Source organism: Fodinibius sediminis, assembly GCF_900182555.1.
In the GTDB taxonomy this organism is placed as follows: Bacteria; Bacteroidota; Rhodothermia; order Balneolales; family Balneolaceae; genus Fodinibius; species Fodinibius sediminis.
The window spans coordinates 57,672-115,342 of the sequence record NZ_FXTH01000007.1; the positions used below are offsets into that span (position 1 = coordinate 57,672).

Sequence of the window (57,671 nt, forward strand, 5' to 3'; positions counted from 1 at the left end):
ATATAACCTCGGAAATGTCGAGCAGGCTATCTCCTATATCGAAGAATATGAGGTTCCAGAGGGTATCCTCGGCGTGGGCCCGATCTCGTTTCAGGCGGTACTGATGACGGATGCCGGCAATCATCAGAAAGCGGCTGAACTCTATGTTAAAGCTGCCGAATGGGATAAGAACGATTCCACCACCCCATACAATTACCTGGAGGCTGCCAATGCCTATTATGATGCAGGCAATAACGAAGAAGCCCGGAAATATGCACAGCTGGTAGTAGAACAGTACAGCAATAGTTCACAGGTTGCAGCGGCCCAGCGTCTGCTGGGGACACTTGCCGTAGCGGCTGAATAGTCAAACCAAGATAACCATATTCTTCTATTACAAAAAAAAAGGATCCATTCGCAAGAATGAATCCCTTTTTCTTTTCTTATTTGTCATCGAGGCAACAACATGCCCCGGGCCTCCGATGCTCAGTCACTGGCCGGCGGGTCATACTTCATATCCACCCATGTTTTCTTTTTACCACTCTCAACAGCCTTGTGAATAAAGTGAACACCCCGGGCGCCATCCTGAACAGTTGGAAAATCCAGTGATAATTCGTCCGGCTCCTCCCCCTTAAGGCGTGCTGCGAGCACATCCGCCACATTGGAATAGATATTCGCAAAGGCTTCAATGAATCCTTCGGGATGTCCCGGGGGGATGCGGTTCCCGGCTTCGGCTGCTTCCGACAGGTACGGGTTTCCACGCTTGTAGATTTCCTCGGGACCGTCTGAATATTTCACATGCAGGTAGTTTGGATTCTCCTGCGACCACTCGAGTGCGGCCTCATCGCCGTATAAACGGATATTCAAATCATTTTCATCGCCCACAGAGATTTGTGACACATAAAGGATACCACGCAGACCCTCTTCGTAGTGCACCAGCATATTGGCATCGTCTTCAAGCTCTCGTCCCTCTCCAAAACTGTGGATATCGGCATAAAGTTCTTTCATCTGCTGGCCGGTGATATATTCCACCAGGTTTTCCGCATGGGTTCCAATATCCCCAATCGCCGAGGAAATACCGGCTTTGTCAGGATCCAATCGCCAGATTTCATCATCATTGGTGTCTGAAAGCCAGCCCTGGGGATATTCCACAACCACCTTGCGCAGGTTTCCCAATTTGCCATCAGCTACCATCTTCCTGGCTTCCTTTACCATGGGATAGCCGGTATAATTATGCGTCAAGGCGAAAATGATGTCATGGTCGCTGACCAGGCGGCACAGCTCTTCAGCTTCCTCAATGGTATTCGTCATTGGCTTGTCGCAAACAATGTGAATGCCCGCTTCAATAAAGGCCTTGGCCACCGGAAAGTGCATGTGATTCGGGGTGGTAATGCTTACAAAATCGATACGCTCTGCAGCGGGGAGTTCGGATTCTTTTTCAGCCATTTCCTGGTAGGAATCATAAACCCGTTCCTCCGAGAGATGCAACTTCCTGCCCATTTTTCTAGATTTTTCAGGCTTGGATGAGAATGCCCCTGCAACCAGCTCGATCTTCCCGTCCAGAGCAGCTGCCATGCGGTGCACCTCACCAATAAATGCACCGGGACCGCCACCGACCATTCCGTAACGAATCTTTCGATCTAAATCCATAATTGAGTAAAATTTAGCTTCTTTAACATTATTTTATCTGTGTTTTAATAAGCACTTTTGGTCATTAAATTGCAAAAAAAATAGCAACCGCGAAAAATCCCATAAACTGATGCAAAATTCTTGCAAATATGCTTTCGCTCATCTATGTTAGCATAGCAAGATATTTAATTCAAAATAAGATCATGGAAAATAAGAACTATTACATTTCTAACCCCCCGGAGGAATACGATGCTATTGTTATAGGATCAGGTATTTCCGGCGGATGGGCCGCAAAAGAGCTGACAGAAAAGGGACTCAAAACCCTGGTCCTGGAACGGGGCCGCGATGTGAAGCATGGGGAGGATTATGACACAGAGCATATGCCGCCCTGGGAAGCTAAATTCCGGGGGCAGGGCGATCGTAAGCTTCTTGAAGAGGAATATCCCATGCAGCTTCGATCAAATGTAATAAATGAATATAATTATCACTTTTTCGTCAATGATAAAAAACATCCCTATCAGACGGATGATGAAAACCCGTTTTTATGGGTTCGCGGCTACCAGGTTGGAGGACGCTCTCTGACATGGGGCCGGCAGACCTACCGCTGGAGTGATCTCGATTTTGAAGCCAATCGCAGAGAAGGCATTGCGGTGGATTGGCCTATCCGCTATAAGGATATTGCTCCCTGGTATGATTATGTAGAAGAATTTATTGGTGTCAGTGGACAGGCCGAGGGCCTTGAGCATCTGCCCGACAGCAAATTTCTGCCCCCCATGGATCTCAATTGTGTTGAAAAGGATGTCAAGGAGAAAATTGAAAGCAATTTTGAGTATCGGCATATGACCATTGGCCGATGTGCGGTATTGACAGAACCTCACAAAGGCCGTGGCGCCTGTCACTACTGCGGACCCTGTTCAAGGGGTTGCAGCGTGGGCGCCTACTTTTCGAGCCAAAGCAGCACTCTCCCTGCCGCCCGTAAAACCGGTAACCTTACCCTGCGGCCGAACAGTATTGTACACAGCATCATTTATGATAAAGAAACAAACCGTGCCACCGGCGTGCGTGTCATCGATCGGCTGACCAAGGAATCCAGGGAATTTCATGCCAAGGTTGTCTTTTTGAATGCGTCTGCCCTGGGCAGCACCCAGATTATGCTCAATTCAACCTCGGATGCTTTTCCCAATGGCATCGCTAACTCCAGCGGGGTTCTGGGACATTACCTCATGGATCATCACTTTCGCGTAGGAGCTTCAGGTCTCTTTGAAGGCTATGAAGATAGCTACTACCATGGAAACCGCCCCAACGGTATCTACATCCCGCGGTTCCGTAACATCAACGAGCAGACCAAGCAGGATAACTTTGTACGGGGGTACGGCTTCCAGGGTGGTGCATCACGACCAAGCTGGGGACGGGGTACTTCCATGCAGGGCTTCGGAAAAGATTTTAAGAAAAAACTCAGGGATCCCGGACCCTGGCATTTCGGGATGACCGCCTTCGGTGAAATTCTTCCGTATGAAGACAACCACGTAAGGCTGAGCCCCGACAAGACCGATGACTGGGATATTCCCCAGCTTGAAATTCATGCCTCTATCAAGGAGAATGAAGAAAATATGCGCGAGGACATGGCGCAAACCGCCGTGGAAATGCTGGAGGCTGCAGGTGGTAAAGATGTCAGTCCCTACTTCGGCGAGTACCTGGTGGGCGAGGGAATCCATGAGATGGGAACCGCACGCATGGGACGGGATCCCGAAACATCCGTTCTCAATGCTCATAACCAGACGCATGACGTGCCAAACCTTTTTGTCACCGATGGGGCCTGCATGACGTCAGCAGCCTGCCAGAACCCATCACTGACGTATATGGCCTTGACCGCCCGGGCCGTTGATTTTGCCGTGAATGAAATGAATAAAGGAAATCTCTAACATAGTACATTTGAGTTTCTGGGGCCTGAATCTCCCGATGACTGCCTCAGTTGCCCGTTTACTATTTAAACCCAAGAACCAACTATGGACAGACGTGAAGCCATAAAACGACTTGCCTTTTTGAGCGGGGGAGCCCTCTCTCTTTCCACCGTCGCCGGTATCATGGGCGGTTGTACAAGTAAGAGCAACAGTAGCGGAAGTTTCTCCCCTCAAACATTGACCGATGCGCAAAATGATCTGGTTATCCAGTTGTCCGAGCGCATTATTCCTGCTACTGATACACCCGGTGCCCAGGCAGCCAGGGTCAATGAATACATCGACTTGATGCTTACAGAGTGGAATACCAAGGAAGAACGGGAACATTTTCTCGACGGACTTGATCGCGTCAATGAACTCAGCAACCAGCAGTACGACCATGATTTCATCGACCTTGAAGAAGCGGATCAGATTGCCCTGCTGGAAGAACTGGAACAACAGGCCCTTGATGAGCCGAATCCTGTGCCCGACTCCGATCTCAAGCCCTTCTTTGACATGATGAAGGAGTTCACCGTCGTCGGATATTATACTTCTGAGATCGGTGCTTCAGAAGAATTGAATTTAAACCTTATCCCGGGCTATTACGATGCCTGTCTCCCCTACTCCGAAGTGGGACGTGCATGGTCGTAACCCATAGGCCCCTCACCTTTTGAAGCCATCCTGCTGGTCATTGCTCACAAGTGGGGTGGCTTTACTGCATCCATGATGTGATAGTATCACCAGGATATGGAGGGGACAATGCTTATTTCCCTAATCAAATAGGGCTCACTCTCATTACCGAGTTCATCGACCAGCGAAACAGCTGCCCCGGTAAATGTCCCATGGCCATTGGTTTCCGGCAATCTGATATTTTGCTGTGATCCCGGGTAGATCGCTATTTCCCAGTGCGATCCGTATCGCTTCTTGACAACCCACAGCCAGGGCTCTTTCTCCCCGCGATCGTCCGGGTACGCACGTAGCAGAAATTGATCATCCATCTTCAGGGCCTGCACATTCGGACGTTTTGGCAGTGAGTCTGTCAGCCAGTGCGTAGCCGGTACCAGGGCTTCACCAGGATAAAGCCCGGCAAGCGGAGGATTGCTGTTTCCATCGGGCATCAGGGCCTTCATGCTAAAGTGAATACTTCCGCTTGCTCCGGGGTGACTGCGGGCAATCTGCACCTGTTGTTCAATTTCCCGCTCGGGCCATGCATTGGATTTGGATTGAAGGCGGCTCGTATAGATACCCGGCCACAAGTGCCGTTCTTTGTTATTTTGCTGATGCCACCATTCCAGCAGAACGGGAAAACTCTGGGCTTCCTGGGCTACAGGCCAATATAACTGGGGGGCCAGGTAATCGACCCATCCCTCCTGCAGCCATTTCCGGGCATCGGCGTAAATTCTGTTGAAGGCATCCAGCCCCTTGATTTGTTTGGGATGACCCGGCCGCCAGATGCCGAACGGCGATATTCCAAAGCGGATGTGGGGATCAATAAGCTTAATCTCACTGTTCAAACGTTTAATAAAATCATTGACATTCTCTCTCCGCCAGTCATCCCGCTGCCGGCCTCTGTTTCTTTTCCTGTGCCGACCAAAAGAATGTCCGTCGGGGAAAGGAAGAAATTTTCCATTTTCCATGCGCTTTGGATAGGGATAGAAATAATCGTCCAGGTGAACCCCGTCAATGTCATAGCGCCGGACAACATCAGTGATAATATTGATGGAATACTGTTGAACCTTTTCTTGTCCCGGATCCAGCCACAAATAATCACCATACTGTACCACCATCTCTGGATGGAGATTTTTGATATGATCAGGAGCCAGTCCGCTATCCGCAGACGGATGGTAGGCACGGAAAGGATTAAACCAGGCATGCAGTTCCAAGCCCCGCTGGTGAGCTTCCTTTACTGCAAACTTCAGCGGGTCATAGAAAGGTTCCGGAGCCTTGCCCTGGCGACCGGTCAGGTATTCAGACCAGGGCTCAAAAGGCGAATGATAAAAGGCGTCTGCAGCAGGTCGTACCTGCAGGATTATGGCGTTCATATTCATTCCCACAGCGCGATCCATCATCGTTTTGAGCTCCTCTTTCTGATGGTCCACGGAGAGTCCCGGCTCTGAGGGCCAGTCAATATTATCCACCGTAGCGATCCAGACCCCTCGGAATTCACGAGGGGTTTCAGGAAGGTTGTTATAAGGAGCCCGAAGTGTGTAAGTGGCATAAGGAGCCGCAGGCTCCTCCGGCAACTGCTCCCCCGGGGGTTCCTCATCAGCTGAATCATCCTCCGACGGTGTCTCAGGCTCAACCTGTTCAGGCTCTTTTTGAGAACCTTCTGTTATAACAGCTCTGGGAGACGAACACCCCAGGAAAAGAACCATAAGCATGGCTAACAGGATCCATCCCGATACCTGCGCCTTTCTATTGGATATATTCTGGCCAGAACCCTGATTACTCATGAATAATTATAATACTAATGATTTTTAGCCATCTTTCCTGGTCTGTCTTCATCTTGGGTATCCGTACCACCCAAGTGCCCCAGCTCGCCAAAGTGATCCAGAATGCTTTAACAAGCAGAAAATGTCTCGGTATACCCTCAAGGCCGTTCAAAATATCATAAATTTCTCCCTATTTTAATAGCGAAATGTGTAAGCCCTCCCCTCTTCAGACAGTTCTCTGATTTCTGTGGTACCGTCAAACCAGCGTATTTCCAATGAAGACGCCTTTTCCTCTGTTCCCAAAACCTGAGCAGCACTGTGCTGCGAGCGATATCCTGAGCCCGCCTGTATTTCCCTGGCGGGTCCTTTGCTCCCATCTTCGTAAACCAGGCGCATGGAAGAGCCTATGGCATTCCTGTTTCCTGCAGGACCTATCAGCCGAACATACAATCCCTGTCTTTGGGCCTGGTTGATATAGAGGACAGCAGGTCCCCCGTTTTGGGATACCGCTAAGTCAGCTCGTCCGTCTTTGTTGAAATCACTTACGGCAGCACCCCGCTGTTCCCCGTAAATCTCTATACCGCTCTGGTGGCCCGGAACCGCTCGGAAATGCCCATGGCCATCCCCCAGCAACAAAAGTCCCCGTCCGGCATCCAGCCGAAAAATACCAGATGGAAACGAAAAGTCGTTCTGACTCAAAAAAAGATCCTCTTTTCCATCATTATTAAAATCGGCAGTGCCTGCATGAAACGCAGCTGAAAACTGAGCCTTCCGGGGCAAAGGATAAGCAGAAAACCCACTTTCCGAACTCAAAAATATCATGTGCTGTACCGTATTGATTTCCCTTGAGGGAATAGTGCCCGGATCCTGCCCGACGATATCCCCCACCGATGACCGGGCATACTGTTTATGCGAGGTAATACGTCCCAGTAACGAGGGCATGGAATCCATTTCATATAATTTGCGGCGGGGTACATAGGCCTGCAGATCAGACTCGTAATAGCTGTCAATAATATCCAGTGTCCCATTTACGTCAAAATCACCGTAGAATAATTTGAGCGGATGTCCCCCGGTCGGCTTATAAATGCTGTTACTCCCGATGTTTGTAGCAACAATATCAGGGCATCCATCCCCATTAAAATCACCGGTAGCAACGCCGTGCCACCATCCCTTGTAGTTATTAAACCCGTAATCAGTACTTACGTCAATAAAATTGCCGTCCCGATTTTCCAACAGTGCAATGGAATCCCACGAACGGCTCAGCACAAGATCCGGATCACCATCCCGGTCATAATCGGTAAACACGGCTCCCGACACCAGGCCAATTTCGTTAAACCTTCTCGAATTCACTGGATCCCTCACAAAATGCCCATTCTCATTCCTGAAAAGCCGTGAAGAGGCATTGCGTGGGTATTCGCCCGGCATAAATGCTCCCCCGATGAAAAGGTCAAGATCACCATCGCCGTCATAATCCGAGGCGGCTACTGGTCCCGTCGTAGAAAGAACCCCCGGCAGTTCCTGTACATCTGCGGATGTGTTATCAATATTATACATAAAGCCGGAAGGCACCTGCGGACTGCCCTGTTCAAAATTTGCACTACCCAGTACCAGCTTCAGTCTTTTTTCCGTCTGCCACCCGGCCAGCCCCGTTTGATCTCCCCCTGCTGAACGGCTGAGTTCTTCTATTTCAGTTCTTTCCAGCTCACTGTTTCCATTATTTCTAAATATACCAATCTGACCTCCTTTCCCGGACGTAATAAACAGATCATCATATCCATCCCGATCATAATCCATCCATCCCACCCCGGGACCCTGCCGACTCAGCAGCGCAGGCAGCAAAGGTTGCACATTAAAATCCGTATATCTGTCTTCATGATGGACATATGCAATCTGATCGGAGGCGTCCCTGAATAAAGGCGGCTCGCCTTCCGATGATGAATCCCTCCTACTTTTCATCACAGCTGATGATTGATCTACAACATACACCCGATTGGATTGCACGCCATCGATCGTGCTTACCGATTCATCCGGCCAGGTGACGGTTAACTGGTGATTAATATTTTCAGGATCGGCCGCAAAAAAGGCCATGGGTTGAGATCCTGATACATAGGAGCCGCCGGCACTAATCTGCTTCTGCTGAACCACTTTTGCCCCCTCCAACCGTATTTTTGCTCCAATTCCTGCAGTATTGGGAGGTTTGCCCTTCAACGTAACCGCAATACGTGGGGCACTGGTCTGGTTCTGATAAACCACGGCTTCTGTATTAAACCTGTTGATGACAAAGTCTGCATCCCCGTCGTTGTCCAGATCAGCAATAGCCATTCCCAGAGAGATATCATCCTCGGTGAAACCCCATGACTCACTCTTATCGGTGAAGGTTAAATCCTGATTATTACGGAGCATTCTATTGGGCAGGTCCAGCCGTGGATAGCGTAAGATATCGCCCGTGCTTTGCATAGTCCGGGATGTCTGTCGATTCAGTTCAATTTGGGTATCCAGGTCCTGGTAATCAAAGGCGTATCCGGTCGTCAGAATCAAATCTTCATAACCGTCCAGATCAATATCAAGAAAATTCGTTGCCCATGACCATTCGGTGGCCGTTACATTGGCATAGCTGGAAATTTCCGCAAAGGTGTGATCTCCACGATTTAGGTAAAGAGAATTACGATTATACTGGGGACGTCCATCAATGGGATCTAGATGCTCGGAAAGCTGGCGCAGCCTGCGCTGATGCCTGCTGCTCAGCATCTCAGAAACAAAAAAATCGGTAAATCCATCCCGGTTGATATCTGAAAAGTCCACTCCCATGGAAGAAAAACTCATACTTCGAATCGCATGCTTGTCAGCACTTCTGAATGTTCCATCCCCCTGGTTCATCCACAGCCGATCCGGCGTCCAAAAATCGTTGGCGACAAAAAGGTCGGGATGGCCATCGCTGTTGATATCCTGAAACTTTGCGGTCAGTCCCCAGTCCCGGAAGAGGCCGACCGGTCTCCCTTCGGCATTTAAAAAGTGTTTTTTTTCATCCGTCACTTTCTCGAAGGTGCCGTCACCCCGGTTAATATACAGATGGTCTTTGGCCCCGTATTCATTACGATAAGAACGGCCGTCCGTTTTGATAATGCCGTAATATTGATCAAAGGGAGGAACCACCACCAGCGAGTCTCCCTGTTTGCGAACCGTATTTTCGGTAGATAATTCATCTGCTGAATAAAGGTCCCGCACGGTCTTCAACTTATAGTTTGATATGTACAGGTCCAGATCACCATCCGCATCAATATCGGCGAGTGCCATCGTATTGCTGCCCCGGGAGTCCTGAAGCCCGCTGTTTTCTTTCAGGGTAAACCGTCCCTTCCCATCATTGATGTAAAGCACATTTTCTTTCGTCAGGGAGGTGATTAGAAGATCGGGATGGGAGTCACCATTCACATCCGCAAAGATTACCCCCGTGGAGTTGTAGCCCTTATGTGCCAAATTGGCTTCTTCAGTAATATCAACAAATTGAAGCCCGCCTATATTTCTATAGAGTTTGTTGGGACCTTCAAGGCTGGCCAGATAGATGTCAACCCATCCATCTCCATCCACATCCGCTGTTGTCACGCCCGAACCGTTTAGAAAATTACGATTTTCTTCAATACTCGCCCGACTGACGGAATTGATAAAATCGATATTACTGTCAGAAGCATCTACTTTTTTGAAACCGGTGCTCCCAAAAAAACCCGGAGAAAGCTCGGCCCACTGGTAGCCCTCCTCCTGGTGCCACTGCAAGTCATCCGAGGAACTGCAGCTTCCCATTAGAACCATCAACAGAAAAAATCCAGTAATTTTTTTAAAGTGCCCGAATAAGCTCATTCATTTAAAACTAAGAAAATACGATTATCAGCGGTTTGTCATCCAGCAGCAGGCAGAAGTCAACAAACTGCTTATCTTGATAAACTGACCCTTGTTGATATAAAAAAAGGCAACATCCCCGGGAGAGGATATTGCCTTTTGAGATTGATCTGCGATTTACAGCACCTCTGTTTGTCCCGGTACCGGTACAGGATATTTCCCGTCTTCGTTGGGTACCACTGGAGGCGTTGCTTCCCATCCATACTCTTCTGGCATGACACTTTTCTGGGAGTTTAGCGCCTCTTCCCAGTTGATCACTTTGCCGGAATAGGTGGCCATTCGCCCCATGAGAGCCGTCATGGTACTTTTAGCTCCATATTCGGTGTTGTTAATATGATCACCATTGCGGATGGCCGCAAAAAGTTCATCATGTTCCTGCTGATAGGGGTTGGGATCTCCCTCCCCGTCATGATCGTAAAGGGTTTCGCCGTCCCAGCTCTTCAGCACAGCTGTATCTCCGCTTGTATGAATCGAACCCCGGGTTGTCTGGAATGACTCCGCCACGCGGTTCATCGTATCGGGCTGGTGTCGGCACTGGCTGGCAATGACCGCCCCGCTGGGATAGGTGAATTCCACAAAGTGATGATCAAAGATCTGGCCGTGATCACGGCCGGTCCGGACTTCTCGTCCACCCATGCCCTGAGCAGATATGGGGTATTCACCGATAAGCCAGTTCGCCACATCAATATTATGAATATGCTGTTCCATAATATGATCTCCGCAAAGCCATACAAAGTAGTACCAGTTGCGCATCTGGTATTCCATTTCATTTTGATGAGGCTTGCGTGGACGCACCCATACGCCGGCACTGTTCCAGTATACCTGTCCGGATACGATATTCCCCACGGCGCCGTCATCTATGCGCTTTACGGCTTCACGGTAGCTGTTCTGATAATGGCGTTGCAGCCCAACTACCACGTTGAGGCCTTTCTCATCAGCTTTTTTCCCGACTTCAAGCACCTTGCGTACGCCCGGTGCATCGGTGGCCAGCGGCTTTTCCATAAATACGTGCTTGCCGGCATCAATAGCCTCTTCGAAATGATAGGGCCGGAAGCCGGGAGGCGTTGCCAGGATGACCACATCCGCCAGTGAAATGGCGTCCTTGTAGCCTTCGAAACCGGTAAACTTATGCTCTTCCGGTACATTGAGCTTCTCTTTTTCGTCGGCAAAGACCTTGGTCAGTGTTTCATAGCTGTCATCCAGCCGGTCGCGGAAAGCATCAGCCATAGCCACCAGCTGTACCCCATCGCCCGTGCTAAGGGCCTGTCGTGCGGCTCCCGTTCCACGGCCGCCACACCCTACCAGTGCAATTTTGAGGGTTGCCGCTCCAGCGGATTTTGCACGTGCACTGAATGGAAGGGAACCAAGCATAAGTCCCCCTGCCGCCAGCGATGACGCCTTGACAAAATCCTTGCGCGAAATATTCTTGTTATCTACATGATTGTCATTGTTTGAACTCATAATTCTTACTCTGTTGTTAAGGTTAATTTCTGTGTTTCATCCGTTATGAAGATCTTCATCAAAGAAAATTGTCGGCTTCCTTGTACGCATCAATGACAGCCTGCTCTCCTTCCCTGCCGTCCATTGAATTTCCGTGCTCCATACCGGCAATGCCATCAAACCCTTTCTCATAAATATATTTGAAGACATTTTTAAAGTTAATTTCCCCGGTCCCCGGCTCGTTGCGGCCCGGAACATCGCCCTGTTGGAAATAGGCAATTTCATCCCAGCACAGATCAATGTTTCTAATCAGGTTACCCTCATTTTTCTGCATATGATAAATATCATACAGAATTTTGCATGAGGGACTGTTAACAGCCTTGCAGATCATATGCGTTTGGGTAGAAGTACGCAGAAAAAGGTCCGGCGTGTCACTCAGCGGCTCCAGTACCATTACCAGGTCGTGCGGTTCCAGCACTTCAGCTCCTCGCCGCAGGGTTTCAATGACATTGCTTGTCTGGATCCCGATCGGCAGGTCGCGCGTAAAATTACCCGGGACCACCGTCATCCATTTGGCGTTAACCCGTTTCGCTACTTCTACGGCTTCCTTACAGGCTTTCACAAAAATATCGGTGTATTCCTGTTTGCCGGCCGTAAATGAGTTGGCCGAGTTACCACCCTTGTCTATTACAAAGACCCCCATCTGCATATCCTGGCGGTCCAGTTCTTTCCCGATTTGCTCCTGCATGGCCGGCGAGCGGCCCATGAGTCCATTATCCTCGAGGGCGGTAAAACCTGCATCCGCCATAAATTTTATCTGGTCGATGAGGTCATCACCGGCATGGTGACGGAACATCCCGAAATGGGGTGCATAATTTAAATTAAAAGTATCCTTTTGTTTTGTTTTCTCCCGGTGACGGGTGTTGCCAAGCGCAGCCGGGCTTGCCGCCATAACCGAAGCCCCTGCCAGCATACCGCTACGTAAAAAATTCTTCCTGTCCATGTTGATTATTTTATTACTAATCTTGCAAATTATTTATCAGTACCAGCCTATTAAAATACCAAATGCTTGTGGTCCCGGTAATGAATAAAGTCATTTATTGTCTCTTTATCCACTACCGGACGTCACAAGCAGGAGGCATAATTGTTATTATGTAATTAAACTACCTTCAGAGGAATATTAATAGTTTGGATTTTGAATCAGGTTATCGTTCCTGTTCATCTCCTCGAACGGTATGGGCTGGAAGTACATCTTGTCATCCCAGGTTCGGTTGCCCGGTACCTGAGAGCGGACCTGGTAGTTGTAGTTTGAATAGGTACTGCGGTCAGCCTGGTTCTCCCCATCAACCGTAATATGAATGTTTTGCGCCTGTTCATTCATCACTTCAGGGGCTATCATCCAGCGCCGGACGTCAAAATAGCGCTGCTCTTCAAACGCCATCTCAATACGGCGCTCGTTGCGATAGGCTTCCATCAGCTCTTCACCGCTTACCGTGGCATCATAGGTTGGCATGCCGGCACGTGTCCGTATCTTGTTCAGCTCACGGCGGGCATCGGCATATTCACCCAGCTCAATGGATGCTTCCACATAGTTCAGCAGAATTTCCGTATAGCGGAAGAAGATCCAGGATCCCTCCTGCTTATTGCTGGAGCCGTGCTGTATGTCATTGCGAATAAACTTTTTCAAGTAATAGCCGGTATAGCTCCCGTTCCAGTCTTCAATAGGACCGTCGCGCGTATCCACTCCCGGTACCACGGACCCGTCGGGAAGCGTAAGCTCGGCAAAGGTCTGTATAACGTTGTCACCGTCATACTGTACGGCATCAGACGGCCGCTCTACCCAGTCGGAGCCGTCGTGCAGGATTGAAGCTTCCAGCCGGGGATCCCGATCTTCGTAGGGATTGGCCGCGTGCTCGGGGTTATTCCAGTCAAACTCCGAACCATCTTCCATTTCGTAGTCGTCTACCAGGTTCTGAAGCGGGGTGTTCCCGGCCCAGTTGTGATAACCGTTCGGACCATTATCCAAACCGGGATTGTGGCCGTCATCACGGGTCTCCAGGAAATAGCGCTCCATAATGGTTTCGGGATTTGCGGGTTTTTCAGTAAGAAAGAGCTCATAGTAATTCTGGCTCGCCTCTTCATCGCTTGATGGATTGGGACGAAATAGTTCATAAGCCCCAAGGTCCATAACATCCTGGGCGGCCTGTTTAGCAGCTCGCCACATTTCCTCCTGGCTTTTGCCTCCGGTATAACCGGTAACATCCATTCCGCTGGGATTCTGATGGTACAGATCACTGGCCGCAAAAAGCAGTATGCGGGATTTGAGGGCCATCGCCGCACCGGCACTTGCACGTCCCAGGTCATCGCCACTCTGTTCCACAGGAAGCAGGGCGGCAGCCGAATCCGCTTCTGCCACGATGAAGTCCACCGTCTCCGCAAACGTATTTCGTGCAGGGGTCAGGTCTTCATCGTTCAATGAAGCAGGAGACGTCAGGATGGGAACCCCGCCATAGATACGCAGCAGATTATGGTAAAAGTACGCACGCAGGAAGTGAGCCTGCCCTACATAAGAATCGATCACGGTCTGGTCTTCAATGGCTGAATCCCTGATCTCGGACAGCAGGGTGTTTACCTGCTGTATCCGGAAATAAAGGTCCGCCCAGTCCCAATGGTTAAAATCACCGCGACTTTCAAAACTTCCCCGGTTACTGGGAGAAACGGTGGATTCCACGATATCAGGAATACCGTAGCCGTGGGTAAAATGGGTTTCGTCAGCTGCCGATGACAGCATGACTTCATACAGTCCATGCCCCATACCCAGATATATGTCGTTGAGATAAGCCTCGATAAGGGCCGGATCATCCCAGACCGCCTCCTCAGAGATCTGGTCCAGCGGCTCCTGTTCTATCGCTTCCTGAATGTCGCAGGACGCCATAGCCAGCAGCATCACGCAAAATAAGGTTAATTTATAAGTTATGTTCTTCATAGTGATCTAATATTTAGTACTTAAAATGTTAAGGAAATGCCAGCATTAAATACTCTTTTCTGCGGATAATAGGAACCTGCGCCATTTTGGGTCTCCGGGTCCATGAGACCAAAAGAGTCCCAGGTAAGCAGGTTAAATCCGTTGAGATATACGCGCATGTTTTTCATACCTATTTTGCTGGTCAGGTCTGACGGCATGTTATAGCCAATTTCCAACGTTTTAAGCCGTACATAATCAGTGTTTCTAAAGAAGTAGGTATTTTGATTTGCTATCCAGTACTCCTCTGTACGCTGGAACGCCCGCGGTCCTTCTGCATGAGACTGGTCAGGGTGCTGGAGCATCGGGTTATCCGGATCGGGTCTCCATCGCTTCTCGGCAAATTGGGCAAAGTAGTTTCCGAAATCGCCAGACTCGGTCTGAATATACTGCGAAGCGCCTGCAGCCCCCTGGAAGAAGGCCGTAAAGTCAAACTGCTTGTAACTGGCCGAGAAGGTGATCCCTCCTGTCCACTCAGGAATGTTGTTTCGGTCGGAGCGAACGCGGTCATCAGCAGTGATTTCGCCGTCTCCATCGATATCTTTAAACTTGATATCTCCTGGTCGGACAGCATCTTTATTACCGCCCCAGTATGCCCCATATTGGTCAATATCTTCCTGATTCTGGAAGACGCCGTCTGCCACATAATACAGTTCAGTCTCCATCTTTGAACCGGTCGACTGCTGCCACTCAGGAGCGCCGGGAGCTTCATCCCAGTACTTGATCTCGTTGGTAGCCCAGCCGGCATTCAGCGAGATGTCATAAATGAAGTCTTCATTTACCTGGTCGCTCCAGTTAATGGAACCGTCAACCCCGTAGCTCGAAACTTCCCCGATATTTTCTTCCGGGAGCGTAAGTCCGGATGTTTGCGGTATCGAAGCGTTACGCTGGGTAAGAATATCCGTTCTCAGGTAATCGAAGTAGTCGACTTCAACCGAAAGGCGGTTGTCAAGCATAGAGGCCTCGATACCCACGTCAAACTGGTTGGCAACTTCCCAGGTAATATTGGGATTCGGTGTGCGTGTCTGATACAAGCTGGGAACTTCTACGCCACCACCAAAAATGTATCCGCCGCCAAAGCCATAGCTGGCCAGGTACTGGTACGGATCCACACGGTCGTTACCGGTTTGACCCCAGGAGGCACGCAGTTTAAAGTTGTCAAAGAATTCCACGTTGTTGGTAAAGAACTCTTCTTCCGTAAGTCTCCACCCAACAGATACCGCCGGGAAGAATCCATAACGGTCATTTTGGGGGAACTTGTACGAACCGTCATAGCGTGCCACCAGTTCAATCAGGTATTTGCTTTGGTAATCATAATTGATGCGGCTGAAGAAGCTCTGCCATTTTTCCTTATATCCGCTTCCGTCGTTGGAACGCTGAGCTTCACCGCCAGCAAAAAGCTGGTCAATAGCGGGGGATATATAGTTACGTCTGAAGGCCGTAAACCATGCATTCTTGCTTTCACGGCGCTCAATACCACCCAGCAGGCTGAGGTAGTGATCGTCAAAATCCCGCTGATACTGAACCACGGCGTTATACAGCAGGTCATAGTTATCATCACTCCACTGTGTCAGCTGGGGTTCCTGGCCGGACGGTCTTGAGGCCCCGGTTAAATACTGCTCGGGATCACCGCCATTGGCTCTGTAGCCGTCGGCGTCAAAGCCGTAGAGGGTCCATGGCGTCAGCCATTGCTTGCGTTCTCGCAGCTCTTTGTTATAGGAGAAGGTCCCGCGAACATTCAAGCCTTCAACTCCCGGAATTTCGATATCGGTCACCAGGTTGGTGGTTAAGTAATAGCGATCATCCTGGTCATAGCCGGTTGCATCCGTTCCGGTAACCACAGGATTTTGCCCGTTTTCAATATCAGGACCCGGCAGTCCGTTGGGCCAGTATGCAGGGAGCTGCGGCTTTCCGCGCATCAGCATGCGGAAGGTAGCGCCTGCAGGTTGAGTAGGGAAATTGCGATCTTCATATCGTCCGCTAACATCAAACTGGATGTTAATGTTTTCATTCACCTGTCCGTCAATATTACTCCTGAAATTATATTGATTAAAACCGGTCGCACTGTTTTCATAGTATCCATCTTCGGTCAGCGCACCCAGTGAAATACGATATTGCATGTTCTCACTTCCACCGGACATGGCAAGATCGGCCTGTGTCTGGAGAGAGATGGGCTTAAGCGCTTCAGCGAACCAATCCGTATCATGGTACAACCAGGGATCCTGCTGGTCGATATTCTCATGTTTCTGAATCTCCTCCTGAGAATACCGGGGGTCGTTGCCTCGATACATATCCACTTCGTTCAGCATCCGCAGATAGGTGGGGGCATCCGCCATATCCGGAATGCGCGTCGGCTGGTTAAAGCCCTGGTTGAAGTCGATCGTCAGCTCGGGTTCACCTGAAGCGCCCCGTTTGGTCGTTACCAGGATGACCCCGTTGGCAGCCTGTGAACCATAGATGGCAGCAGAAGCGTCCTTGAGCACCGTCATATCTTCAATATCCTGTGGATTCAGGCGATCAAGGGCATTGGCATCCGACGGAATCCCGTCAATTACAACGAGCGGGCTGTTATCCCCCAGCGTATGCTGACCACGAATACGAATGGTAGATCCATCATAGCCTGGCTCACCGCTGCTGGTCACAGAAACAACACCGGGCAATTTACCTCCAATGGAGTTTGACGTATTGGCCACCGGACTTTTTTGCAGTTCTTCTCCACCGACAGCGCTTACCGATCCTGTCAGCGTTTCCCTCTTCTGGGTTCCATAGCCAACTACCACGAGCTCTTCGCCTGCATAGGTCTGAGAAACCATTTGAATATTGATGGTCTCCCGTCCATCTATGGGGACTTCCTGTCGCTGAAAGCCAATAAACGAAAATACCAGTGTATCTTGAAGAGAAGGAACATTCAGCTGGAAGGCTCCATCACTTCCTGTGGTTGTCCCTGTTGTGGTTCCCTTTACAAGGATGTTGACCCCGGGTAACGATTCACCGGATCCGTCCACAACGGTTCCCGATACTTGCTGAGCCTGAGCCGAAGCCCCCAGCCCCAGCAGTAAAAATGCTATTACCAGCATACTGTTAAAAAACAGAAACCTGGACGTGGAATCCGGTCCTTTTCCAACAGTAGTGATATCCAGCAACGTGCCTAATTTTTGTATCACCTTAGTAGTCATATGAATTATTAATTGAAGTTAACGTTAACATAGCATTAGTTGGTTGTGCCATTTTCAGGTCAATGTGTGTCCATATTTCATAGTGCAACAGAAGGGATACCGTTTTGAGAAGAGAAAACCTCACCACCTATTTTATTCCCTGCTGCTATTATGCAACTATTTCCTATGTCCTTTGAACTTTTATATTCTTATTATCTGGTATTTGCTACACTTATTCAATTTAATTTTCTCACAATAAAAAACTTTCTCTTTCCTTCGCTGGCTTGACCTTCGGGTTTTTGTTTGCATACATCCTGAAATGAGCAATGTTTCTTTTATACCACCGCCCATTTAGAATATTTCCCGCTTACCGTTTCTTAATCACGCATTTTTTCTTGAAGAAAAGCAGCCATTATGAAAATTTTTTTCACATAAATGCAATAAAAAGAGCTACATAACACTACATCTTGCAATGAAACTTTATGCTTTTTTAATCGCACGTTGTGCGAGACCAAGAGGCAAAAATGGCCATTTTTTTGTGAAGGGAACAGCTGAAATAAATAAAAAAGGGGTTCACCAGAGGAGAGCAATAATATTAATGAAAATATGGTCAGTCTGAACAAAGATGATGAGAACAACGATTTATGGATCTAAATCTTAGCTGTGAGATGCAAAATAATCCCCTCTTGCAAAGGGATGGAATGCTGCCGAAGATCCTGTTGATCCAAAAATACGAAGGCCAGTATACAAAGAAGCTGAGTTCACCGTCTTTCGGCAACGGAACCCAGCTATCGGAATTATGAAATGCGTCAGTCGTTCAGGGCGTTAATCCAGTCCGCTATTCTAAGAGCCTCCTCCTCGGGTACAATGGTCATGGGAGGCATGGCTGTAGCATAGTCGGGCCAGTTAGAAAGGTCGGGATTATATATCAATTCAACCATTTCTTCATTGCTGTATCCCCGTTTGGCTATCTCGGCAAAAGGAGGTCCTACCATGCGTTTATTTTGCTGGTGGCAGGAGGTACAGGTATACTGTGAAAGCAGGGGCTTGATCTCCTCGTAGCTCGGGCTCTCCCCGCTCTGAAGCTGTTCATCTCCGCCCGCTTTCCCGGCTTCCACATCTTCCTTCTGAATGGAGTTCATAGTGCTTACCTCCTCCATGGAGAGCCGTTCGCCCTGGGGTATTTCCTTAAGTGTATAATAGGCGGAACTATGCAAAAGCGGATTTCCGTCTTTTTTGGATCGAATGCCATCCAATTCAATATGGTGTATATAATTTTTTCGCAGATTGTCCACGATAATACGAACACCCATACCGTCTTCAGTTACCTTTACCCCTCTGACTTCCCCCTGTCCGGGATCAATCATCGGACTTCCATATACAGGGTGATATTTGTATATAAAACTGGATACAGCATAGGAAGCCAGATCCTCAGCCGACGCCCGGTCAACCGGTTTTGTAAAACGGATCTCGAAGCCATCCGGTCTTACTCTGATTGTTTTCATCTCAAACGGCAGCTGTCGATTCCATACCAGTCGCTGAAGTCCTTCATCAGCAGTCCCGGCTGATCCCCAGCCCCGGTTTGTCTCGCCAATGAACAGCGAACCATCATCAGCCCAATCCATGCGAAGGACGCCCGACTGAAACCCACTGCGGAAGTCCAGAGCAGCCCCCTGGTAGGTTCCATTCACTTTTTCCAGGATAACCCGCATAATCTTGCTTTGTCCCTGGTCACCCACGAGGATCTGGCCTTCAAAAGGCCCAAAATGTCCTTCAGGAATCTGCTGAATATCAGAGTTGGAAATACCGAGTATTCCATGCGGCAACCACACAGCCGGCGTCTTCAAGGCAGGAAGTTCATCCTGCAGTTCAAACAATGTCCGGTATTCTTCTTCGTCCGGCTCGTTCTCGGGTTTGATATAGTTGCCGTCTTCATCTTTGTTAAATTCCGGGTCTACAAGCTCGTACAGTTCCTCCGCTGTCAAAGAGAGGGGAGCATTCTTTTTATCTGTCCACCGGAGTCCGGCCGGGTGGCCCATAAAATCTCCTTTCTCAACATGCCATATTCCGCCGGACCCTATCCAGTCTCCCTGATTTTCAGCATAAAACAGCTCGCCGTCCACCAGGCCAAGGCCGGCCGGCGATCGCATTCCGGTTGCCCAGGGCTGCATCTTTCCATCCGTAGTAATATTCATCATCCACCCTCTCCAAGGCACTCTGCTCTCGCCCCTCCACCACTGTTGGTCGCCAAATGCCACATTTCCCGAAACAAAAAACGATCCGTCGGGCGCAATAAGCGGTCCATAGCTGTATTCATGATAGTGTCCGGAGAGCGGCCAGGCATAAACCGTTTCAATGACATCCGCACGGCCATCCATATCGGAATCCTCCAGCCGTGTAAGTTCTCCACGCTGCACGCAGTAAAGCGCCCCATCCTTATAGGCCAGTCCCAGTACTTCATGGAGACCTGTGGCAAATTTTTTGAAATGAGGATCCCCGCTGGCTGGGTTTTCAACTATGATAATATCGCCTCTTCGGGTGGCAATACCCAGATCCCCGTCCGGCAAAACAGTAAGTCCACCCACTTCCAATAAATAACCTTCGGGGCTTGGAATATCCACAATCGGAAAATAGTCTGCTTCAGCAGGTGCATCCTGTCCAAAAGAAGGGCTGTTTACAGCCAGCAACATGATCAACACAACATAACAACGACGCAGGTAATACATATACATTTTCATCTGTTCAGGAAAGTTAAAAAAGAATGGTATAAGTTAGCTTAGGCCGAACCGGTACGAGAAGCTCTTCTTGCTCACCAACCGATCGTATAAAAGGCTGGGGGGATTCCTCACCTTCAATATCCAGGTAGTACGATTGATCATCTACCAGGTAGCGGTTCTCATTATCCTCCGCAATTGAACGACCGATAGCAAGACGGACATACAGATTGTCAGGACTATTTGAAAAAGTCAGGGTTCTTTGTATCCCCCGGCCTTCAGAAACCACGCGTATTTTATCTTGCACAGACGTACCATAAATTTCGTATCTGAAGGTTGGATTATCCTTGTCATCAAGCAGGTACCCCCGGGACTTAAAATCAACTCCTGACGTATCATTCTGCCATTTTGCCTGCCTGTCTTTTAGTTCATTGACCAGGAGTGCAGGATGCTCAACCAGATATTCCACCGAGCCATTGGGCCGTGACGTGCCGTTACCCCTGCTGTGCCACATCGGGGTGGCATCCAGAAATTCGCCCCGCCAGATCTGGACCATATTCCCGCGGTTCAGGTCGTAGGTATAATGTACGTTGTCCAGGCTGCTGACAGAGGCCGCATGTGTGATGCGATCACCTTTGGGCAAATCCATGAAGCTCCGCAATATCGGCTTCTCCCCCGCCTTCACATAAATGGGGTTTGGGCCGTTGGTTTCGCCCAGCAGGTCTTCACTCAGCACATGACGACGGAGGCCTTCACCAGAAACGGAAAGTACGAATCCCGGGCTGCCCCAGCTGGCTTGCCGGGCATACATCAGCTCAACTGCAGCGGCTCCTTTTGGAAGGGAGATGGTACCCTGATTGTTTTCAATGGATACGGTCGGCTGCCCGTTGATGCGCAGTACCCCTGCACCTCCAGAGGCATTAAGGGTAAAACGGTAGTCGCCCGCTTCTTTTATATCAAGCGTGCCGGCATAGTGAATCAAAAATTGATTCGGAAGTGTTCCTACATCGGTCGTCAACGACTCCGACGCCCCTGATTTTACTACTTTCAGCGTATCAAAATCGGGTACTTCGGTAAATAATCCTTCGAATACCTTATAGGACAAACCGTTGACAGACGGGGCCGGGCGATCGTATTGCCTGATGGAAATATTGCGAAAAGCTACTGCTCCATGGTCGCCCTGTAGCCGCAACGGCCCCCTGGAAACCTCGCCATCTCCCAACGCCCCGCGGGTAGGTCCCGATAGCTCAACATCCTCATGGATGGTTACCCCATTCAGGGTGGCCCGGATAATTTTTGCATTCGCTATTTTCCGACCCTGCGAATCAAACCGCGGAGCCCGAAATGAAATCTCTAGATGCTGCCACAACCCCGGGGCCCGGCTAGCATTCTGTCGGGGTGGATGCCCCTGGTATCCCCTCTCGCCTTCCGGTCTGTTCTCGTCCCATCGCTCGTAGATTCCTCCGTTGTCTCCGGCAGTGGGCTGCTTTACATTCCAGCTATCCAGCAGCTGCACCTCATACCGCCCCTGCAGATAGATACCAGAGTTGGACCCCCTGGCCATCATATAGTCAAGCTCAAGATCAATATCCCCGTGTTCGAAATTGGTTAGCAAATCCCTGCCCTGGTGACCTTGGGGAATATTGACCAGCACACCGGTACCCGGTGAAATATCAAGCTGGTTATCCGTTTCCAGGGATGCCGTTACGCCGCCTGAAATAGCCCAGCTTTCGCCCGGATTTTCAAATGCAGCTAAACCCTCCAGGGCCACCGGATGGGTATCCTGTGCCTGCAGCGGCAAAGCAAGAAACAGTGCCACAACTAAAAAATGGATTGGAATTCTTTCCATAACAGCATTGCTGAACCGGGATAGAATAGTTTCCTTTTGCCTGATAATCCTCTCATCGGCAGCTGACCTTGGGACCACTTGTATAGCCATTTAAATAAGGTGATAAATTTAGTATTAATTTGAATGATTCGTATCAGCGCATACCCTCCACAGCAACCCGCATTGCTCTTCATGATGCCAAGGTATAAAGAGCATCTATTGGAGAATTCATTGTCAGAAAGGGTACCAAAAAATCAACTCAATAAAAGAATGATTTTTATTGGAGGCAAATGATATTGGTCCCACAGATATCGCCTTCCAGGTATCCAAACGGGCCAAAGTCACCCCCTTAGCTGCTGAGCTATTGGGTCGGAATTCAAAAAGTTTTTAACAAAATCATCATCATTCAAATGAGGATAACTCTCATAAATCCGGTCTATTTCCTCTTCCTGGCCGGGAGAAAGCATTTCTTCCGGATTCAGGCACCAGCGTCCCTCCAAAAGCCCCTGCCTGCGAAGAATTTCGTGGATGCCTGGAATACAACCATGAAAATTGTTGGCGGCATCGAAAATGACGGAGTTGGTATCGGTAATCTCTATGCCCCTTGTCAACAGCTCTTCTATCCGGGCTGAATCACGCTCTTTGAGCTCTTTTATTTCTTTCAGTAAATCCACGGCCTTTCGGGTCCATACCGCCCAGTGTCCCAACAAACCACCAACAATGGATTTGCTGCGTTCTTCCCCATTGATGTTGAACCGATAAGTCGTTAATAAATCAGGAATAATGTTATCGTCATTGCCCGTATATAAAGCAATATCATCATGCCTTGAGGAATGACAGACAGCCCGTACAACATCCAGCGTCTGGTAGCGGTTAAAGGGAGCCATTTTAATGGCATGGACAGCGGGAATATCGGCGAAGTCGCGCCAGAAATCAAAGCTGAGCAGCTGGCCACCGACGGCGGGCTGAAGGTAAAAGCCGAACAGGGGTATTTTCTGCCCCACTTTCTCGGCCCGTTTGATCAGTTCCATTTCAGAATAGTCAGAAAGCCCGCCCATGCTCAGCAGTCCCAGGTCATAACCGAGTGATGCAGCCAGTTCCGCTTCTTCAATAGCCTGTTCTGTAGGGCCGACCAGCCCGGCAACCTTAATGAACGGTCGTTCCAAATCTGCCTGTTCCACTTCCTCGGCTGCTATCCTGAGCACGGGTTCCAACAGGTCAATGCCCTCGTCCCTGATTTCAAACTGTGTTGAATGGACTCCTACAGCTATTCCTCCGGCTCCACTGGCCATATAGTAACGACTGAGCAATCGCTGTCGTTGCTCATCCAAGTTTCGTTCGGCATCCAAAGCCAATGGGTGAGCGGGTATAACCGTTCCATTCTGCAATTGTTCTTTTACTTCTTTCTCGATCATCTGCCTGTTGTTGATTTAAAATTTACCTGAGCGCACCTGAAAATGAGTCGGTTTGTTGATCGTTTTCTTATCCCCCTCCACCCACTCGGCTGTCCATTCGATGAGCTGAAGCAGCGAAACGGATGGATACCCAAAAAGCTTATGAGACAGCGAAGCGTTGTTGAGCAGGGAGGTCGGTTGTTCTTCATTTTTGAATTTGGGCTTCTTATCGAATATTGTCCCGAATTTATGGGCAACCTCGCGGATGGAGATCGTCTCTGGCCCTGTAACGTTCAGGAGCTTCGGCGGACTTGTACAGTGCAGCAGGGATCGCAAGGCGATTTCATTGGCATCTCCCTGCCATATCACATTCATATGACCGTTTCTCAGGTCAATGGGATGCTCGTTGTAAACCAACTGGGCAATTTCCAGCAGATTCCCATAACGCATCTCAACGGCATAGTTCAGCCGGAAAAGAAGCATTGGTATATTGTACCAGTGAGAAAAATGTTCAAACACACGTTCCCTGCCGAGACAAGACTGGGCGTATTCCCCCACCGGTCCCGGTGCGGTCTCCTCTGTTGCACCCCCTGAACCAAAAGGCACAAATGGATAGATATTCCCGGAAGAAAAAGCCACGATCCGGCCATTCTTAAATTTTTCAGAAACCCGGCCGGGAAGATAGGAATTCATGGCCCAGGTAAGATGTTCATTGCCAGAAGTTCCAAACTTTTTTCCTACCAGATAAATGACATTCCGTGTTTCAGGAAGGGACTGAAGCTCTTTCTCCTTGAGTAAGTCTGCAGCAATTGTCTTGACTCCCGAGGCCTCCAGCTCCTCCCTCAGGCCCTCATCAGAAAACCGGGAAACCCCGATTACTTTTTGACTGCTTCCGCTTTTTTTGAAGGCTCGCACGGCCAGACGGGCCATGCTGGGTCCCATTTTCCCTCCCACTCCCAGTATCAAAATGTCTCCATCAATCTTTGGTATATCTTTAAGCAAGCGTTCTGAGGGCGACGAAAGTTGATCTTTTAATTCTTCAACAGATTTCATAAGAAGATATTTTTAAAGTTTCCTATTGCCAGTCCGAATAATACGATTAATCCAATGATACCCATAACGTTATCAATTTTTTTATTAACCAGTGTTCCCATTAGCGATTCATCATTAGCTAATACAAAAATACCCACGCCGATAAATGGAACAACAAAAATAGTAACCCCCTGGGCAAAAACAATGAGTTCGAGGGGTAGCTCTCCAAATATAATTGCTATTGTTGCTCCCGCTACCATAATTAATGAAATACAGATCCTCACCGGTTTGCTGCTCAAATCCCGTCCCATTGATAAAGCGTCTGCCAGTAACGTACCTCCGATGGTTGCATTACCGATAAGCGACGAAAAGGATGCCCCGAACAACCCTGCCATGAACAGAGCCGTCGCCCACTCTCCATACAGCGGGGTCAGGGCCAGGCCCATATCCGAGGCGGAAGCAACTTCGATACCCTGTGGAAACAAGATTGCCCCGCTGCTAACCAGAATCATGGCAGAAATACATCCCAGGATGAAAATACCTGAAAAACTCTCCTTGACCACCTTTTTTACCTCTCCTTTGCGCCATCCTTTTTCCTGAACCAGATATGACTGATAGAAAGCCCCAACAATGGAAAAACTAGACGCCACCAGTGCCACAACCAACAACAACGAACCAGCGGGGATAGAAGGTATGATTCCTGCCCCGACCTTCCCCAGGTCGGGCTGCGTTATAACCAGGGTCAGCAGGAACGAAATCAGCATAACCCCTACCATGGCAATCATCACTTTTTCCAGGATCTTATAAAAGGATTTAAAGAACAGCAGTATAATTCCGCATACCACCACAAATATAATCCAGGGAGAGGTGCTCGTATTCAGCATCTCCGCAAAAGCGACTCCTGCCGCAACAGAGTTCCCCGCCTGGAATGACACAGTCACCAAAAAAATACCAATCCCGGTGAACAGGGAGGCCCATTTCCCCCACCTGTTCTTAAACCCCTGCAGCATTGAACGGTCTGTAGCAATTCCAATCCGGGCTCCCATACTGGTAAAGGCCATCATCAAAATAGTAGAAATAACGATCACCCATAAAAGTTCAAACTCATAGATCGCCCCCAGTTTAGAGGTAATGGTTAAGCTGCCGGGTCCAAAAACCAAGGCGGCTGTAATAATGCCGGGCCCCAGGTAGGTCAACCACTTTTGAGTTACCGAATCCACCGTTTTGTCGTTGTCATTCATAATACCAGACTAACCTAAATGCTGCATTTCAGAGTCCCCGCCCCAACCGTTCCGGATCTTTTGCCATACAAACGGAGAAATTTAAATATAATGCCATCCCATCAAAATACCTGTTATGCATACAGAACAAGCGTTGCCCAATGCCTGCAGCTCTCCTGTTACTTAATACACATGAACCGTTCAAGAGTATTAGAAAAAAATTGTTCAATTGACAGTCTATTTCCGGGATTTCAATTTATTTACCGTATAACAAATCAGGCTGTTATCCAGCGTATCTCCTGTAACTGATATGAGATTTTCCAACCGTATCTGGTAGACACGCCCTTCCTGCATAGGCTGTATATCCAGGGATATCCTTTTGCTGTCTTCAGAACTTCTGACCTCGTTTATTTTTATGGGTTTGATATCCGTGCGATCTGAGCCATATTCCCGGTGGTACTTGTAAAAATAGCTTACCACTTCATAATTACTCTTTCTGAGTGCTGTACTATCCCTCACGGCCTTGGTAAAGGTTAAATCAAACCCCTTCGCTGTGAGATTGATGTCGTGCACATCCATGGGCTGTTTCCCGGTATAGACAATGCGCTGGATGCCCTGATCGCCGGCCCATCCGCTGGCATTTTGCCCTACCCAGAGGCTTCCGTCGGGGGCAAAAGCCATCCGGTTATTTCCCTTCCTTAACCCCTGCCCGTCCATGAAGGGAATGGCAGCGCCCTGAAGTACACCGCCAACTTCTTCCAGCATCACGCGAACAATGCGCTCCCGGTTCATTTCTCCCACAAGTACCTGCCCTGAAAACGGACCAAAAGTGCCATTTGTATCATCTACCAGGGGCTGCGTCGGTGAATTGGCCATAATATCATGGGGAAATAAAACGGCCGCCTCGGTCCGCATGGCGTCCAGCTCCTCAACCGGCAGCTCTGCGGGCTTTCCGCGGGCCCAGCCTTCACGCCAAACGAGACTTGCCGGGTGCCCGTAAAAATGATTCTTCCTGACGTTATACAAGGTGCTTGTGCCCACCCAGTCGCCCTGGTTGTCGGTAACGAGCAGTCGGTCTTGCTGATCAAATCCCAGTCCATTGGGCGAGCGGAACCCAGAGGCATAGGGACGGAGTTCCCCGCCCGGTCCCAGCTGCATAACCCAGCCCCGGTATGGAACGGCTGAGTACATCCCCTCGCTGCGGAACCCCAGCCCGTTAATTTCACCGCGAGCGACCTCTCTTCTCATACGCCCCCCGCTCGATGTCGCATTCAACGCTATGTAGAGGTTTCCCTCCTCGTCACGAACCGGTCCGTAGCTGAATTCGTGGTAATTGCCTGAAATTCCAAAATCATCCGCTACCTTCTTGTACTGTTCAGCGCGACCATCCCCGTCGGTATCGATAAGCCGTGTCAGCTCGGCATACTGCATTACCAACACTTCGGACTTGTTGACAGCCAGTATCCCCAGCGGTAGCTGGAGTCCGCTGGCAAAGAAAGTCCATTTTTTTGATTCGGGATGATACGTCATTACTTCCCCCCTTCGGAAGGCTGCAATGAGGCGGCCGTCGGGCATAAAATCAAGCGCCCCCACTTCACCGCTGAGTCCTTCCGGCAACGGGATATTCTCCACCCGGTATGAGACCTCCGGCTCTTGCGGCCATCCGGCTTTTGAGCAGCCGGTAAGGCCTGCAGAGATGAGGAAAAAGAAATAGAAAACCGCTCTTATTTTTGGGTTTTGCATCGTTATTCTTTTTCCTTCTTCATTATTATAGTGAAGGCGCCTGCCTCCTGCGGGTTCAATTCAAGCAGCGAACCATTCCAGGTCCCCTTGCTGGATTTGACAATGACATCCTCTTGCGGGGAATAGCTAAAATACACCTTCTGCCCGACCTCCGGGATCCTGAAGCTGCGTTGTATGCTTCTCCCGTTGCCTGCCGGTTCTATCCGTTCATACACAGCTTCTCCCTGCACCCTATAATGAAACTCCGGGTATCCTTTTTCAGTCACCTTAAACCCCAGGTATTCAACGTTTGGCTCTTGCTGAGGCGCTCCAACCCGCAACGGAAATTTTTTCTGCTCGCGATAGAATACCGTACCCATAAGCTGAGCAACAGCATCTCCCTTCGTTGACCATCGCACGGAATTGTCTACAAAACCGCCCGTCCACACATACTGAAGGCGGCAAACATCCGGATCCCAGCAATAGGACAGGTTCTCAGAAAGTCTGACGGCAATGGAAGCCGGTCCTGCACCGGGCATGGAGGTGCGATACCAAAAGGGCGGATTTTCTGTTTTGTAAGGTCGCAGTATGCTGTTTGAATCATCCTTGATCATTCTGCGTTCAGCTGGTATATGCAAATCTTCCGTCAATGGTGGCAGCTTGTTTTCTGATACATACATAGCGCCGTACATGATAATTCCGTGGCCCGGGAATGTACATACGTATGGATAAACACCCTGCTGCACCGGAGCTTTAAATGAAATCGTATACGAATCGCCAGGTGACAACATCGGAGTAGCCCAAAGTACTTTTTCTGTTTCCGGGATAAAATCCATTTCTTCTCCTTCCGTCCCAAGCTTCAGTGCTGCTTCAACAACGCTTTTCCGGGCGCCGGGTTCAGTAATCAAGAGGTTATGATCCAGGTCATCCGCATTTTCAAAAACAAGCTGTATCTCCTCTCCCGGATTCACCCGGAACCGGACCTTGTCATACTGCATTCCGGGGATGGCGCGAATGGTGACGACCTGCTCTTTATCCTGGGCCCTACTCTCCGGTATCCATATCAGCAAAAAGCATGCAAGGAAAATATTACGGAGAATAGTCATCAAAAAATCTATTACCAGTTTAAAATAACGCTTTATTTCCCTGTCGATCTGTTGTCCCTCAGGTTTTCCACTTCTTCCGGCCGGATCCCAGTGGCATTGTTCCCAAAATGGGAACGGATATAGGTTAGCAGTTCAGCGATCTCTTTGTTACTTAAAAAGCTAAAAGCCGGCATTGCTTCCCTATAGTCTCCTCCTTCACCACTGACTCCCTCCAGTACCATGCTGATCAGTGCTTTCTTATCGCCGGAGATGACGGGTGTTTCCTCAAGGGAAGGGAAAGTGCCCGAAAGCCCGCCTCCTCCCGGCATATGACAGGAAGCACAATACTTCTGATAGGCCAGGGCACCTTTCGACAGAGTTGCAGAGAAACTCTTCAGAGAATCTGATACCATCTCCCGGACTGAGACTACTCCGCTGAGTTCCTCCTCATTGGTTATTTTCGAAAGCCTCAGTATACGATCATCTTCAGGGACGGGGAAATTTTCCTGTGGTTTCCAGTCGTGATTACTCGTGGATACGTAGACATCGCCTGCGGGCGAAATGCATACATCCCGAAGACGGCCGAATATTTTCTCCATTAAGGTCCGCTCTCCGCGAATGGCCGTGCCTTTGTCGTTCAGCGAGAGCACATGCAGGGTGGCATTCTTCAAGGTGGCAAGAATCAGGGAATTCTCCCACTCGGGGATATGATCGGAACCATAATACGCCAACCCGGCCGGGGCAATGGTAGGCGTCCATGTTTTCAACGGCTCTGCAACTGAAGAATCAGCGCAGACTTCCCTTTCTTCCGGGCCATCACACTTTCCTTCCACATGCGGCCATCCATAATTTCTCCCCTTCTCAATCAAATTGATTTCATCATCCGTGGCTTGGCCATGCTCAGAGGTATAAAGACGGCTGTTATTACCAAAGGTCAGCCCCTGCTGGTTCCGATATCCCCACGACCATACCGGACTGCCGGGGAAAGGGTTATCTTCGGGAATACTCCCGTCAATGTTCAACCGCAGGATTTTTCCACCGAGTGAATGGATATCCTGGGCATTGGCTGCGTGGCCCGCTTCTCCGGTTGCAACGATTACTTTATCCTCCGGCGAAATGGCAAGCCGCGATCCGTTATGCCCCTTGCCCCCGGGAATCTCCAGCAACAAAGTTGGTTTTACCAGGCTGTCGCCGTCAACCGTGTAACGCACCAGATTCAATACTATCGCTTCATCCTCATCCATTGAGTTATACAAGAGAAAGACATACGGTGACGCCCCCTGGTTGGGATGGATATCCATGCCCAGCAAGCCGGGGGTCGTTCTCAAATAAACATCGTCCAGCTCAAGCATGGTAACCTTTTCACCCGTACGGGGATTCAGTCTTTTGACCACCCCCTTCTGTTCCGTTATCCATATCCAATCATCGGGTCCCCAGGTAATTTCCCAGGGTACATCAAGGCCGGCTGCAACGGTACTGATGCCCACCATGGTAGAATCCAGGGTGACATAGGTGTCAATAGAAGGATTTTGAGACGGGGCGTCCTGTTTGTTTTGACAACTATATAAACAGAGCATACCCAGTATGACAGTAAAATAATTTCTCATCAACAGCCGGTAGTATTAAGAACGGTTAGTTTCATCTGTATCCCTTCATTTTGTCAAATAATCATGCCATACAACTTTTGAATCTCCCTGTTTGCTCATTGCGCTGCAACCAGCATCCGTGCCTCTTTGCCCATTACAGCTCGCGAATGGTACCCAGTACCTCCAGATCGTAGTCCTCATAACTGGTATATCGCCCGTTGAGCCAAAGAACAGCTTCATAATTCGTATTGCTTACCACAATCGGACGAATATTATCCTGTTCCGAATCTTCCGTCAGAGCTTCCCAGTTCCAGGTCACTCCCTGATCGGCAGTGTGTCCCCTGAAAATTTCGTAATGTCCCGATGCCAGAGGCTCACCGGTACGGGGATGAACATCTGTTGAAATATATACCTCATTTGGATTGCGGGGATGCAGGGAAATGAGACCGGTATATTCGTTCTCTCCCGGGTAAAGGCGAGTGCCGGCATAAGCAATTTCATATTCCTGCCACTGCTCACCGTCCCACCGGGCATAGTGGTAACGATGATCAAAGCCCCCCTTCTCGGTATGATCAGTTTCTCCACGCCGAATCGGATCTTTGGTAACGGAAAATGCAACGTAGGGATAGCCATTGTCATCCAATTCAATATCACTGGTCCAGGCTACATCAGCCCGTGTCGTTGAGTCACCGTCAAAAACGGTGGTAAACTGCCGGGGTCCCAAAGAGGTGCTTTCATCCCTGCTCAGAGGACCTGCTTTGCTGCCATCAGAAAGGTAAACCGACTTCCCATCGGTATAGCCGTGATAAATGCTGTTATTTTTATGCCTCGGGTGTCCTTCGGTGGTAATAAAATGAATGCGATCTGTGTTGTTGCTGGCATACCGCAGGTAAGGGCGACCGTCAAAAGCCAGTAACTGCCCCCCATATTGCCATGATTCCCCATGGTCATCCGATACCATATAGTTTGGATTCCACCCCACCCCCCGATGGAAGTTATACACCTTTCCGCGCTCCGAGAGACGATATACATTGGAATAGGTTGTACTTCCCCGGGTATCAGCAGACTTTTCTGGCAGCCACCTGCTGATATCGCCCGGATTCTCGGTTATGCGATATCGCATCTTGCTCTCATCCCCATGTCCGGCATACACCGTCAGGTACCGGCCATCAGGTCTCTTTAAAAGCACACCTACATTATGATCGTCGGGACCAAAAGCCTGATCGTTCATTACAGCTGTTTCTTTTTCGCCGGTTTCCATGTCATAACGCGAAACTTTGATAGCACCTTCCGAAGTTACGCCTGTAAACAGCAGCTGATGACCGTCAATGACTGCTCTTTCATCCTGAAACCAGCACCAGCTGGAATCGTTATCAAGGTGCACAATGTGATCATTGGTGTTCGAAGGTTGCAGGTACTTGTATCCCATCATGCTAAGCGCTCCCGCTGCCAACAGCACTGCAATAAAGACACGTTCTTTAGTAAATGGAATCATCACCGTTACGATTTTTATGTTAAAGCGTTTTATAATGTCTAAATAAGAATTAATGCTGGAAATCCTTAAACCTCACTTCAGCGGATCTGGTATCCTCACAAGATCCTGGATGGTTTTTCCCTGATGAGTCATGCGAGCCAGGGTATAGATATAGCCCTCCTGCCCAACAGCAATGGAATTGACATAGGTCGGGCGCGATCCATCTTCATAAAACACCGGTCCGTGATCCTGATATTGGTCTGTTGGAAGATGATAGGTAACCAGGTGCAGATTTTCCAGTCCCCGGGCGGCCCCCTTGGCAATCTGATCTTTTCCCTTGACCCTGCGATTATTTTTGTAGATCGGTCCGCCGGTTAAATAATAGATGGTCTCCTGATCAGGCCCCAGTGTAAAGCCCAGGTAGCCATAGCTAAACTGATCAAAAAATCCGCTTTTCCTGGAGGGCTCGGAAGTTAACCGTTCGACCAGTGTTATTTTTTGTTTGTGGGGATCGAAGCGGAACAGGTAGCCGGAGTTCCCGTGCACCCCGTAAACCACTTCTTCTGTGGGATGCCAGAATACCTTGCGCCAGTTGTAGGCCATATCTCCGGGCTGCGTGGGATCATAGGTCCCGAAATAATCCAGTCGCAGATGAACGTTCTCCAACTTGCCAACCTCTTCGTCCCCGGCCCTGTAATAAAGGATATCCCCTTCTGCATTGGAAAAATATACGATACCGGTCCGGGGATCTGTCACCAGGGATCGGCATAACACCCGGAAATCGCCCCCGGGGGTGCCGGCTTCTCCCCGATGAGAGATTGGACCATGATCCTTAAGGATATCCTTTTCAAGGTCATAGTGTATGAAATGGCCGGTGGGCCAGCTAATTCCATAAATATGACCCCTCACGGCATCCATGGTCATTGACACCATGCCCTCGCCGTTGGGCAGTTTAGCCAGATCGATGCAATCACCTGTTTCGAGGTCATAGGCTAATATATGTCCCCCCGGATACAGGCCGTAGCCGTCCGGAGGATCAACGGGCAGGCGGTCCATACCGTCAATCTGCTCATAAAAACCCACGTGTGTAGCAAAATACAAGCGGTGGCCCCGTTCGTAAAACTGAACATGGCTTTTCCCCTGACCTATAACCTTATCCCCGCCTTCACCACACAATTCTGTCAGATCTCCTATCAGCCGGATGTCATCCTTCCGGGGGTTATACCGATAGAAATGCCCACCAATAGTGATGTCCTCCGACGATAACACGTAATAGACGTTGCCATCACTTGCAATCGACAACGCATTATACACATCGTGAGCCAGTTCAAATCCGGAATAGTAGCGGTGAGCCGTCAATGCCATTTAGTGCAGTCTTGTTTTGTGTTTAAGCGGTAGGATATGCCACATTTATCCTACTCCAGCAAATCATTGTCTACAGGAGCCACCCCCGTCTCTTTGGCAAGCTTAACCATTCCGTCCATAATTGTTGTCTCGATGTCGTAACTCCAGGTTGACGGGAGGCCATATACCACCTGAGAAGACGCCCCCTCGTACCCTCCTTCATGCAACACTTCAGCAGTGGGAATGTAGGCCATCACGTCGTTGGAATATCCCATAACAATACTATCATGGCCAAAAATCTCTTTCAGCTGTATAGCGTACTCAATCAACAACTCCCCGCCGAGGGCAAAAACAGGCTGATTTCCGATCTTCCAGACCTGCAAGGGAAAGGGATACGTTTGTCGGAATGATTCTCCGTTGTCAATTTTCTTCAGCATCCGGTCGGCCCATCTTTTATAATACCCCGACGCCGTTTCGGACTGCTGGGCCAGTTCCTCCCGGGAGGGCGGTTCGTTGAGATTCAGGTCAACCTCCGTATAGCCCGTTGCCAGCGTGGGTGTTAGCTGCTGCATTTCTTCTTCCAGTACGCGATCAACGGCTGCTGCCAACGTGCGCCCATACTGTTTTGCCAGGGCGACAGTACGACGCGGCAGGGGATTCTGATCCGCCCCCGCTCCCTGGAAAAACATTGCGGTGGCTCCCGGATGGTCCTTTTCCAGTTCAAGTTGCGCAAAACCGGGATAGTCACCCGACCACTGATTACTGCTCAGAACCGTTGGATGGCAGGCATAGCCAAAGGTAAGGGCCTTAAGTTCACCCTCCGAGTTCAACACCTTCAGCACAGGCACGGCATAGTCATTGGGGCCTTCCAGATCACTTTTCCTGAAGAGTGTAGCCGCCTCATTATTACGGCGATTCACCTGGAATCTTGCAACCCCGCTGCCCTTGTATATTTCCGAGGGTTCCAAATCATTAAACGCCTGCTGCACCAGTTGTACAATACGATCGACCAGGGCATCGGTGTAGCGGTTTATCTTGCCGGTTTCCTCCTGGTTCAGCGGGTAGATATCCTGCAGAGAATGCCCCAGTACAGGACCGGTGTGGGTATGCGAGCTGTTCAGCAGCACTTGTGCCTTTGTGAGATTCAGCTCCTCCTGCAAACGCTCCCTTATTTCATCCGACATGCCCTTGGGCCATCCCAGTATGTCAGCAGTGACCAGTACCGCCCGGTGTCCGGATGCATCTTCCAGGGCCAGCGCTTTTGCCCAGATCTGGTGCAGAGTACCGCTGGAAGGTTCTGTCCTGTTCCCATAGCCGGCCATCCACATTGAGAATTCGGGCGTTATATCAATTTTGGCTACGCCAGTCTTCCATTGTTCCTTTTCAGTATCCTGAGCAAATCCATCCATAAACACCAGTGCAAGTGTGAATAGGAGAAGTATTTTTTTCATCACCGATCAATTAAGTTAATATTACGTTTCCTGCGGGGCCCAGTAGGTACAGTACCCCTCCTCAAAAACAGGGCCTTCAAAAAGAATACAGCCCCCGCAGGCCTGTCCTTCTTTGGGAGGAATATACAAATTACAATTCTCGCATTTTTTATCCGGGATCGGCGTTTCCTCCACATAACCAAATCCTTTTCGTTTCTTCAGTTCGGCCTCGCTTACCTTGGACAAATCATCACACGAATCGACATCCAGGGGATCTGCCTGGTCTGGCGAGGAATCCTCACCAGACTGGCATCCTCCCAGGAACATACTGCCCGCGAGTAAAGCTGAACCTCCCACTACCTGCTGAAAACAACGTTTAAAAAAAACACGGCGACTGTATTCCTTGTCCATAGCTGTTATGATTCTATAATATTGGAAATTATGTTTTTCAGCTCCTCATCCCCGTCCCCGGCCAGTGCCTGAAGCTGCTCTTCAACATCGGATGGAAGATCGGCCTCGGACTTGGCAAGCCCCCCGGAGAACCCTTCAGCGACCATTTTTCGAGAATCAACGGGTAAACCGCTCACCGCTTCCAAAAGCTGTGCCATATCTTCCCCGTTATTTCGTGCGGCCGTTACATAAGAAAAGTCGTGCAAAAACTGTTCTTTTTCCTCGTCCCAGGATCCAAAGAAGCCGGTTTCATCCTGCAGGGTTTCAAACAACGCCATCGAAGAACCCGCATCGGAGCTAAGCACTCCCAGTCGGATCCAGTGATCTCTATAATGTTCCTGCAGAATATCAGCCAGCGGTTCCGTCACTGCCTCAGACTCAAATTCACCCAGGCTCAGAGCTGCCTGTAATACCACCTTGTGGGAAGGGTCGCTGGACAATGTTATAGCCTCCGGCAGTACTTCCGGGAACCGTTCCGATAGTATTAAAGCATGCTCCCGTACTCCCGGAGACGCATCATTCAATGCCTCCCGGATGATATTTAGTGTCAGTGCATCCATTCCCTCCATCACATACAAGGCATGCAAGCGGGTCACCGCATTTTCGTTCTCCATAAACAGCTCTTCAACAGCAGGTAATACCGATTTATCCTGCTTCTGCAGCAGCATGCGCTGGGCATTCAGGCGGAACCACCGGTTCGGATGACTGAGCCATTCAACATACTGGTTGGAGGCCGTTGTGTTGTTAAGCTCCCCGAGAGGCAAAGTTGGCGCCTGGTCCTTGGGCACTATTCTATAGATTCGCCCCATATCATCGCCCCGCAGAAAATCCATATCCTCTTTCAGATCTTCCGGTATGGAAAGAGGCGTTTCGATATGCTGCCGGTAATAATCGAGCAGGTACAACGCCCCGTCCGGTCCGACTGTGAAGTTTGTCGGCCGGAACCAGGGATCCACTGAAGCCAGGAATTCCCTGTCCTGTTCATTCTCCGGCCGCTGAGCCGTATACTCGACCTGGTCCGGAGAGCTTACCAGCTGGTCTCGATGCACCAAATTACCAGCCACCTCACCCGTGAAAATATTGTCCCGGTATTCCTTCGGAAAGAGGTCGGCCCCGTAATAAGTGCCGCCCGAGGCCCCGGTAAAGTGATCATCGGCATATTCCACCCGATCCAGATCCTGTTCCTGGTAGCGTTTATTTCTACGCTTTGTCCGCTCGGCCCGCCAGTAGGGCGCTTCCGTCAGCTGATACATGGGCAAACCGTGATCATTGATATTGGCCATTCCATTTGTTGTAGGAAGATACGAATGACGATGCAGATAGCGATAAGGGATAACCATCTGCTGAATGTGCCTGGTATTCTGGGTAACAAATCGATTCCCCCATTTATCAAAAGTCTGTCCGAATTGCCCGGGCGCCGTTTCCGGCTCAAACTCCCCGCGGTCGAGTCGAAACCGAAAGTCCGCGCCCGCCATCGACAGGGGTTCAGCATCCGGGTCACGATTGAAATGGACCTCGCCGGCCTGGCCATGATTAGAGGCATAGATCCAATTGTCCACATTGAAGCGAAGGTTGGTAATTTGAGCTTCCTGGTTATTTTCAAAAAAGCCGGAAAAAACCTTCTCCTTATCATCAGCGCGGTCATCGCCATCGGTATCCCTGAAATACCAGATGTTGGGCGCAGCTGTGACCAACAGTCCCTCTTTCCAGGGCAGGATACTTGTAGCATCAGTGATGCTGTCTGCAAATACAACGGAATCGTCAATCCGTCCATCTCCGTCCCTGTCCATCAGTTTCTTAATCTTTCCCCGTCCGGGTCCTTCCTCAGGCTTAAAGGGATAGTCCGGCATTTCCACCACATAGACATTCCCCTTTTCATCGAACACCATGGAGGTAGGGTCCATCACATGGGGCTCCGAGGCATAGACCTGCACCTCGAACCGGTCGTCCACCCGAAAACTGTCCAGTGCCTCCTCGACATTCATCGGTTCGGGATATTTTTTCTCACCGCATGAAATGAAGGTTAAGGCCATCACAACAGCCATGCCACCAATTATATATCTCCTCATATTGCTTCCTCTATTCTGTGTCTGTTAAAAATTGTACTGCATTTGTCAATAAACTCAAGAAGGTATCTGTCTCAAAATCGGACGGATGTCCCAGTGAGGTATAAAAAACCCGGCTTCCCGAAGCTGTTTCCCTGACCCATGCTACAGGTTCCGTATTTCCTTCAGCGGTTCCCCTGATCAGTACCTCTGAGTGGTCGTCTACCAGGGGAGCCACCTTGTAGACATTTCCTTCACTGTGCCACTCCAGTTCTGGAAGATTTCTAATGATCGGATGATTCTGCATCTCCTGCACAACCGATACATCCGTACCGTAGGCTACGGGACCATAGCCCCGGTTTTTGCATCCCAGAATGTCCGGTACAAACGCCCACCAGTCCTCGTATCCTTCCTCAATCTCTTCACGGACAGAAAATGCATGATTTGCCGTTCGGATTCCCAGGAGGGGTCTTCCCGCTTTCAAATACGTCTTTATCCGATTCATTTGTCCCGGTGTAAGGGCTACTCTTCGTGCAAAGATGACCAACAGATCCGCTTCCTCCAGCACTTCCAAACCGGGAAAATGAAAAGCTGTCCGCTCTCCCTCTCCCCGTAACACGGTGGTCTTATACGGATGCTGCTCTTCAAGTTCTTGAGCAAATTCAGGGATGGTTCGATGCGCTTCATAATTGTTCTCATCCTTGCTTATGAGAAAAACGACATGCTTTCGTTCGTGCTGTTCAACGGTATCTAACCCCGGAGCCGGGGTACTACCCCCAGCTACCCCACCTGCAAGCTGACAGCACGTATAAAGAAAAGCCAGTAAGACGGTAGTCATTGTATATTATTTGCCTTATAATTTTCGATTTTCGTTGTACGACTGCACAAGCAAATCCACCGCCGCATCAACCATTATCTGTCCCGCCCTATCTGTCCCGATATTGGTTTTCCTGCCGGTCTCATACCCCCCGCGGGCTTTTTCACCGGGCATGCCGACATAATGCACACCGTTGCCGTTTGAATAACCCAGCACCAGCGTCTGCGGATAGGGGGATTGCCTCTTTATAGCCACCCCCAATTCGGTCATAGGCTCCCCCGGCAGTGTAACTATTGCCAGGGAACCGTAGGCCACAACCTGTATTTCCGAGGGCATAACCGCCAGCCCTGTTCTTTCCCGTCCATAGTCGGTCAGCGGGAGGCCGACATGGGTTTGGTGCGTCTTCAAGGGTCCCGGTTTCAGCTCTGCACTGTAATCATAGACTGTCTGAGCATAGTCTGTGAGCCCTTCTGCCATCTTGTTAACGGCATCAGTCCCCCTCCGCCAGGGGTTAATATCACCGGCTGTACCCTGAAGGAAAAGACTTTCCCCTCCCATTTGGTTATTCATTCTCCTCATGGTTTCCCCGGGCCAATCTGCCGAAATACTCTCCATGAAAGGATATATGGATACGGCATGACAGGCCATGTGAAATATGTTCGCAATGCTCTGCCCTGAACTGTCTCTGAATGAAATCAGCGTCATGGCCCGGTCTACCGGGCCAAAAGTTTTGTCTCCGCTCAGGATATTGGGATTCCAATCCTCATGACGATAATTAAAATTATCGGGCAGATCGGATTCCCTGATGCCGTGTGTGACAGGACGCGGCCGCCTATTTCTGAGGTAGGCCGACACATCAGCCCGACCTATCCAAAGCGAGGCCGGTTGCAGTTGCTGTGCTGCCCTCAGGGCAGCTTCTACCGACTGATCAATCAGCCGATCCATCCATCGTTTAAATGAAGGATCATCATTCTGCGGCGGCATATATCGAACGGCCCACCATGTATCCCGCTCTTTTCCACGGTGCTGGTCATCATATACCGGTGCCCATGGAGCCGAATGATTGTGTGATGCATTGACAAGGATATGGTTGGCAGCTATGCCCAGGGCTTCCGCGATAGCTGTGCGCACCCTGTAGACTGACGACTCTCCCGCATCCACCAGATCCCACTGAAGAAGAACCACCTTTTCCGATCCCTGACTCATCACTAATGCCCGAACATACAGAGCGTCGCGAACCTTACCATATTTCTCACCCGTGACCCAGTTTTTTATATTGGTATCGGGTGTAATATCTGCTTTCGCTATGCCGACCTTCAGCTGCAACTCAGTCGCCCCGGCCGGTTCGTTGTTTTGGGCACAGAGCATCACCGGCAGGCCTATCACCAACAGTAGCGGAAGACTCAGGATATGGATCTTCAATAATGCCATCAAACTTTGCTGATCTCTCATTTAAGGCTTTCGGCATTCTTGTGAATCTTATCGATGGCCCCCGCAATTAAATCCATGTCGTTACGGCTCCCCAGCAGGATATTCTGAGTGAACCATACCGCTTCTTCGTTGCAAATTTTTTCATTTGAAGGACATTGATTTTCCGCTGCGTACTCTTCGTAATCCAGCCGGTCCTCACTATATATCTTGCGGAACTTCGAGGAGTTGAAAGCGTTTTCCAGGAAGGGCATTTTATTGAGCTCATTATAACCGCTTGAGCAGGGAACGCCCTCTGCCCTGAGTGCTTTAAGAAATCTGCTCCGGGGCAGCCCCTGGAATTCCTCTTTGTGGTATCGGAATGGGAACAGGTGGTAGGCTGCCCGCGTGACGCTGGGATAGAGCCTGGCAGGAGTTATGCCCGGAATATCCTCAAGCTGATCCCTCAGGTAACGGGCATTCTCACTACGCGTCCTGGTCTGTTCCTCCAGACGTTTTAACTGTGCCAGCCCGATCGCGGCCTGGTACTCGGTGAGTCGCAATTTAGTGCCAACCATATAGGTCCCCGGCCGAGCCCCTTCCCCTACCGATCCATAGGGATTGCCATAGTTGTGGTACGAACGGCAGCGATCCATAAACTCTTCATTATCGCTGACAATTGCACCCCCTTCACCCATCGGGAGATTTTTTGAATTCTGGAAGCTAAAACATCCGGCATCGCCAAATGTACTAACTTTTTGCCCATTGATCTCTGCCATCCAGGCCTGGCAGGCATCCTCAACAACAAGCAGGTCATGCTTGCGTGCAATATCCATAATACGGACCATGTCTGATGGCAATCCGGCGATATGTACCGGAAGGATGGCCTTGGTATTGGCCGTGATCTTATCTTCAATCTGGTCCGGATCCATCTGGAAGGTATCCGGGTCAATATCCACAAAAACAGGAATGGCCCCATTAAAGACGATACAAGAAACCGAAGCAATAAAGGTATAGGGAGTGACCAGGACCTCGTCCCCCCATCCAATATCGAGCTGCGCGAGGGAGGTATTGAGTGCATTGGTTCCATTGACCACGGTCAGGCATCGTTTCGTACCCATGAGTTCAGCCCACTTCTGTTCAAACTCGGTAACTACCTCATCCCGTGACCAGACACCACTCCTGATGACATCAAGCAAGCGTTCTTCATCCTGCTGTGGTTTCCAAATGGGCCATGAGGGCCAATCCGGAGAGATGACGGGCTCTCCGCCCAATAACGCGGGGGTATTATGACGTTTTGACAAATAACTGAACACCTTTCCGCTGGGCAATGCCAACGCCGCCGCTGCACCCAGTCCAGCTATCGAATTCTTCTTCAAAAACTCTCGTCGGGTATATCTTTTTTTTTCCATAATCTTCCTCTGTTTGAATTAATATCACTGGTCTTATCATTAGGTGCTATATGCAAACAAAGTCGCATCGAGAAAGGACCTGTCACTTGCCAGGCACACCTTCATATTCCTTCTCAATCACCGCCCCTGTACCTGTTTCCTACAGATTCAAATATCTCCTGATATTACCGGAAAGCATTTTTTCTTTGGCCTTTTGATCAGCCTCATCAGGACGCAGAGACTGAATCCGCAACAGTCCCGTACAATAATCCAAAATGGGAGAATGCGTGCCAAATACAAATTTTTCCTCTCCGTAGGTTTCAAGCAGCCCCACAATATTATTGAGGCCCCTGCCAGAGGTATCCATAACAACATCCGCCTGTTTCAAAAGGGCGGTTTCTTCCTCATCCAGGCTCGTATTGTTGGCTACATTCACAATCATATATTTAGCATCCGGCACCTCCCTGATGAGAGGCATGACGTCACTCAGGGCCCACTCCTCTTCGATGTCGTTCCATGAGCTTGTCCGACTGTCAACCATCCGCAGGCAGAGCGACACCGGAAGTCCATTGTCCCGCGCCATCTTTACCAGTTCTATGCACGCTGGGTTATCCAGATTATAGCCGTGATATTTCGGGTACAACCGAATGCCCTTCATTTTATACTGATCCCGGCATGTTTTAAAGTCGTCTTCCCATCCATTATAAATGGGATTGATGACAGCAAACGGGATGAACCGGTCCCGAAAAGCATTCCTGGAGTTGATTTCATTATATAATTCTTCATTGGCCTTCTGGGTATTCTTGTAGAATATACCATTCAGGTTACTGATGATCGATAGCTCAACCCCAAATGGATCCATCCGTTCATTAAGCAGCGTTTCACATGCATTAAACCTCCGGTACCTGAACGGCCAATGTCCTATATATGCATTACTGTCAATCAACATTATTTCCCGACTTTTTTAAGATGTTGTTATAATTTTCAAAAAATATTTTCTCACGCTGCCGTTCTGTGAGCTTGGCAGCTAATACATGCCCGACTCCCTGGAAAAAACTGTTGTCGCAGCCAAAAAACATTCGGTCTTCTCCAACATACTCCAGAGCAAAATCAATAATATTCGCATCATTGTTACTGCCGGATATATCTACATATACATTGGGGCAGTCCTTTACGGCTTTGCAGGCCGCTTCCCAGTCGATACCGCCTCCAAGATGAGCCAGCTGAAACATCGCCTCGGGATACCGCTTTGATATTTCAGCAAAGTCGGTAGCTACAGAAACTGAATCCAACTCTGAGGGAGCGGGCTCAATCCGAGACCTTCCGATTCCATGATGCATCAGAATGATCATATCCAGGTCAATAAATTTTTCGATAATCGGGTAAAATGCCGGATCGGTGATATTTACATGGCTGTATACCTTCAAGCCAACCATGCCCTGGTCCGTGCACCGCTTAATCTCCTCCAGCGATTCCTCTTTATATTTCGGATTCAACGTCATCTGTCCAATGAATCGGTCGGGATATTGATTGACGCAATCCAGAACCAGGTTATTACACCGCCTGAAATCCTCCGGCGTTGCATCGCCCCCGCGCGACATCGGCCGGGAGATCACCAGCTTTTCAATGCCCAGTCGGTCGGCAAAATCGATCTGCATGCCGGGGCTTTGGTCCCTGAAATACACGTGGGCATGGGAATCTATCATCCGGTATTTGTTTACTTCCTCCATGATATCAAAATCAGACGCGGACATGGCAGAAGAAGTCGAACCGGAAGCTTTTGCGATAGTGCCTCCCATCATCAGTCCCGCAGCAGAAAGTGCCGAATTTTTCAAAAATTGTTTTCGATCAATACCTGACATATCATCTTATTTATTGTCATTGAAAGTGAAAGGGAATCAAATCGCAACCATGATTATTCATGGGCACATGCAAATGAAATGCCCGGTAAATTGAGCTTGACGGCTGCAATGATGCTCTCAGAAGTTGGGTCCCAACAGCACAAACCATTGGGACCCTGTTAAGCGAATTGTTATTCCGCTAATACCCCTCATTTTGCTCAAGCACCCCTGGATTTGCCTGGTTGATCTCATGCTGAGGTATGGGAAACCGGGCCTGGTGCGGCTGTACATCATAAGTAACCGTTGTAGCCTGCCCCGTTTCAGGATTGTAGTTTCGCTCATGCTCCTGCAGGGCCTCCATAAAACGTCCTGTTCGCACCAGGTCAAACCAGCGCTGATTTTCAAATGCCAATTCCAGCTGACGCTCAAGCATCAGTTTATCCATAAACTGTTCCTCGGTGCTGATATCGGCCAGGGTATAATTATGAGAGGCATCGCCAAAAGCTCTTTCCCGAATGCTGTTAAGGTTTTCCAGGGCCTGTGTGATATTACCCTCAAAATAGTTTGCCTCAGCCATTAGCAGCACAGTATCGCCGTATCTCAGCACCGGAAGGTCAAGACCCGAGGAATTGGGCGGATGCGGGACCGCATATTTGCCGACAAAGGGATACCACTCCTCCTGGTCAGGGCTGCTCGGATGAGCCCAGTACTCATTGACCGTCACATCCTTGCGGCTGTCCTCCTCCTCAAAGAGCTTGTGCACGCTCCACGACAAGAGCGCCACTTCACCCCCGCTCGAAGTGATGCCGGCCGCCCCGTCATACGGCACAAAATCTGATGAGAGCGGATTACCTTCGATGTTTTCGATATAGTTCATCTGGAAGATAAACTCATCATTATCCCCGGAACCTTCAATAGTAAACAGATCGGCATAATTTTCCTCCAGCTGAAAGCCGTAATCCGCTACACTTTCAAGGTAGTTCAGGGCCTCACTGTAATTTTCGCGGTACACATAGACCTTGCCCAGCAGTGCCGCAGCTGCACCTTTATTGGCTCGACCAAGATCCGTATTCTCCGGGCGGGGCAGCAATTCTATGGCCTGTTCCAGATCGGAAATAATAAGCGAATAGATTTCCTCTTCAGAAGAACGGGGAATCTCCATCGACTCATTAACCGATATCTTGCTCGTCACCTCCGGCACCCCGCCAAAAGCGCGAACCAGGTCAAAATAGTAGAGCGCACGCATAAACTTTGCCTCGCCCTCGTACTGCTGTTTTTCACTGCCCTGGTAATCCTGGGGATTGTCAAGATTAGCTAACACCGAGTTGGCCCGGTATATCCCATTGTAATTATTCTGCCAGAAACTGGAAAAAATAGGATTGCTCGGTTCAAACGCAAGCTCCCCTACCGCATTAAGCCCCGTTATAAACCGGTAGGTGGAGATATGCAGATGGTCCGTTGGAAACTCTTTCAGGTGCCAGTCGTTGGGCAACTTACTCTGATAATGCGAATAGATTCCCACAACGGCATCATTTATCTGATTTGCCTGTTTGAAGTAGTTTGCTTCCGTCAGCTCCGATTGCGGCGTCAAATTAACGACGCTGTCTTCACAACCGCTCCAGCTCAATGTCAACAACCCCAACATTGCTGCTACAAAATATCTGTTGTATTTCATCATTCTGTTATGCTGTTTCATAATATTCTTGGTTAACCATTAAAAATCTAAATTGACACCCAGTACCACGGTCCGGTTCAGTGGTTCGGCCCCGGTGTTGTAACCAGGCAAACTGCCCGTTCCACTGATAGCTCCCGTCGTATATCCTTCTGGATTGTAGGCTTTAAATTCACTGCGGGTGAACATAAAGGCATTCTGGACAGACAAATAAGCACGGAGATTATCAACGCCTAAATAATTTTTAATGGATGAAGGGAGTTCATATCCAAAATTGATGTTCCTGATGGCTACATAATCGGCCGGTTCAAGGTAATAGTCCGTATCCGATACGTAGTCCAGATAGGCCAGTGAAGTGGCGGGCGTTTCTCCATCCCCCGGATCATCCGGCGACCACCACTGCCCCTCGATGGTAGGTTTCAGGAATGCACTGACGGTCGGTCCCTGGTACCAGAGGTTTTCCAGGTTGTACCGGTACCCGCCAATTTTGGACTGTATGTGGATACTCAGATCAAAATTTCTCCACTGTACGTTATTGGTCATCCCCCATTCGAAATCGGGCATGAAATTTCCTAGTATCTCCCGGTCTTCATCGGTGATTTCCCCATCGCCATTGGTATCCTTATACATGGCCGTACCGGGCACCGCTCCGGCCTTGGAGGGATTATTGTCAATAGACGCCTGGTCCATATGCACCCCTATCATTTCATGACCGTAAAATGAAAACATGGGTTCTCCCTTGCGCAGGATCCACCCCATACCCCGGGAATGAAGGTTAATGACTTCCTCTACATCCCCCCTCAAGCTTGTAACTTCATTCCTGTTGCGGCTGAAGTTGAAAGCGGTCTGCCAGCTGACGTCTTTCCCCCTGATATTCGTCGTATTCAATTCAAGCTCAATACCTCGGTTGACAATATCACCCACATTTACCAGTGTACTGGAAAAGCCTGAAATAGAGGGAATACTGACAGCATACAGCAAGTCAGAAGTATTTTTCTCATAATAGTCGAACATGAGGCTCACCCGACGGTCAAACATGGAAACATCCAGGCCGACGTCCATACTTTTGGTGGTTTCCCAGCGGAGTTCTTCATTGCCGAAGTTACTCTGTGCACGGCCCACGAAGCGTTCCCCGTTAAGTGCATAGGCGGCATCGCTGATGGTTCCCAAATACTGGAAGTTTCCGATTCCGAAGTTACCGACCTCGCCATAGCCAGCGCGCAGCTTAAGCTCATTGATGAAATCAACTTCCTGCATGAAAGCTTCTTCTGAAACAAGCCATCCTATGGAAGCCGAGGGAAAGGTTCCCCATCGATTCTTTGGACCAAAGCGGGAGCTGCCGTCCACCCGGTATGATGCAGAAAGCAGGTACTTGTCATCGAAATCGTAGTTGACCCGTCCGAAATAGGAGGCAAGGCCCCACTGGGTCTTGGAACTGCCTGAATAAGGGGCGGCCGTGGCATTATTCAGCGTTCGTATTACCTCGTCCTGGTAGGTGTCGGTAAGTGCATAAATATTCTCTGACCGCGATTCACTCTTCTGGTAGGTAGCCCCCGCCAGAGCAGTAATGTTGTGGACCCCCAGTAAAGAAGTGGTATAATTCAGGGTGTTTTCCACCAGCCATGAATGGTTTCTCCAGGAACCTGCGGACCCTGTATTCTGGTTTCGGCCGCTCGACGTCTTTTCTGTGAAGCGATCATAAGTGTTGTAGGCCACGTCTGTTCCGAGATTAACCTCATAGGTCAGGTTATCCAACAAATCCACGCCAAGTCTTGCCTCCGCCATATTTTTGAAGGAATCATTATAGAAATGAGAACCATAGAGAGCGTTCAGCGGGTTTGCAGCTGCAGAAACCCGGTAACTCCAGTAATCTGAAGCCTCATAGTATTTGCCAGTCTCCGGGTTCATTTTTGGTTCAACAAAGGGCGGCATCTTGATCTGGTTGTTGATTCCGCTCCCCCCTTTGTTTCGCTGACGGGAATAGCGCGGATTAATTCTGAAGTCCACCCGGACGTTATCGGTAATATCTGCATGCAGGTTGGTGCGAAGTGAATACTGCTTGTACCAGCTCGTGGGCATTACCCCTTCTTCATTCTGGTAGGTACCGGAAACATAATATGTAAAGTTTTCCGATCCGCCCTGGGCCGACATCTGGTAATTTTGAATGGGGGACGGTTCGAATAGAATAGACTCCCAGTTGTTATCACCCTGGGCCACGACCGGGTTTACCCGGAAGTTATTGGGACGTCGTTCATCACCCCACATCGGTATGTCCGGATCTCCACCTTCCCAGATCCACTCCCGGTTGATGTACTTCTCGATGGTCTCCTTATAAGCTTGACCACCATCGACCCAGTTTTCTTCGCCGTGGATCATGGGATATTGAATACCGGCGTAACTGCTGAGGCTGAATTTCGCTCCCTCACGGGCGCCGCCTGACTTGGTCGTCACCATGATGACGCCTCCCGATCCCCTGGATCCGTAAATGGCTGCAGCGGAAGCATCCTTCAATACCTCGATGGATTCGACATCATTCATATTTATATTATCGAAACTGCCACCCGGGAACCCATCTATGACAATGAGCGGATCATTGCTTGCAGATATTGAGGAAGGCCCCCGAACACGAATCGTTGGCGAGGCACCTGGGGTATTCCGGGCTTTTGTTATACTAACGCCTGCCAGACGACCTGCGAGGGCATCACCCGGCTGCATGACAGGTTGCTGGTCCAGATCATCATTTTCCACCTGTGAGATCGATCCCGTCAGAGATCTTCTTTCCATCTCACCGTAGCCGACAACCACCACTTCGTCCATGGTTTGCGCCCCCTGCACCAGGTCAACATCAATGACCTGCTGATCCCCTACGGTTACCCGCTGGGTCTCATACCCCACATATGAAAAGACGATTACAGATTCCGCATCAGGGACCTCCAGACTGTATTCTCCGTTCTGGTCGGTTATTGTCCCAATATTGGTACCCTGCACGGCAACGTTCACGCCGGTAAGGGGCTGTCCGGTCTGGCTATCCGTGACCGTACCGGTTACTTGCTGCACGATTTTAACAATCTCTTCTTTATCTTTTTTGAGCACCAGCACATCCCTGCTCGACGCCAATGTGGGTCTAAGGCTGGTGTCTTCCAAGAGCTTGTCAAGCGCTTCATAAAAAGGAACAGCACTGAAATTTACGGTTACTTTTTTATCCGGGATAAGATGTGATTCAAATGATAGTCCCACCCGGGCCTCATGGGCCAACCGACGAAGTGATTCTACCAAATCCACATTATCCAGTTCCAAGGTCACCAGTCGCTGTTCGCTGACATTTGCACTCACAAAATGATTCTCAATGATATTACGACCCTGCATATCAGCAGTCTGGAATCCCAGACCGGCAGCTGGTTGTGTCACGTATGCGAACAATACGCTCAAAAACGCGACGACACCTCTGATCCACCTTCGTCTGACGAGCTCATCTGTATTTATTCTATCCATAATCATCCCTTACCCATTATTGTTTTATTGTTGTCTTTATTTATGCATAAATGCCCATCATACTGCCTAAAAGCGCTGGTAGACTAGCATTAGTCTTCCAGCGCAACTGGAAAGAGGCCATTTATACATGTGAAAGAACCAAAGAAGACGCATGCAACCGTGTTTCACATCCCCTTCTATTAGTTAATACACATAAAATGTCCAAAAGTATTAGAGATAACTGGAAAAACTTTCCAGGTAGAACCTAATTCGTCCACTGCTGGTACTAACAGGATGGCTGCTCATGAAACAGTTTCGGAGTGTAACGGTATAGGAAGGAATCAATAAGGGTGTACCGACACGGGGTCATCACCTCCAATTCGATGGTAATCGAAAAAATCAAGGGCTCCAGCGGATAGGCGTTTTCGGGGGGAGGGAAACCCAATCATTAATTTATGTCACAGAGAGCAGCTTCTCATAATGGGAAGAGGGGTAGAAGATTCCGGCACTCTCCTCATAAAAATCATCGCCCAGCTCGAAGGTCCCCTCTGTCACCTCTGTCCAGGAGGCATCCCCGCTTGGATGATAGCTTTTCATCTGGGACCAGTTCTGATAATTCATATCGCCATTGGTTTCCATGATGCCCATATCCAGGCCCGGAAATGGGGGCAAGTGCGCAGCCAGTAGTTTATGCCAGTCAACCAGTATGGGATTCACCGTAAGGTCTGAGCAGACACAGGGGATACCTTCCTTGTGAGCCAGGCGGGCCATTTTGAGTGACAGGCTGAGCGTCTTGGCTATCCCTTTAAGTACAATTACCTCATACCCCTGCTCTATGCGTTTTCTGACATCCTCCTCGCAGTGCAGACTGTCATCAGCCGCAATGGGGATACCCAGGCCTGATACCTTTTGTTCGTTATCATCACTCAGGGGTTCTTCAATAAAGAGAATATGGTCCCAGGCTCCGATTTTTTCAGCGTGATTGATCAATTCCTCCAGCGTTTCTCTTTTCTTATACCTACCATTGGCATCCAGTGTGTACAAAATGCGGCCATCCTCTGTTTGAACGGTCGAACGATCGTTGAGCAGATCATGAATTTCTGACAGGCGGTCCTTGTCTTTCTGCAGCATCTCCCGCTGAGTACCCGGCTGGCCGGTTTTTATTTTGATAATGAAATATCCCCTATTCACGGCCTCACGGATATCCTCCAGCGACATTCCATAGGAAACCTGGAACATCACTCCTATTTGATCATTATGATGAGAGAGGGCGGGCTTGTACGCAGCCGGTATCATCTTTTCAAAGGTATTGCGGCCCGTCTCCGCTGCATATAACAACCAGGCCGCATTATCCAACCCTACCAGTGCATTCAGTACAAAGTTCTCGTTGACATCCTGCTTCCCTGTTATGCGTCGAGCCTCACGCCGCAAGTCCGGCACTAACTCTTCCATCAACCCCACCGGTGTATCGAATGACATGGATTCAACCAGCTGAAGGGCCCGTTCAGTCAGGGCATACATTAGCGCATTACTTCCTGCTTCGGACCATGAACTAAAAATATCCGGGTCTCCATACAATACACTCTGGGTGCCCAGTCCAATACTGCGGTTTCCTTTTGCCGAGGTCAGCCGCACCCCTGTCTGCCAAAGCTCCGACAGGTATCCCCCCTTGAATCCGAAGGGTATTTTGAGCTTTTCTCGTTCAAAATCAGAGTAGGTATCAGTGATCTGTATGTTATTGTTTTTGGGCATATCTGATGTTTAGCCATTATTACTAAAAGAGAGCACGCGGTTTATTGTAACAAGGCCGCTTTGAAAGCTGAAAATGGTAAATGCTCAACAGGTTGAAAAGATCTCTTTATTCAGTATCGGCTAATGAATAAAAAATGGAAGATGATGCCCTGTTCTGCAACCGCCATTGGCTGGTTCCGCAGCCATCAAAAAGGGCATGATCCTCCATCGTTTCGGAAGTGAATAATTTCTTAAACACCCGCCGTTCGTTTATCGCGCTTCAGCAATCACTTCATCCAGGGTAACGGATTCCCCGCCCCTGCGCTTACTTTCATCTGCCGCTTCCATGAAGGCATATATCTCGAGGATTTCCTCCTTGCTGACCGGGGGCTTTCCGGTCTTGAAAAATTCGATGACTTTCACCAACAGCGGCCGATAGCCATTGTAGGGACCAATTTTTGTTTCTCCCTCTTCTCCGAACGCAATGCCGCCATAGCTGTGTTTCCCGGTCCGGCGGCCCCGGAAGGTGCCAACCCGTCCGTCTTCCCAGGTTCCGACAACAATGTCCGTACCGTCGGTATGCACGCGGACCACGCTCTCGCATCCCGTACCCATCACCGTGAAAAGTGTCTCCACCCCGTGAACACCATACCAGTAGAGATCCGGATGCGATTCCTCGAGACTCGCCGGACTGTAGGTATCGGCCCCTGTTACCTGCCCGATGGCTTCTCCGTTTCTGATGGCCTGCGCGTTCTCCATGTACCGCAGAGAGGACGAACAAAATGTAGGTATTCCGTACTTTTCAGATGCTTCAAAGATAGCGATGGTATCCGAAAGGGACCCGGCGATAGGCTTATCGATGAAAACCGGTTTTCCGGCCTTAAAAACAGGCAGCACCTGCTCCAGGTGTCGATTGCCGTCATTGGTTTCCAGCAGGACTACATCCACCTTATCCAGCAATTCGTCTATGGAGTCAACAATTTCGACCCCCATTTCCTTGACCTGCTCGGTGTACTTCGGGATGCGGCTGTAGCTCGACTCAATCGCTAAACTCCCCTTCGGGTAGGCTGCTACGACCGGGAACCCGGCAAGGTCAGGCGCCACATCCGGGTCATTGAGTGCCTTGGCAAATGCGATGCTGTGCGAGGTGTCGAGCCCGATAATTCCCACTTTGGTATCTTCCGTGGAAGGCGTTTTGCCCCACAAGGTGGCAGGTCCCTGCAAACTCATTCCAAGCCCCGCGGTTGCCGCCAGCTTGATGAAATTTCTCCGATTAACTGAAGTATCCATGATGTAATAGGTTATATTTGTTTAATATTAATTTTTGTTCAGGTCAATTTCCCTGATTTTAATATTCCGAAAGGCCACCTCATGTCCGTGGTCCTGCAGCAGGATATGTCCCTCTTCCGCTTCCCCGAAATTTTCATAATCGCTGTACTTGCTCTCCGAGACAAGCTGACGGAACTCCTCGCTTCCGCGGGTATATTCCAATACCTTAACTCCATTCAGCCAGTGCTCCACCCGGTCGCCCCTGGCAATGATGCGAGCTTTGTTGAATTCTCCTATGGGGTTCACCTGCTTGTTTTCGGCCCGGTACAGCTCATACAGCGAAGCTAACGTCCAGGTACCCTCCACATCGGGACGGCTGTCGTCGATGAGCTGGTACTCCAGGCCAATGGCGGAACCTTCCGGCCGGGGCCGAATCTCCTTCACAAAATACTTGATGCCGCTGTTAGCGCCTTCGGTAAGCTTGAATTCCAGGGAGAATTCAAAATTGCCGTATTGATTTTCAGTGATGATGTCTCCGCCGAATTCGGATTCACCGCCGCCTGAGGCCACAACCTTCAGAAGACCATCCTCCACTTTCCAGCCCTTTTCAGGAAACGCCTCCTTGTAAACGCCTCTCCAGCCGTTGGTCGTTTCTCCATCAAAGAGCAGCACCCAGCCCTCCTCTTTCTCCTGGCTGGTGAGGGTGTTGACCTGTTCCGCCTGTGGGGCTTCCTGCTGACTCTCTTCCGCATTGCTTTCCTGGGAGGCCTCCTCGGAGCTGCACCCTCCCAAAGCCAGCAGAGCTGCCAGCACTACCGCTCCCATAGAGCGATACAGTTTACTATTTTTCACTAAATAATGATTCCACTTCTTCATAGACCGTAAGTGATTAAAATTGATAGAATTGTTAATTTTTTATCTTAAATGGTGGGTTCCCAGCCGGGCTCATACTCCCGTGACCATAATTTCATGGCTTCCTCATCGTCCAGGATTTTACCGGTATTCACATCGCAGTTCAGGGTTCGCCCCGTACGATGGGCAATATTCCCGAGCTGACAGAGCAACACACTTTTATTGGCATCCTCGATGGGAGAATTAAGGCTGCTTCCGTTACGGATGGCATCCCTGAAATTCGCCAGGTGATCAGCATCCAGATCAAAGCCGGGACCGGTGGTGTCAAGGGCATCGCCACTGTCAACGGTAACCTTCTTAAGCTCGTTGCCATCGTTATCGAAGGTGGAATAGCCATTACCGTGAATCACCAGACTGCCCTCCGTGCCGTGGAAAGAGGCCCCTACAGAATTACCTTCAATATGCTGGCCATTGCAGCTTCTTCCCTCCCAGGAAATGGTTTTTCCTTCCTGGAAATCATAGGAAGTGATCTGGGTATCCGGTGTTTCCCAGTCATCGTCATAGGCATACCGCCCGCCCTGCGAGCTGACCTGCTCCGGATAGTCCACTTCAAGTCCCCAGCGGCAGAGATCGATGAAATGGGTCCCGTTATTGAGAATTTCGCCGGTCCCCCAGTGCCAGAACCAGTGCCAGTTATAGTGGATCAGGTTGTCCTTGTATTCCCTGCGGGGAGCGGGACCCTGCCACAGATCATAGTCCAGGCCCGAAGGTACCGGGGCCGTCTGGCCGTGTCCGATGGATCCCCGGGTATTGGCATACCAGGCACGGGCGAAATAGGCATCTCCGATCACCCCCTCTTTTACTTCCTGGATGCCCTGCACCACATTGGGCCAGGAACGCCGCTGGTTGCCCATCTGAACCACTTTTCCGTATTTTTTGGCGGCCTGCACCAGCAGCTCACCTTCATGTGGATTGTGGCTGCAGGGCTTTTCAACATACACATGCTTTCCTGCTTTCAGAGCCAGTATAGACGCAGGAGCGTGCCAGTGATCCGGAGCTGCAATAGCCAGGGCATCCAGGTCCTTGTCCTCCAGGATGCGGCGAAAATCTTTCACGCCCTCCGGTGTTCGCTTCTGTCCCCCGGCTTCCACCGCTTCAATTCCATTCTGTATTGCCTGGTCATCCACATCACAGATATAAGCCACTTCAGCACCCGGAAGTTTGGAGAACCCCTCGGCCACAGCCGCACCGCGACTGTTGGTCCCCATAACCCCGACAATGATTTTTTCATTTGGCGAACCGTCTGCAAAAACCTGCGGAGCACTTGCACCCACGAGCCCCATTCCCAATCCAAAAGTTGAAATTTTCTTTATGAATTCCCTTCGTTCTATTTTGTTATCCATGTCGCTGTGATTGATATGTTAATTATTAACTGATATTCCTTCTGTGCTATGTAATGTCACTGCTTAATCATCTTTAAGGCCGGAAGCCGAGTTCGCATCCAAAAAGAGAACAGCTTCCTTGTGTGTTCGCAAGACAGAGGCCGGGCAATCGGTCGTAATCGGTCCGTACAGGGCATCGTGTACAGCCTGCGCCTTCCTGCTGTCGGGTACGACGCAGCTTATGACCTCACTGTTCAGGATCGCGGGTATGGTCAGGGAAAGCGCCTGTTTCGGGACCTCTTCCAAACTGTCAAACCATCCTTCACCCACCTGCTGATTGCGTGATTTCTCATCCAGTTCTACAATTTTGACCAGCTTGGGGTCATTAAAATCTGCTATGGGAGGGTCGTTAAAGGCAATATGCCCGTTTTCTCCTATCCCGATACACGCCACATCGATGGGATGGGTCTTCAGCAGCTCCTCATACCGATCAATCTCTTTCTGAATGTCACTGACATCGCCATTCAGGAAATAAGCTTCCCTGGGTTGTACCTCGTCGATAATGCGTTCGTGTAAATATTTTCGAAAACTGGCCTTGTGATTTTCACTCAAGCCGATATATTCATCCAGATGGAAGGTGGTTATCCTGGACCAGTCGATGTTTTCCATGCTTTTAAAAGCATTTAGAAAGGTGAACTGGGAAGCCCCGGTGGCCAGCATCAGGTTAGCCTCTCCTTTATCATCTATTACAGACTGCAGGTGTTCAGCCACAAACCAGGCAGCTGCCCGTCCCATGTTATCGGCCGTATCATAAGCCCGTACAGTTAAATCGTCAACTTTTGTTTGTTGTATTATATGTTCCTGTATCATTATTTGGTTTTAGTAGGTGGTTAACTCAGATCATAAACGTGCCCTAAACACTGTTCAAATATATAAATAGGACCATTTCCCATTGAACCCCGTTTAGAATTTATTTCTATATCAAAAAATGCTTCACTAAAATTTTCACCATAAAATAGAACCCTTTTTTATTTCTTTATCAAATATTTTTGGAAATTATTTCATTGTATTTTAAAAAGTATTCAAAAAAAAGATAAGCGATCTCATTGGAATGGCTATTGGGTGAATGGTCGGGCCGGTTGCTCATCGCCACGCGGTTTTCATAACCCAGCAAGCGGTTAACCGCGATCGTATGGTTCAACGGGACCCAGCGCTTGGGAGGATCCTCAGCCCCTCCTGATACCAAAAATGGGCGTGGAGCCATCAAAGCATGCAGTTCGTGCAGATCATATCCTTCTTCTATCAACCTGGGATAAAGCCCTTTTGCCGGATTGTCCTCCGTGGGAATACCCCGCTCGCGCCATGGCGGAGGGTGATAGCCGAGATACCATGGTTCCCAATAATTTATATTCGGCCTGGACTGTTCGAAAACAATTCCCGGATCCGACCATACCGCCGCAGCAAATTTGTCAAAAAGAGTGGAGGCAAACATAGCCCATTTACCTCCAAAGGAATGTCCCATGATACCTATACGTGTAGAATCAACTTCCGGTCGCTTGGCGAGCACGTGCCAGGCATTGGATGCCGCATAGGCAAGCATTGACAGGGGCTCTACCCGGGCATCCTCCAGGTTGGGGTAGTACAGGGAGTACGTTTTTTCTTCTGTTGCACGGGTCGTTCCCAGCGACATTGTCACAAAGCCTCGTTTGGTGAGCTGGTAAGCAAAATCACGATGGGGTCTGCCCTCTCCTATGGCCGTTTCCGGCTCATAATAAACGGTAATAACGGCCGGGTGAGGCCCCTGCCCTGCGGGAACAAGCAGGTACCCCTCCGTTTCCTGATCCGGCATCCAGTTAAAGCGGATGCGGTGCTCTGTGAAGCCTTCCCGTTGCCGCGAGGCAATAATTTCCAGTTGCTGGTTCTTCAGCAGGGATGGCCATGGCCCCATCAGTTCGTGCCAGCGCTGCCGTATTTCTTTTTTTCTTTTCTGCCATTGCCCCCTGGTTGTTACCGGCTGTCCGTCATAAAAGGCAAGAGGTGACTGATATGTCCCGTATTCACCTGCATATTGCTCCGGTGGCGAGAAATAGGGACGGATCTTCTCCCATATCTCGGAAACCTTCTCTCTGTTCTCTTCATCTTTTAAAACCTGGGCCCTGGTGATTGCCGATGAAACCGTCAACAGTAGAACCAGCAATATAATACCCACGGAAAATCTCATCACAATGTATCGAATCTCTAATCTGATTAATCTATAAACTCAACATTTAATATTAACAAGCACAGAAGTAGAAGGCAACGTTATCTGCCTTTTTATGTTACAGGAATGGAACAGCTGGGCACGATAATACCCTGACAACAGCCGATGTTACAAAAAACATTACTGCCCCCTTCTGATACAGGGGACAGCAATGCGTGAGCAGCTTCAAAACAGAAGCATTCCTCAGTCAACCGATCTGACTATTATCCATTGTTAGTCATAATTTAATAAGGGCTTTCATATTTAATAGTCTCAAGAGGCGGTTCATTATTTTCGGCGCCCGGGTATCCAAGATTCTGATTGACCGTCCCCAGGGTATTCGACTCAATCATATTGTCCGCAACCGGCCACAAAAAGTTATGGGGGTTGATATGGGGATGAATGCCGCCGACAATTTCTATCTGGTCGCCGATGGGATAGGGGATACCGATAGAAATGCTCGTCCCACTTTTCGGATGCTCCGGGTAATAAAAATTTCGGGAGATAACCCTGTCGTACCACCAATTATCCTGGTGCAGGCTTTCCGGGCTGTATCCATTGACTCCAAGTTCGGCCATGGTAAAAGACACTCTGGCCAATTCATTCTGATGCATACCCTCTGCAAACAGTTCACGAACCCGCTCGTCAAAAATATAATCGATCGTGACATCGCCGGCAGTAATCAGCGGAGCATTCGCACGGGCCCGAATGGCATTAATATCATCGGCTGCAGCCTGTAAGTTATCGAGCCAGTAATTAGCTTCTGCCCTGATCAGATAGGTTTCGGCCAAACGAAAGAGGTACCAGTCCCCGTTCCCCCCATAGGGCCGTGCATCGGTACTTTCTTCGGGCACATAAGTCTTGTAAAAAGGCATGGCATACATGGAGGTAATGGCACGGGCCGGATCCCCGGTGGTATATTCAAGGGTCCAGGGTTCACCATAATCCACTGATTCGGGATTGTTATACCGCATTTCATCTACATCCACCCAGTTGATGTCGGCCCTGCGCAGGTCCGGAGTATCTTTCCAGGTGTACCCCTGCCCCTCCCAGGCGTGGTACTGTAAAAATTCGGTTAATGCGATATCAGGATTTCCGCGTCCCAGGGTATCATACATGGGCCCCTCGTCAACCATGCCCGCATTCCCTTCACTATCGCGGTGACGGGAATGCCACCAATCGGGATGAAATGTCCTCATCGTAAAAAGTCCCCTGCTGTCTCGTGCTCCCACGGGTGCTTCATAACGGTCCACAATTGCTAAAATGGTCTCGGTATTGGCAGGGATGTTTTTGTTCATAGGACGGTGGAGGTCCCATATTACATTCCGCTTGGGATCATCGGCATCCTGGCCAAACCGTTCTGTCATCAGCGCGTACGGACCGTTGATAACCTCCGTCGCCGCATCTCTTGCATTTTCAAACTCCATGTTGGCCAGGTAGATCTTGGCCAGCAGATGATAACCCGCTCCACGGGTTACCGCGCCCGGAACAGCCTCCTCGGGCAGATGCTGAACAGCAAATTCCATATCCTGCTGGATTACATCCAGGATGGCCCATCGGCTGTGGGTTTTAAAATCAAGTTTGGCCTCCTTGATCTCCTCTTGTACAAAAGGGACATCCCCATAACTGTGCACCAGCCGGTTGTACCAGTACGCCCGGTGCCACAGGGCTTCCGCCAAAATTTCATTCCTGTGCTGCTGGTCGTCCCATTCGATATCATCAATTCGGGAGATAACCACATTGGCATCTTTTATATAGGTATAGACGTCATTTATCATGCTGGCCTGCTCGTAAAATCCCACGTATGTACTCGGACTCCCGTTTAGATGATCTTTATCCATGGCCCAGATTCCAATACCCGCCTCGGTGGCGTCCCACTGCCCAATCATCAGTGCACTGCCTCGTCCACCCGTAAATTCGGCATCGGCCAGTGTCTTGCGCATCGTCACCAGCTGGGCTTCAAACCCTTCAGCGTTAACATATGTATTTTCGGGGGCGAAGAAAGACTTGGGCTCAGGTTCCAAGAAATTATCGGAACATGATATGACAGCAAAACAACCCACCGTAAAAATAAAAACATGCTTTATGATCCGTTTCATAATAATACCCTTTAAATCGTTTTATATTCGGTCTGATTATTTCCGTTTGTTACAATGACAAATTAAGCCCAACCGTAAAGGTACGCGGCATGGGCGTCATCCCCGATTCGGGGTCCCATCCGGGCCAGTTGTCAAAGCTGTACAGGTTTCGTACAGAGCCAAATAACCGTAGGTTCTGTAGCTGAATTCGCTGGACAAGATCCTCAGGCAAGGTGTATCCCAGGGTCAAATCCTGGATTCTCACAAACGATGCATCTTTATAAATCATGATTCCTCCGCCGAAAGGATCATCGGTCAGCGAGGTCCTTGGCCATTCATTCGACCGGTTCTCTTTTGTCCAGTACGGAGTTGGAGGTGTATTTCTCCTGTCGTAGGTGGAATGCTCATGCATGGCGTCCGGGAAAGGTCGTATGTGGCCCAGGTTGGCACGAAGAAATACAGAGAGTGAAAAATTCTTATAAGACACATCATTGCGCAATCCCATGCGGAACCGCGGTTCGGTATGCCCGATAAATCGCTTATCCTGCTGCGAGGTGTAGGATCCGTCGTCGTTAACATCAACGGCCTTGATATCGCCCGGACTCAGGTTATACACATCGGCCTGCTCAGCTTCTTCCACCTGCCACATTCCAGTGATGTCGTAATCCCAGACAACATCGATCGATTCCCCGGGAAACCAGTTATTGGAATAGTC

General features: G+C 49.5%; 39 protein-coding genes (2 of these 39 cut by a window edge). 4 read left to right on the plus strand and 35 right to left on the minus strand.

The window, feature by feature from the left end:
- Positions 1-343 carry the 3' end of a tetratricopeptide repeat protein gene (locus tag FN808_RS09305; protein ID WP_142714311.1) on the plus strand. Its footprint begins 347 nt before the window's first position, so the window shows 343 of its 690 coding nt (coding positions 348-690); the start codon falls outside the window, past its left edge; the stop codon is at positions 341-343.
- A gap of 119 nt (positions 344-462) precedes the next feature.
- Here the strand turns inward: FN808_RS09305 and FN808_RS09310 are convergent, their stop codons facing one another.
- Positions 463-1,626 (minus strand): Gfo/Idh/MocA family protein, encoded by a 1,164-nt coding sequence (locus tag FN808_RS09310; protein WP_142714312.1) that lies wholly within the window; start codon positions 1,624-1,626, stop codon positions 463-465.
- 182 nt (positions 1,627-1,808) lie between these two features.
- On the opposite strand from FN808_RS09310, the gene FN808_RS09315 reads away from it, so the two are divergent.
- Together FN808_RS09315 and FN808_RS09320 are read left to right on the plus strand one after the other, a co-directional pair.
- Positions 1,809-3,527, plus strand: coding sequence for a GMC family oxidoreductase (locus tag FN808_RS09315; RefSeq protein ID WP_142714313.1), 1,719 nt, complete (start codon positions 1,809-1,811; stop codon positions 3,525-3,527).
- An 84-nt stretch (positions 3,528-3,611) separates the two neighbouring features.
- Positions 3,612-4,193 carry a gluconate 2-dehydrogenase subunit 3 family protein gene (locus FN808_RS09320; RefSeq protein WP_142714314.1) on the plus strand — a complete coding sequence of 194 codons (582 nt, stop codon included), beginning with the start codon at positions 3,612-3,614 and terminating at the stop codon, positions 4,191-4,193.
- An 86-nt stretch (positions 4,194-4,279) separates the two neighbouring features.
- On the opposite strand, the gene FN808_RS09325 is transcribed toward FN808_RS09320, so the two are convergent.
- The 6 genes from FN808_RS09325 to FN808_RS09350 all read right to left on the minus strand — a co-directional run bounded on the left by FN808_RS09325 (position 4,280) and on the right by FN808_RS09350 (position 17,503).
- On the minus strand, positions 4,280-5,995 hold the full coding sequence (locus FN808_RS09325) for a glycoside hydrolase family 10-like protein (protein WP_142714315.1): 1,716 nt from the start codon (positions 5,993-5,995) through the stop codon (positions 4,280-4,282).
- Between the two features lie 174 nt (positions 5,996-6,169).
- A complete protein-coding gene (locus FN808_RS09330) occupies positions 6,170-9,778 on the minus strand; it encodes a CRTAC1 family protein (RefSeq protein WP_246068327.1) in 3,609 nt (1,202 codons plus the stop codon).
- Between the two features lie 204 nt (positions 9,779-9,982).
- The gene (locus FN808_RS09335; RefSeq protein WP_142714317.1) at positions 9,983-11,326 is read right to left on the minus strand and encodes a Gfo/Idh/MocA family protein; all 1,344 of its coding nucleotides are present in this window, start codon (positions 11,324-11,326) and stop codon (positions 9,983-9,985) included.
- A 58-nt stretch (positions 11,327-11,384) separates the two neighbouring features.
- A complete protein-coding gene (locus FN808_RS09340) occupies positions 11,385-12,308 on the minus strand; it encodes a hydroxypyruvate isomerase family protein (RefSeq protein WP_142714318.1) in 924 nt (307 codons plus the stop codon).
- Between the two features lie 177 nt (positions 12,309-12,485).
- Positions 12,486-14,291: a RagB/SusD family nutrient uptake outer membrane protein gene (locus tag FN808_RS09345; RefSeq protein ID WP_142714319.1), complete on the minus strand. Its 1,806-nt coding sequence runs from the start codon at positions 14,289-14,291 to the stop codon at positions 12,486-12,488.
- A gap of 20 nt (positions 14,292-14,311) precedes the next feature.
- Entirely contained in the window at positions 14,312-17,503 is a 3,192-nt protein-coding gene (locus FN808_RS09350) for a SusC/RagA family TonB-linked outer membrane protein (RefSeq protein ID WP_221929991.1), read from the minus strand.
- Positions 17,504-18,126: 623 nt separating this feature from the next.
- Between FN808_RS09350 and FN808_RS18895 the strand changes: the two genes are divergently transcribed.
- The gene (locus tag FN808_RS18895; protein WP_185958325.1) at positions 18,127-18,285 is read left to right on the plus strand and encodes a hypothetical protein; all 159 of its coding nucleotides are present in this window, start codon (positions 18,127-18,129) and stop codon (positions 18,283-18,285) included.
- Positions 18,286-18,291: 6 nt separating this feature from the next.
- On the opposite strand, the gene FN808_RS09355 is transcribed toward FN808_RS18895, so the two are convergent.
- From FN808_RS09355 to FN808_RS09490, 28 genes are all read right to left on the minus strand, one after another.
- On the minus strand, positions 18,292-20,214 hold the full coding sequence (locus FN808_RS09355) for a hypothetical protein (RefSeq protein ID WP_434084131.1): 1,923 nt from the start codon (positions 20,212-20,214) through the stop codon (positions 18,292-18,294).
- Positions 20,215-20,233: 19 nt separating this feature from the next.
- Positions 20,234-22,045 (minus strand): 3-keto-disaccharide hydrolase, encoded by a 1,812-nt coding sequence (locus FN808_RS09360; RefSeq protein ID WP_185958326.1) that lies wholly within the window; start codon positions 22,043-22,045, stop codon positions 20,234-20,236.
- A gap of 320 nt (positions 22,046-22,365) precedes the next feature.
- Positions 22,366-23,439 (minus strand): dihydrodipicolinate synthase family protein, encoded by a 1,074-nt coding sequence (locus FN808_RS09365; protein ID WP_185958327.1) that lies wholly within the window; start codon positions 23,437-23,439, stop codon positions 22,366-22,368.
- 15 nt (positions 23,440-23,454) lie between these two features.
- On the minus strand, positions 23,455-24,471 hold the full coding sequence (locus FN808_RS09370) for an NAD-dependent epimerase/dehydratase family protein (protein WP_142714322.1): 1,017 nt from the start codon (positions 24,469-24,471) through the stop codon (positions 23,455-23,457).
- On the minus strand, positions 24,468-25,691 hold the full coding sequence (locus FN808_RS09375; RefSeq protein WP_142714323.1) for an Nramp family divalent metal transporter: 1,224 nt from the start codon (positions 25,689-25,691) through the stop codon (positions 24,468-24,470). Before FN808_RS09375 ends, FN808_RS09370 begins: the two co-directional genes overlap by 4 nt.
- Positions 25,692-25,907: 216 nt before the next feature.
- A complete protein-coding gene (locus tag FN808_RS09380; protein WP_142714324.1) occupies positions 25,908-27,413 on the minus strand; it encodes a DUF7133 domain-containing protein in 1,506 nt (501 codons plus the stop codon).
- A 2-nt stretch (positions 27,414-27,415) separates the two neighbouring features.
- A complete protein-coding gene (locus FN808_RS09385) occupies positions 27,416-28,498 on the minus strand; it encodes a plastocyanin/azurin family copper-binding protein (RefSeq protein ID WP_142714325.1) in 1,083 nt (360 codons plus the stop codon).
- Between the two features lie 32 nt (positions 28,499-28,530).
- Entirely contained in the window at positions 28,531-30,054 is a 1,524-nt protein-coding gene (locus FN808_RS09390; protein WP_142714423.1) for a PQQ-dependent sugar dehydrogenase, read from the minus strand.
- Positions 30,055-30,217: 163 nt separating this feature from the next.
- Positions 30,218-31,558: a BNR-4 repeat-containing protein gene (locus FN808_RS09395; RefSeq protein WP_246068328.1), complete on the minus strand. Its 1,341-nt coding sequence runs from the start codon at positions 31,556-31,558 to the stop codon at positions 30,218-30,220.
- A gap of 72 nt (positions 31,559-31,630) precedes the next feature.
- Positions 31,631-32,902: a hypothetical protein gene (locus FN808_RS09400; protein ID WP_142714327.1), complete on the minus strand. Its 1,272-nt coding sequence runs from the start codon at positions 32,900-32,902 to the stop codon at positions 31,631-31,633.
- Positions 32,903-32,952: 50 nt separating this feature from the next.
- Positions 32,953-34,332, minus strand: coding sequence for a neutral/alkaline non-lysosomal ceramidase N-terminal domain-containing protein (locus tag FN808_RS09405; RefSeq protein ID WP_142714328.1), 1,380 nt, complete (start codon positions 34,330-34,332; stop codon positions 32,953-32,955).
- A gap of 21 nt (positions 34,333-34,353) precedes the next feature.
- Positions 34,354-34,722 carry a high-potential iron-sulfur protein gene (locus tag FN808_RS09410; protein ID WP_142714329.1) on the minus strand — a complete coding sequence of 123 codons (369 nt, stop codon included), beginning with the start codon at positions 34,720-34,722 and terminating at the stop codon, positions 34,354-34,356.
- A gap of 5 nt (positions 34,723-34,727) precedes the next feature.
- Positions 34,728-36,830 carry a PVC-type heme-binding CxxCH protein gene (locus tag FN808_RS09415; protein WP_221929993.1) on the minus strand — a complete coding sequence of 701 codons (2,103 nt, stop codon included), beginning with the start codon at positions 36,828-36,830 and terminating at the stop codon, positions 34,728-34,730.
- Positions 36,831-36,840: 10 nt separating this feature from the next.
- Positions 36,841-37,644, minus strand: coding sequence for a ThuA domain-containing protein (locus tag FN808_RS09420; RefSeq protein ID WP_142714330.1), 804 nt, complete (start codon positions 37,642-37,644; stop codon positions 36,841-36,843).
- A gap of 15 nt (positions 37,645-37,659) precedes the next feature.
- A complete protein-coding gene (locus FN808_RS09425) occupies positions 37,660-39,054 on the minus strand; it encodes a neutral/alkaline non-lysosomal ceramidase N-terminal domain-containing protein (RefSeq protein ID WP_185958328.1) in 1,395 nt (464 codons plus the stop codon).
- A gap of 17 nt (positions 39,055-39,071) precedes the next feature.
- Positions 39,072-40,442 carry a DegT/DnrJ/EryC1/StrS family aminotransferase gene (locus FN808_RS09430; protein WP_142714332.1) on the minus strand — a complete coding sequence of 457 codons (1,371 nt, stop codon included), beginning with the start codon at positions 40,440-40,442 and terminating at the stop codon, positions 39,072-39,074.
- A 139-nt stretch (positions 40,443-40,581) separates the two neighbouring features.
- A complete protein-coding gene (locus tag FN808_RS09435) occupies positions 40,582-41,283 on the minus strand; it encodes an amidohydrolase family protein (protein WP_221929994.1) in 702 nt (233 codons plus the stop codon).
- Positions 41,284-41,359: 76 nt separating this feature from the next.
- On the minus strand, positions 41,360-42,283 hold the full coding sequence (locus FN808_RS09440; protein ID WP_221929995.1) for an amidohydrolase family protein: 924 nt from the start codon (positions 42,281-42,283) through the stop codon (positions 41,360-41,362).
- Positions 42,284-42,461: 178 nt separating this feature from the next.
- The gene (locus FN808_RS09445) at positions 42,462-43,958 is read right to left on the minus strand and encodes a RagB/SusD family nutrient uptake outer membrane protein (protein WP_142714334.1); all 1,497 of its coding nucleotides are present in this window, start codon (positions 43,956-43,958) and stop codon (positions 42,462-42,464) included.
- A gap of 18 nt (positions 43,959-43,976) precedes the next feature.
- On the minus strand, positions 43,977-47,342 hold the full coding sequence (locus FN808_RS09450; protein WP_185958329.1) for a SusC/RagA family TonB-linked outer membrane protein: 3,366 nt from the start codon (positions 47,340-47,342) through the stop codon (positions 43,977-43,979).
- A gap of 516 nt (positions 47,343-47,858) precedes the next feature.
- Entirely contained in the window at positions 47,859-49,157 is a 1,299-nt protein-coding gene (locus FN808_RS09455) for an enolase C-terminal domain-like protein (RefSeq protein WP_142714336.1), read from the minus strand.
- A 249-nt stretch (positions 49,158-49,406) separates the two neighbouring features.
- Positions 49,407-50,426, minus strand: coding sequence for a Gfo/Idh/MocA family protein (locus tag FN808_RS09460; RefSeq protein ID WP_142714337.1), 1,020 nt, complete (start codon positions 50,424-50,426; stop codon positions 49,407-49,409).
- 27 nt (positions 50,427-50,453) lie between these two features.
- The gene (locus FN808_RS09465) at positions 50,454-51,257 is read right to left on the minus strand and encodes a 3-keto-disaccharide hydrolase (protein WP_434084132.1); all 804 of its coding nucleotides are present in this window, start codon (positions 51,255-51,257) and stop codon (positions 50,454-50,456) included.
- Positions 51,258-51,325: 68 nt separating this feature from the next.
- Positions 51,326-52,660 (minus strand): Gfo/Idh/MocA family protein, encoded by a 1,335-nt coding sequence (locus FN808_RS09470; RefSeq protein ID WP_142714339.1) that lies wholly within the window; start codon positions 52,658-52,660, stop codon positions 51,326-51,328.
- Between the two features lie 63 nt (positions 52,661-52,723).
- Positions 52,724-53,509, minus strand: a complete 786-nt coding sequence (locus FN808_RS09475) for a glucosamine-6-phosphate deaminase (RefSeq protein WP_142714340.1) — start codon at positions 53,507-53,509, stop codon at positions 52,724-52,726.
- 169 nt (positions 53,510-53,678) lie between these two features.
- The gene (locus FN808_RS09480; protein ID WP_142714426.1) at positions 53,679-54,860 is read right to left on the minus strand and encodes a prolyl oligopeptidase family serine peptidase; all 1,182 of its coding nucleotides are present in this window, start codon (positions 54,858-54,860) and stop codon (positions 53,679-53,681) included.
- A gap of 263 nt (positions 54,861-55,123) precedes the next feature.
- Positions 55,124-56,977, minus strand: coding sequence for a RagB/SusD family nutrient uptake outer membrane protein (locus FN808_RS09485; RefSeq protein WP_142714341.1), 1,854 nt, complete (start codon positions 56,975-56,977; stop codon positions 55,124-55,126).
- A 49-nt stretch (positions 56,978-57,026) separates the two neighbouring features.
- Positions 57,027-57,671: the 3' end of a SusC/RagA family TonB-linked outer membrane protein gene (locus FN808_RS09490; protein ID WP_221929997.1), read on the minus strand. Its footprint extends 2,466 nt past the window's final position; only the last 645 of its 3,111 coding nucleotides appear in the window; its start codon lies beyond the right edge, outside the window — the gene reads right to left on this strand; its stop codon occupies positions 57,027-57,029.

What these genes read in the sequence shown, in the direction of transcription:
- FN808_RS09455 (WP_142714336.1), bottom strand. Translation starts at nt 49,157, where the DNA reads ATGCCCAAAAACAATAACATACAGATCACTGATACCTACTCTGATTTT.
- FN808_RS09370 (WP_142714322.1), bottom strand. Translation starts at nt 24,471, where the DNA reads ATGAAATCTGTTGAAGAATTAAAAGATCAACTTTCGTCGCCCTCAGAA.
- FN808_RS09350 (WP_221929991.1), bottom strand. Translation starts at nt 17,503, where the DNA reads ATGACTACTAAGGTGATACAAAAATTAGGCACGTTGCTGGATATCACT.
- FN808_RS09405 (WP_142714328.1), bottom strand. Translation starts at nt 34,332, where the DNA reads ATGAAAAAAATACTTCTCCTATTCACACTTGCACTGGTGTTTATGGAT.
- FN808_RS09430 (WP_142714332.1), bottom strand. Translation starts at nt 40,442, where the DNA reads ATGGAAAAAAAAAGATATACCCGACGAGAGTTTTTGAAGAAGAATTCG.
- FN808_RS09385 (WP_142714325.1), bottom strand. Translation starts at nt 28,498, where the DNA reads ATGACTATTCTCCGTAATATTTTCCTTGCATGCTTTTTGCTGATATGG.
- FN808_RS09415 (WP_221929993.1), bottom strand. Translation starts at nt 36,830, where the DNA reads ATGAGGAGATATATAATTGGTGGCATGGCTGTTGTGATGGCCTTAACC.
- FN808_RS09395 (WP_246068328.1), bottom strand. Translation starts at nt 31,558, where the DNA reads ATGATTCCATTTACTAAAGAACGTGTCTTTATTGCAGTGCTGTTGGCA.
- FN808_RS09390 (WP_142714423.1), bottom strand. Translation starts at nt 30,054, where the DNA reads ATGCTCTGTTTATATAGTTGTCAAAACAAACAGGACGCCCCGTCTCAA.
- FN808_RS09445 (WP_142714334.1), bottom strand. Translation starts at nt 43,958, where the DNA reads ATGAAACAGCATAACAGAATGATGAAATACAACAGATATTTTGTAGCA.
- FN808_RS09440 (WP_221929995.1), bottom strand. Translation starts at nt 42,283, where the DNA reads ATGTCAGGTATTGATCGAAAACAATTTTTGAAAAATTCGGCACTTTCT.
- FN808_RS09360 (WP_185958326.1), bottom strand. Translation starts at nt 22,045, where the DNA reads ATGGAAAGAATTCCAATCCATTTTTTAGTTGTGGCACTGTTTCTTGCT.
- FN808_RS09320 (WP_142714314.1), top strand. Translation starts at nt 3,612, where the DNA reads ATGGACAGACGTGAAGCCATAAAACGACTTGCCTTTTTGAGCGGGGGA.
- FN808_RS09345 (WP_142714319.1), bottom strand. Translation starts at nt 14,291, where the DNA reads ATGAAGAACATAACTTATAAATTAACCTTATTTTGCGTGATGCTGCTG.
- FN808_RS09485 (WP_142714341.1), bottom strand. Translation starts at nt 56,977, where the DNA reads ATGAAACGGATCATAAAGCATGTTTTTATTTTTACGGTGGGTTGTTTT.
- FN808_RS09470 (WP_142714339.1), bottom strand. Translation starts at nt 52,660, where the DNA reads ATGGATAACAAAATAGAACGAAGGGAATTCATAAAGAAAATTTCAACT.
- FN808_RS09335 (WP_142714317.1), bottom strand. Translation starts at nt 11,326, where the DNA reads ATGAGTTCAAACAATGACAATCATGTAGATAACAAGAATATTTCGCGC.
- FN808_RS09310 (WP_142714312.1), bottom strand. Translation starts at nt 1,626, where the DNA reads ATGGATTTAGATCGAAAGATTCGTTACGGAATGGTCGGTGGCGGTCCC.
- FN808_RS09355 (WP_434084131.1), bottom strand. Translation starts at nt 20,214, where the DNA reads ATGTATATGTATTACCTGCGTCGTTGTTATGTTGTGTTGATCATGTTG.
- FN808_RS09325 (WP_142714315.1), bottom strand. Translation starts at nt 5,995, where the DNA reads ATGAGTAATCAGGGTTCTGGCCAGAATATATCCAATAGAAAGGCGCAG.
- FN808_RS09420 (WP_142714330.1), bottom strand. Translation starts at nt 37,644, where the DNA reads ATGACTACCGTCTTACTGGCTTTTCTTTATACGTGCTGTCAGCTTGCA.
- FN808_RS09460 (WP_142714337.1), bottom strand. Translation starts at nt 50,426, where the DNA reads ATGGATACTTCAGTTAATCGGAGAAATTTCATCAAGCTGGCGGCAACC.
- FN808_RS09475 (WP_142714340.1), bottom strand. Translation starts at nt 53,509, where the DNA reads ATGATACAGGAACATATAATACAACAAACAAAAGTTGACGATTTAACT.
- FN808_RS09410 (WP_142714329.1), bottom strand. Translation starts at nt 34,722, where the DNA reads ATGGACAAGGAATACAGTCGCCGTGTTTTTTTTAAACGTTGTTTTCAG.
- FN808_RS09340 (WP_142714318.1), bottom strand. Translation starts at nt 12,308, where the DNA reads ATGGACAGGAAGAATTTTTTACGTAGCGGTATGCTGGCAGGGGCTTCG.
- FN808_RS09435 (WP_221929994.1), bottom strand. Translation starts at nt 41,283, where the DNA reads ATGGATCCATTTGGGGTTGAGCTATCGATCATCAGTAACCTGAATGGT.
- FN808_RS09400 (WP_142714327.1), bottom strand. Translation starts at nt 32,902, where the DNA reads ATGGCATTGACGGCTCACCGCTACTATTCCGGATTTGAACTGGCTCAC.
- FN808_RS09315 (WP_142714313.1), top strand. Translation starts at nt 1,809, where the DNA reads ATGGAAAATAAGAACTATTACATTTCTAACCCCCCGGAGGAATACGAT.
- FN808_RS09365 (WP_185958327.1), bottom strand. Translation starts at nt 23,439, where the DNA reads ATGATCGAGAAAGAAGTAAAAGAACAATTGCAGAATGGAACGGTTATA.
- FN808_RS18895 (WP_185958325.1), top strand. Translation starts at nt 18,127, where the DNA reads ATGGATCTAAATCTTAGCTGTGAGATGCAAAATAATCCCCTCTTGCAA.
- FN808_RS09330 (WP_246068327.1), bottom strand. Translation starts at nt 9,778, where the DNA reads ATGGTTCTAATGGGAAGCTGCAGTTCCTCGGATGACTTGCAGTGGCAC.
- FN808_RS09380 (WP_142714324.1), bottom strand. Translation starts at nt 27,413, where the DNA reads ATGCAAAACCCAAAAATAAGAGCGGTTTTCTATTTCTTTTTCCTCATC.
- FN808_RS09480 (WP_142714426.1), bottom strand. Translation starts at nt 54,860, where the DNA reads ATGAGATTTTCCGTGGGTATTATATTGCTGGTTCTACTGTTGACGGTT.
- FN808_RS09425 (WP_185958328.1), bottom strand. Translation starts at nt 39,054, where the DNA reads ATGGCATTATTGAAGATCCATATCCTGAGTCTTCCGCTACTGTTGGTG.
- FN808_RS09375 (WP_142714323.1), bottom strand. Translation starts at nt 25,691, where the DNA reads ATGAATGACAACGACAAAACGGTGGATTCGGTAACTCAAAAGTGGTTG.